Below are 57671 nucleotides of genomic sequence, written 5' to 3'. Positions count from 1 at the left end.
AATCGCAAGGACAAGTGTTTTTAGGACGCGACTTCAACAGCGAGCAGAACTATAGTGATGCCATTGCACATGAAATTGATATGGAAGTGCAGCGCTTCATTAAAGAAAGCTATGAGCGCGCTAAGAAGATTCTTACTGAAAATCGTGACAAATTAGAGCTGATTGCTCAAACACTGCTTGAAATTGAAACACTCGATGCAGAACAGATTAAACACCTTGTGGATCATGGCACATTGCCGGATCGACCAGCTGCTGATCTCGACAAAAAACAAGAAGATGTGAAAGTGAACATCCTCCCAAAAAAGGATGAAGAACAAACATCTGAAATACATGAAGATCGAAAAGAAGATTAATTGGTCTTTAGAAGAACCGCATGTTCATTATGAGCTTGCGGTTCTTTCTTTTTGCATTTCATCTTCTAAAAAGAATAAAATGGAGATGTTGTTTATTTCGGGAAATAAAAACTGATTCAGTTCTTATTTTTATACGATTCGATTTCTTACCTCATATGATATGATTGGAAAGAATGAACCTTAAAAAGTGAAAAGAAACTATACAAAGTGGTGATACATATGTTTTTAGTATTGGATGTAGGGAATACAAATACCGTTTTAGGCGTTTTTGAGAGTGATGAACTAAAACATCACTGGCGTATTGAAACGACAAGAAACAAAACGGAAGATGAGTTTGGCATGCTGATCAAATCATTATTTGAACATGAAGGTATAAAGCTTACAGATATTAAAGGAATTATTATTTCGTCCGTTGTTCCTCCAATTATGTTCTCGCTCGAGAGAATGTGTTCAAAGTACTTTAAGCAAAAGCCTTTAGTAGTTGGACCGGGAATTAAAACAGGTTTGAACATAAAATATGAGAATCCGCGTGAGGTTGGTGCTGACAGAATTGTTAATGCAGTGGCAGGCATCCATTTATACGGAGGACCTTTGATTATTGTGGACTTTGGTACAGCCACAACCTATTGTTATATCAATGAGGAAAAACAATATATGGGGGGAGCTATTGCCCCGGGAATTAACATTTCAACAGAAGCGTTATATTCAAGGGCGGCTAAACTTCCAAGAATTGAAATTGCAAGACCGGACGATATTATTGGAAAAAATACTGTGAGTGCGATGCAGGCCGGTATTTTATTTGGCTATGTGGGACAAGTAGAAGGCATTGTTAATAGAATGAAACAGCAGTCAAAAGCAGAGCCTAAGGTTATTGCTACAGGAGGACTGGCATCATTGATTGCATCTGAATCGAATGTAATTGAAATTGTCGATCCTTTCCTGACGTTAAAAGGCCTGCAGCTTATTTATGAAAGAAACAGCATTTAATTTGGAAGGTGAGATTACAATGGATTATTTAGTGAAGGCGCTTGCGTTTGACGGGCAAGTGCGTGCATATGCTGCAAAAACAACAGATACAGTAGGAGAAGCGCAAAGAAGGCACCAGACATGGCCGACTGCATCAGCGGCTTTAGGCCGGTCTATGACAGCTGGAGTCATGCTTGGATCTATGCTTAAAGGCGAAAATAAAATGACGATCAAAGTTGAGGGAGGCGGGCCTATCGGTGTCATTGTTGTAGACAGCAATGCAAAAGGCGAGGTGAGAGGCTACGTCACAAACCCTCAAACTCATTTTGACCTTAACGAAAAAGGGAAGCTTGATGTCGCAAGAGCAGTAGGCACCTCAGGCATGCTTTCCATTGTGAAGGATCTTGGAATGAAAGAACATTTTACAGGTTCGGTTCCCATCGTGTCTGGTGAATTAGGTGAGGATTTCACCTATTATCTTGTATCCTCAGAGCAGGTTCCTTCGTCTGTGGGCGTTGGAGTACTTGTTAATCCGGATAATACAATCCTTGCAGCAGGAGGATTCATTATTCAATTAATGCCGGGTACGGATGAATCAACCGTTACAGAAATCGAAAAGCGTCTTGGCAGTGTAGAGCCAATCTCGAAGTTAATTCAAAAAGGATTAACTCCAGAAGAAATTCTTTTTGAAGTATTAGGTAAAGAAAACGTGAAGCTGATAGATAAACATTCCGTTGCCTTCCATTGCCCTTGCTCCCGAGAAAGAATCGCAAATGCCATTATCAGCCTAGGTGCCGAAGAAATTCAAAGTATGATTGAAGAAGATGGGAAAGCAGAAGCAGAATGTCATTTCTGCAATGAGAGATATCATTTCAATAAAGAAGAATTAACAGAGCTTAAGGAAAGTGCCTCAAACTGAACAATGAAACAGGAGATGGAGAAATGAACGGGAAAACAGTATGGCCAATCATTTTTGGTCTTGTCATCATTAATTGTTTTACCTTGGCCTATTTCTTATCTAAAGATGACAGTATAGCAGCTGTTGTTTCCGGAAACCAGAAATCGGAGTCCATTGCTGTTGTCGGAAAGAAAGAAATTACAAGGGAAGATTGGATGGCGGAGCTTGAAGAGCGTTTCGGAAAAGAAACACTTGAAGAGATGATTAATTTTACGGTAGTTGAGGAGCTTGCGGAAAAGCACAGCATCAAGATTCCGGAAGAAGAACTTGAACGCGAGCTTGCGATGTACAAATCCATGTACAATTCCCTTGATAACGAAAAGCTGACAGATACTAAAGAACTGCGCGAGCAAATCAGATACAGCATACTGTTAGAAGAATTGTTAACCAAGGATGTAGAAATATCTGATAAAGAACTAAAAGCTTATTATGACTCCAATAAAGAGCTGTATTCAATTGAAGATTCGTATCACTTATTCCATATTGTGACGGAGACTGAGGAAGATGCTTTAAAAGTGATAGAAGAACTAAAAGGCGGCTCAAGCTTTGAAGCGCTGGCTGCTGAAAAGTCAATTGATGAATTTACGGCAAACGAGGGCGGAGAGCTTGGGTTTGTGTCAGCCAAAAATGATTACCTTCCATCACAATATGTTGACGAGGCTGAGAAACTGAAAATAGATGAATGGAGTCAGCCGATTAAGAGTGATCTCGGCTATTCAGTTCTCTTATTAAAAGAAAAGCTAAATGGTGTCCAATACTCTTATGAAGATGTAAAAAATCAAATGAGAAGGCAAATTGCACTAGAACAAATGGAATCTGCGGTATCTGTTAAACCATTGTGGGAAGAGGCAGGGGTTACATGGTTTTATGGCAATGATACTTCTAAGGAATAAGCAGTTTGCCTATCCGAGAAGTAAGAAAAGATTGACAATTCAGACTGAGTTTTGGTACATTCTTTTTAAAGCCAATAAAAATACTCGGAAATAGAGGTGGTCAGATTGACGCGTGTTGCAAATTCAATACACGAACTGATTGGGGAAACACCGATAGTGAAGTTAAATCGAATCGTAGAAGAGGGTAGCGCTGATGTTTATTTGAAGCTTGAGTTTATGAACCCGGGAAGCAGCGTAAAAGACCGGATTGCACTTGCAATGATTGAGGCAGCTGAAGAAAAGGGTCTTCTTAAAGCCGGAGATACGATTATTGAACCAACAAGCGGCAATACAGGAATCGGCTTAGCCATGGTAGCTGCTGCTAAAGGCATTAAGACTATTTTGGTTATGCCTGAGACTATGAGTATGGAGCGCCGTAATCTTTTAAAAGCATATGGAGCGGAGCTTGTGCTTACACCAGGTCCTGAAGGAATGGGCGGAGCCATTCGCAAAGCTGAGGAACTTTCTAAAGAACATGGTTACTTCATGCCTCAGCAATTTAAAAATGAAGCGAATCCTGAAGTTCACCGTAGAACAACAGGTCCTGAAATTGTGAGCCAAATGGGCGATCAGCTTGATGCATTTATTGCAGGTATCGGAACAGGCGGTACAATCACTGGTGCAGGCCAAGTACTTAAGGAAGCTTATCCAGACATCAAGATTTATGCAGTTGAGCCTTCAGACTCACCGGTATTGTCTGGCGGTAAACCGGGCCCTCATAAAATTCAGGGTATCGGCGCCGGATTTGTGCCTGATATCTTAAAAACAGACATTTACGATGGAGTCATTACCGTCAAAAATGAAGAAGCATTTGAGGTTGCCCGCCAAGCAGCTAAAGAAGAAGGTTTGCTCGGAGGAATTTCTTCTGGTGCAGCCATTAAAGCTGCATTGCAGGTTGCGAAAGAATTAGGAAAAGGCAAAAAAGTTCTGGCCATCATTCCAAGCAACGGCGAAAGATACTTAAGCACTCCGCTTTATCAATTCGATTAAAAATAAAAACAGCCTTCGGGCTGTTTTTTTCTATATTGTCTCTTTAGTTTCCTCTCCTTTCAATATTTTCATCATGTAATCTTCCTGTGTTTTAGGTAAAATGAATGTATGAGTTTTTAAGGAGAGGGTACAGATGCATCTTGAGAGAAAGCCGATTGCAAAAAAAGCGGAATACAATCTTGATTTCTTTAAACAATATCAGCATCTTTCTAAACATGAGGAGTATCATGCATTCTTAGAAAGCGGCAGAGGCGGACGGTACAGCATTGCAGGACTGAAGCCTGCAGCGATTGTAAGAGGGAAAGATTCTGTTTTAACCATACAGTCGAATGATACGGAAGAAGAACGGAATGGGAATCTGCTCGATACATTCAGAGATTGGTTTTCTGCTTATAAATCTGTTAAAGACGAAGAGCTTCCGGATTTTCAGGGAGGAGCCATTGGTTTTTTCAGCTACGATTGTGTAAGATATTTTGAAAAACTGGAACAGCATTCAGAAGATGATCTAGAAACGCCTGATTTGTTTTTCCTGCTGTTTGATGATCTTGCTGTTTATGATCACCAAATGCGTGAGGTTTGGTTTATTACCCATTACAGTCAGGATAATGAAGTAGAAGAGGCTAAGAGGCGTATTGCTGAAATGGAGCGAAGCTGGACTGAGGTGCGTTCTGAGCCATTTACTCATAAACCGGCCGTGCCTGAAAGGGATGCGCTGCAGGGTGCTTTTACTAAAGAATCTTTTATGGAAGCAGTAGAGAAAATCAAAGAATATATAGAGAGCGGCGATGTTTTTCAAGTAAACTTATCCGTAAGGCAAACCGAGCCGTTAGGTGTTCATCCGCTTAAGATTTATGAAACGCTAAGAGAATTAAATCCTTCTCCTTACATGGCTTATCTGGAATTGAAGGATTTCCAGATTGTCAGCGGCTCTCCAGAGCTTTTAGTGAAGATTGATGGAGAAAAAGCAAGCACGCGCCCAATCGCAGGAACTAGGTCGAGAGGGGGAAATGAAGAGGAAGATACAAAGCTTGCAAATGAACTGATTCAAAATGAGAAGGAACGGGCAGAACATGTCATGCTCGTCGATCTCGAGAGAAATGACTTAGGAAGAGTGTGCAAGTACGGAACAGTGGAAGTAAACGAGTTTATGGTTATTGAAAAATATTCGCATGTTATGCACATTGTTTCAAATGTACAAGGAACATTAGCTGAAGGCAAAGACTATATCGATGTTTTTAAAGGTGTTTTTCCTGGCGGCACGATAACAGGAGCGCCAAAAATAAGAACGATGGAAATTATTGAAGAACTAGAACCGTCTCGAAGAGGCATTTATACTGGCTCCATCGGCTGGATTGGATATAATGGAGATATGGAGCTGAACATTGTCATCCGCACACTGCTTGCAAAGGATGGACATGCCTACATCCAGTCAGGAGCGGGGATCGTAATCGACTCAAATCCGAAACATGAATACAAAGAGTCATTAAAAAAGGCGCAGGCCTTATTGAGAGCAAAAGAGCTGAGTGAAGAAGAGAATATGACAGCAGAGGTGAGAGAAAGATGATTTTAATGATTGATAATTATGATTCATTTACATTCAATTTAGTGCAGTATTTAGGTGAGCTTGGTGAAGAGCTGGTTGTCCGCAGGAATGATGAAATTACTTTAGCTGAAATGGAAGAGCTTGCTCCGGATTTCTTAATGATTTCACCAGGGCCGTGCAGTCCTAACGAAGCGGGAATCAGTCTAGCAGCCATAGAACACTTCGCAGGGAAAATTCCTATTTTTGGAGTATGCCTTGGTCATCAATCCATTGCGCAGGTATTTGGCGGTGACGTAGTCCGTGCAGAACGATTAATGCATGGCAAAACATCCGAGATGCATCATGATGAAAAAACAGTCTTTCAGGATATAGAAAATCCATTTACCGCAACGCGCTATCATTCATTAATTGTGAAAAAAGAAACATTGCCGGACTGCTTTGAGATTACAGCATGGACAGATGAAGATGAAATTATGGCGATTCGTCATAAAACCCTTCCAATCGAAGGGGTGCAATTTCATCCTGAATCGATTATGACTTCTTTCGGAAAAAATCTGCTGGGCAATTTTATAAAAACCTACCAGCCATCCAGAAAACTGATTTAACGATATGTATATTTACCTTAATTCAGACTATGTAAAAGCAGAGGAAGCAAAAATCTCCCCTTTTGATCATGGATATTTGTATGGATTAGGGGCATTTGAAACATTCAGGCTGTATAAGGGGCATCCTTTTTTGCTGGACGATCACTTGCAGCGTCTGCAGGGTGCCATGGAAGAGCTTCACATCCGCTTAGAACTATCCGCTCTTAAGATTGAGGATGTGATTCAGAAGCTGCTTGTCCTTAATCAGCTGGAGAACGAGAACGTCTCCGTTCGTTTAAATGTTTCAGCAGGTGCCGGCGGGTTTGCTTTTGGGGCAATAGAATACATGGAGCCGACTGTGATGCTCTTTATGAGGAAGCTGCCTGAAATGCCTGAGAACCTTGAAAAGAGCGGGCGTATCTTATCGCTGCCGCGCAATACCCCTGAGGGAGAGCAGCGTCTGAAATCGCATCATTATCTTAATAATATTCTGGCCAAGCATGAAATTGGCAATGACCTATCAATTGAAGGCATTTTTTTAACAAAAGAAGGTTTTGTGGCAGAAGGAATTGTATCTAACCTTTTTTGGGTAAAAAATCATATCGTATATACTCCTTCAATTGATACTGGTATTTTAAATGGGATTACCCGCCAGTTTATTATGCGCTGTTTAGAAAAAATCGGCCTGCAAGCGGAGGAAGGTTTCTATCCAACAGAAAAGCTGCTAAAAGCTGATGAGGTATTTGCGGTAAATTCTGTTCAGGAGATCATTCCTTTAAAAGAAATTGGTTCCCAATCTTTTTTAGGGAAAAAAGGTGAAATTACGCAAACACTACAGAAGATGTATAAGCAAAATACAATGCTGCTGAAAAGCAGATTTGAGCTGTAAAGGATTGATGAGAAGATGGACACGATTATACTTGCCAATAAGAAACAACTATCATGCGGCCCTTATCATTTAAACCTAAGTGAAAAGACCTTTATCATGGGAATCTTAAACCTCACTCCGGACTCTTTTTCTGATGGAGGGAAATTTAATCAAATAGATTCTGCCCTTGCACATGCAGAAGAGATGATTGCAAACGGGGCGGATATTATTGATGTTGGCGGGGAATCCACAAGACCTGGGGCAGAGTATGTTGATTCTGCTGAAGAGATCAAAAGAGTGGTTCCGATTATTGAAAAACTTTCTAATGACGTCAAAGTTCCAATATCTATTGATACGTATAAAGCGGATGTGGCTGAACAGGCCATACTTGCAGGAGCGACCATAATCAACGATGTATGGGGAGCTAAAGCAGATTCAAATATGGCTGCTGTAGCGGCTAAGTATAATGTTCCTATTGTTCTAATGCACAATAGGCCAGAGCGGAAATACGACAGCCTGATTCCCGATATGATCGCCGATCTTAATGAAAGTGTTGAAATTGTTAAGCGGGCGGGTGTACAGGATGATAAGATTATTTTAGATCCGGGTATAGGTTTTGCAAAGACGATGGAAGATAACCTCGTTGTCATGAGAAACCTTGAAACATTTACGAAGCTTGGCTATCCGGTCCTTTTAGGAACATCAAGAAAATCCTTCATTGGCCGCATTCTTGACCTCCCTCCTTCTGATAGAATGGAAGGGACGGGCGCGACCGTGTGCCTCGGCATTGAAAAAGGGTGCAGCATTGTGCGTGTGCATGATGTCCAGGGTATTGCAAGGATGGCAAGGATGATGGATGCGATGCTTGGAAAAGGGGCGGCTGTTCATGGATAAAATTGTTGTGAGCGGAATGGAATTCTACGGGTATCACGGTGTATTCTCAGAAGAAACGAAACTAGGCCAGCGGTTTCGCGCGGATCTTACGGTCGAGCTTGATTTGCGGGAAGCCGGACGGACAGATGATCTTCAGCATACAGTAAATTATGCTTCTCTCTATCACATCTGCAAAAACATTGCTGAAGGGAAGCCGTATAAGCTTGTGGAGTCTGTTGCGGAAAAGATAGCGGAGCAAGTGCTGAAGGAATTTCAGCAGGTGATTAATTGCACAGTAAAGCTGTACAAGCCAGATCCTCCAATCCCGGGGCATTATCAGCATGTTTCGGTTGAAATCAAAAGAGGCCGGACATGAACAAGGCCTTTCTTGCACTTGGATCTAATATAGGAGACAGAGAGCGTTATGTAAAAGATGCCATCCTAAGCTTACACGAGCATCCAGCTATAGAGGTAGAAAATATTTCCTCTATTTATGAAACAGATCCAGTCGGGTACGTGGATCAGGATGCATTTTTGAACATGGTGCTCTCCGTCCGCACAGAATTATCAGCGTTTCAGCTGCTGGCTGTCATGCAGGAGATTGAAAAAGAGCTTGGCAGAAAAAGAGAATTAAAATGGGGTCCGCGAACTTTAGACCTTGACATTTTATTGTTTAATCACGAAAATATTGAAACAGAGCACCTAATTATTCCTCACCCAAGGATGTTAGAACGCTCGTTCGTATTAATACCGCTTTATGAGATACAACCAGATATAAGTATTCCAAACAGCGAGCAGCCGCTTTCGATGATTATAGATCAATTAACAGATAAAAAAGGAGTACGAATATGGAAGCAGAAAAATGGGGAAGACGTATTCGCGCTTTTCGAAAGCTAAAAGGATATACTCAAGAAGGCTTTGCAAAAGACCTGGGTATTTCTGTTTCTGTTTTAGGTGAAGTTGAACGGGGAAACAGACTGCCGAATGATCAGTTGATACAAGAAGTAGCCGCCGCGCTGAACGTCACCATAGAAGAATTATCACCAAGAGATTGAATCGTAGAAAGGAGGTCAAATAATGTTTAAAATAGGCGATATTCAAATGAAAAACCGCGTTGTTCTTGCGCCGATGGCTGGAGTCTGCAACTCTGCATTCCGTCTGACAGTAAAAGAATTTGGAGCGGGTCTTGTTTGTGCTGAAATGGTCAGCGATAAAGCGATCCTTTATAACAATGCCAAAACAATGGGCATGCTGTATATTGATGAACGCGAAAAACCATTAAGCCTTCAAATTTTCGGAGGCGAAAAAGATACGCTGGTAGAAGCAGCTAAATTCGTTGAGAAGAATACGACTGCAGATATTATTGATATCAATATGGGGTGCCCTGTACCTAAGATTACGAAATGTGATGCAGGTGCAAGATGGCTACTTGATCCGGACAAAATTTATGACATGGTTTCAGCTGTTGTTGATGCAGTAGATAAACCTGTTACTGTTAAAATGCGCATGGGCTGGGATGACAAACATATCTATGCTGTCAGAAATGCTCAAGCAGTTGAAAGAGCGGGCGGAAAAGCTGTAGCGCTTCATGGCCGCACAAGAGTTCAAATGTATGAAGGAACGGCAAATTGGGATATCATTAAAGAAGTTAAACAATCTGTCAATATTCCCGTTATCGGAAATGGTGATGTCCAAACACCTCAAGATGCAAAAAGAATGCTTGATGAAACAGGTGTTGATGGCGTCATGATTGGCCGTGCAGCACTTGGAAACCCATGGATGATCTATCGTACAGTTCAGTATCTGGATACAGGAGAATTGATCGGTGAGCCGTCTGTACGCGAAAAAATGGATGTGTGCAAGCTTCACTTAGACCGCTTGATTGCATTAAAAGGTGAAACGGTAGCTGTCAGAGAAATGAGAAAGCATGCTGCATGGTACCTTAAAGGAATCCGCGGCAACGCCATCGTAAGAAACGCCATTAATACAATGGATACAAGAGATGAGCTTGTAAACTTGCTTGATGAGTTTATTTTAGAGGTAGAAGCAAAACAACAAAACAGCATTCAGGCAGGATAATCTGTCTTTCAACGCAGCGATTGCATACTGCCAGTTTGAACTGGCAGTTTTTCTGCTTTCGTTCGTAAATAATAGAATAGGAGCTGATTTTTTTGAGTCACGAAGAATTAACCCACGAAGAACTGAATGACCAGCTGAAAGTAAGACGGGAAAAACTACATACACTTCGCGAAAAAGGTTTGGATCCATTCGGCAAACGCTTCGAGCGTACAGGTTATACAGCACAATTGGTGCGAGAGTACGGTGAAATTTCAAAAGAAGATCTTGAAGAAAGAGAAATTTCTGTTACGCTTGCCGGAAGAATCATGACCAAGCGCGGCAAAGGCAAAGCGGGATTTGCGCACATTAAAGACATTGAAGGGCAAATTCAGATCTATGTGCGTAAAGATGCTGTAGGCGATGAGCAGTATGAGCTTTTTACTACAGCTGACTTAGGGGATATTGTCGGTGTTACAGGAGTTATGTTCAAAACAAAAGTGGGCGAGCTTTCTATTAAAGTCACAAGCTTTGAATTGCTGACAAAATCGTTGCGTCCTCTTCCAGACAAATTTCATGGCTTAAAAGACATCGAGCAGCGCTACCGTCAAAGATACCTTGATTTAATCATGAACGACGAAAGCAAAAGCACATTTATTGCACGAAGCAAGATCATTCAGTCTATGCGCCGTTATTTGGACCAAAACGGATACTTAGAGGTCGAAACACCAACTATGCATACAATTGCAGGCGGAGCATCAGCACGTCCGTTTGTAACGCATCACAACGCACTTGATATGCAATTGTACATGCGCATCGCGATTGAGCTTCATTTGAAGAGACTAATTGTGGGCGGAATGGAAAAAGTATATGAAATCGGCCGTGTATACAGAAACGAAGGAATTTCTACGCGCCATAACCCGGAATTCACGATGATTGAGCTTTATGAGGCTTATGCAGACTATAGAGACATCATGTCATTAACCGAAAATCTCATTGCTCATATTGCAAAAGAGGTAACTGGATCTACAAAAGTGACTTATGGCGAATATGAGATTGATCTTCAGCCTGAGTGGACAAGACTGCACATGGTTGATGCAATCAAAGAACGTACAGGTGTAGACTTCTGGCAGGAAATGACCGTGGAAGAAGCGCGTGCACATGCAGCGGAGCATAATGTTGAAATTAACAAAAACATGACTGTAGGCCATATCATCAATGAATTTTTTGAGCAAAAAGTAGAAGAGCATTTAATTGAACCGACATTTATCTTTGGTCATCCTGTTGAAATCTCTCCTCTTGCGAAAAAGAATGATGAAGATCCTCGTTTCACTGATCGTTTTGAATTATTCATTGTAGCGCGCGAGCATGCGAACGCATTTACAGAACTCAATGATCCAATCGATCAAAAAGAGCGCTTTGAAGCACAGCTTCAAGAAAGAGAACAAGGAAATGACGAAGCGCATATGATGGACGAAGACTTCATTGAAGCTTTGGAATACGGAATGCCTCCAACAGGCGGTCTTGGAATCGGAATTGACCGTGTTGTTATGCTTCTGACAAACTCATCTTCTATTAGGGATGTATTGTTATTCCCGCATATGAGACATCGTTAATATCGGTTAAAAACCTCCGTTCAAGTACGGAGGTTTTTTTATTTTATTTTTTTGTAAAAAAGTCTTGCTTAAAAGTGTTAGCGGTGATATATTATTAAACGTTGCCGCAAAAAAAGCGGACAAACACAAAAATAAAAAGTTGAAAAGAGTGCTTGACTTAATAAAGTGAATTTGTTATTATTATAAAGCTGCTCTTGAAGCAAATGATCTTTGAAAACTAAACAAAACCAAAAGCGTACCAAACGTTTTAAATTTTTAAGTCAGCAACAAATTGAGTCACAAATTTTCTTCGGAGAGTTTGATCCTGGCTCAGGACGAACGCTGGCGGCGTGCCTAATACATGCAAGTCGAGCGGACCTCTTAGGAGGTCAGCGGCGGACGGGTGAGTAACACGTGGGCAACCTGCCTGTAAGACTGGGATAACTCCGGGAAACCGGAGCTAATACCGGATAGTATCTTGAACCGCATGGTTCAAGTTGGAAAGACGGTTTCGGCTGTCACTTACAGATGGGCCCGCGGCGCATTAGCTAGTTGGTGAGGTAATGGCTCACCAAGGCAACGATGCGTAGCCGACCTGAGAGGGTGATCGGCCACACTGGGACTGAGACACGGCCCAGACTCCTACGGGAGGCAGCAGTAGGGAATCTTCCGCAATGGACGAAAGTCTGACGGAGCAACGCCGCGTGAGTGATGAAGGTTTTCGGATCGTAAAACTCTGTTGTTAGGGAAGAACAAGTGCGAGAGTAACTGCTCGCACCTTGACGGTACCTAACCAGAAAGCCACGGCTAACTACGTGCCAGCAGCCGCGGTAATACGTAGGTGGCAAGCGTTGTCCGGAATTATTGGGCGTAAAGCGCGCGCAGGCGGTTTCTTAAGTCTGATGTGAAAGCCCCCGGCTCAACCGGGGAGGGTCATTGGAAACTGGGAAACTTGAGTGCAGAAGAGGAGAGTGGAATTCCACGTGTAGCGGTGAAATGCGTAGAGATGTGGAGGAACACCAGTGGCGAAGGCGACTCTCTGGTCTGTAACTGACGCTGAGGCGCGAAAGCGTGGGGAGCGAACAGGATTAGATACCCTGGTAGTCCACGCCGTAAACGATGAGTGCTAAGTGTTAGAGGGTTTCCGCCCTTTAGTGCTGCAGCTAACGCATTAAGCACTCCGCCTGGGGAGTACGGTCGCAAGACTGAAACTCAAAGGAATTGACGGGGGCCCGCACAAGCGGTGGAGCATGTGGTTTAATTCGAAGCAACGCGAAGAACCTTACCAGGTCTTGACATCCTTTGCTACTTCTAGAGATAGAAGGTTCCCCTTCGGGGGACAAAGTGACAGGTGGTGCATGGTTGTCGTCAGCTCGTGTCGTGAGATGTTGGGTTAAGTCCCGCAACGAGCGCAACCCTTGATCTTAGTTGCCAGCATTCAGTTGGGCACTCTAAGGTGACTGCCGGTGACAAACCGGAGGAAGGTGGGGATGACGTCAAATCATCATGCCCCTTATGACCTGGGCTACACACGTGCTACAATGGATGGTACAAAGGGCTGCGAGACCGCGAGGTTTAGCCAATCCCATAAAACCATTCTCAGTTCGGATTGCAGGCTGCAACTCGCCTGCATGAAGCTGGAATCGCTAGTAATCGCGGATCAGCATGCCGCGGTGAATACGTTCCCGGGCCTTGTACACACCGCCCGTCACACCACGAGAGTTTGCAACACCCGAAGTCGGTGGGGTAACCGCAAGGAGCCAGCCGCCTAAGGTGGGGTAGATGATTGGGGTGAAGTCGTAACAAGGTAGCCGTATCGGAAGGTGCGGCTGGATCACCTCCTTTCTAAGGATATATGAGGACGCTTTTGGTTTTTGTTTAGTTTTGAGAGATCATTCTCTCTATGATAGAAGACAAATCAACTGATTTGTCAGTTGTTCTTTGAAAACTAGATAACGTAATTGATAACAAGTAATTCACTGAGATTTACGCTTACCATAATTAGTGATTTTCTAGACATTTATGTCTAAACAAACAACGAAATGCGAAACGCATCTGATGATGCGATTGACCATTTAGGTTAAGTTATGAAGGGCGCACGGTGGATGCCTTGGCACTAGGAGCCGATGAAGGACGGGACTAACACCGATATGCTTTGGGGAGCTGTAAGTAAGCTTTGATCCAGAGATTTCCGAATGGGGAAACCCACTGTTCGTAATGGAACAGTATCTTTATCTGAATACATAGGATAATGAAGGCAGACCCGGGGAACTGAAACATCTAAGTACCCGGAGGAAGAGAAAGCAAACGCGATTTCCCAAGTAGCGGCGAGCGAAACGGAATTAGCCCAAACCAAGAGGCTTGCCTCTTGGGGTTGTAGGACACTCTATACGGAGTTACAAAGGAACGGGGTAGATGAAGCGACCTGGAAAGGTCCGTCAGAGAAGGTAATAACCCTGTAGTCGAAACTTCGTTCCCTCCAGAGTGGATCCTGAGTACGGCGGGACACGAGAAATCCCGTCGGAAGCAGGGAGGACCATCTCCCAAGGCTAAATACTCCCTAGTGACCGATAGTGAACCAGTACCGTGAGGGAAAGGTGAAAAGCACCCCGGAAGGGGAGTGAAAAGATCCTGAAACCGTGTGCTTACAAGTAGTCAGAGCCCGTTAATGGGTGATGGCGTGCCTTTTGTAGAATGAACCGGCGAGTTACGATCCCGTGCAAGGTTAAGTTGATGAGACGGAGCCGCAGCGAAAGCGAGTCTGAATAGGGCGTTTTAGTACGTGGTCGTAGACCCGAAACCAGGTGATCTACCCATGTCCAGGGTGAAGTTCAGGTAACACTGAATGGAGGCCCGAACCCACGCACGTTGAAAAGTGCGGGGATGAGGTGTGGGTAGCGGAGAAATTCCAATCGAACCTGGAGATAGCTGGTTCTCTCCGAAATAGCTTTAGGGCTAGCCTCAAGTATGAGAGTCTTGGAGGTAGAGCACTGATTGGACTAGGGGCCCTCATCGGGTTACCGAATTCAGTCAAACTCCGAATGCCAAAGACTTGCTCCTTGGGAGTCAGACTGCGAGTGATAAGATCCGTAGTCAAGAGGGAAACAGCCCAGACCACCAGCTAAGGTCCCAAAGTATACGTTAAGTGGAAAAGGATGTGGAGTTGCTTAGACAACCAGGATGTTGGCTTAGAAGCAGCCACCATTTAAAGAGTGCGTAATAGCTCACTGGTCGAGTGACTCTGCGCCGAAAATGTACCGGGGCTAAACGTATCACCGAAGCTGTGGACTGTTCTTACGAACAGTGGTAGGAGAGCGTTCTAAGGGCGTTGAAGCTAGACCGTAAGGACTGGTGGAGCGCTTAGAAGTGAGAATGCCGGTATGAGTAGCGAAAGAGGGGTGAGAATCCCCTCCACCGAATGCCTAAGGTTTCCTGAGGAAGGCTCGTCCGCTCAGGGTTAGTCGGGACCTAAGCCGAGGCCGAAAGGCGTAGGCGATGGACAACAGGTTGATATTCCTGTACCACCTCCTCACCATTTGAGCAATGGGGGGACGCAGGAGGATAGGGCAAGCGCGCTGTTGGATATGCGCGTCCAAGCAGTTAGGCTGAGAAGTAGGCAAATCCGCTTCTCATATAAGGCTGAGCTGTGATGGCGAGGGAAATTTAGTACCGAAGTTCCTGATTCCACACTGCCAAGAAAAGCCTCTAGCGAGGTGAGAGGTGCCCGTACCGCAAACCGACACAGGTAGGCGAGGAGAGAATCCTAAGGTGAGCGAGAGAACTCTCGTTAAGGAACTCGGCAAAATGACCCCGTAACTTCGGGAGAAGGGGTGCTTTTTAGGGTTCATAGCCCTGAAAAGCCGCAGTGAATAGGCCCAGGCGACTGTTTAGCAAAAACACAGGTCTCTGCGAAGCCGCAAGGCGAAGTATAGGGGCTGACGCCTGCCCGGTGCTGGAAGGTTAAGAGGAGAGGTTAGCGCAAGCGAAGCTTTGAATTGAAGCCCCAGTAAACGGCGGCCGTAACTATAACGGTCCTAAGGTAGCGAAATTCCTTGTCGGGTAAGTTCCGACCCGCACGAAAGGCGTAACGATCTGGGCACTGTCTCAACGAGAGACTCGGTGAAATTATAGTACCTGTGAAGATGCAGGTTACCCGCGACAGGACGGAAAGACCCCGTGGAGCTTTACTGTAGCCTGATATTGAATTTTGGTACAGCTTGTACAGGATAGGTAGGAGCCTTGGAAGCCGGAGCGCCAGCTTCGGTGGAGGCATTGGTGGGATACTACCCTTGCTGTATTGAAATTCTAACCCACAGCCCTGATCGGGCTGGGAGACAGTGTCAGGTGGGCAGTTTGACTGGGGCGGTCGCCTCCTAAAATGTAACGGAGGCGCCCAAAGGTTCCCTCAGAATGGTTGGAAATCATTCGCAGAGTGTAAAGGCACAAGGGAGCTTGACTGCGAGACCTACAAGTCGAGCAGGGACGAAAGTCGGGCTTAGTGATCCGGTGGTTCCGCATGGAAGGGCCATCGCTCAACGGATAAAAGCTACCCCGGGGATAACAGGCTTATCTCCCCCAAGAGTCCACATCGACGGGGAGGTTTGGCACCTCGATGTCGGCTCATCGCATCCTGGGGCTGTAGTCGGTCCCAAGGGTTGGGCTGTTCGCCCATTAAAGCGGTACGCGAGCTGGGTTCAGAACGTCGTGAGACAGTTCGGTCCCTATCCGTCGTGGGCGCAGGAAATTTGAGAGGAGCTGTCCTTAGTACGAGAGGACCGGGATGGACGCACCGCTGGTGTACCAGTTGTCTTGCCAAAGGCATCGCTGGGTAGCTATGTGCGGAAGGGATAAGTGCTGAAAGCATCTAAGCATGAAGCCCCCCTCAAGATGAGATTTCCCATCACGCAAGTGAGTAAGAACCCTGAAAGATGATCAGGTTGATAGGTCTGAGGTGGAAGCGCGGTGACGTGTGGAGCTGACAGATACTAATCGTTCGAGGACTTAACCACAGTCTAATATGTGTAAATGTAAGTGAATCTTGTTATCAAACGTTATTTAGTTTTGAAAGAATAACATTCTTTCTAATCAATTGCATATTGTCTGGTGATGATGGCAAAGAGGTCACACCCGTTCCCATGCCGAACACGGAAGTTAAGCTCTTTAGCGCCGATGGTAGTTGGGGGTTTCCCCCTGTGAGAGTAGGACGTTGCCAGGCAGTATACTTTTATACTTGAGCACGAAAGTGCTGTAATGGAGGATTAGCTCAGCTGGGAGAGCATCTGCCTTACAAGCAGAGGGTCGGCGGTTCGAGCCCGTCATCCTCCACCATTTATTCTTTACAGCTGCTTAATATCAGCGAAACTTACTATTAAATGCCGGTGTAGCTCAATTGGTAGAGCAACTGACTTGTAATCAGTAGGTTGGGGGTTCAAGTCCTCTTGCCGGCACCACTTTTTTGCTGAAACAGGTTTTTTATAAACTATGTGCCATTAGCTCAGTCGGTAGAGCATCTGACTTTTAATCAGAGGGTCGAAGGTTCGAGTCCTTCATGGCACACCATTTTTCCTTAATATGCGGGTGTGGCGGAATTGGCAGACGCGCTAGACTTAGGATCTAGTGTCTTTGACGTGGGGGTTCGAGTCCCTTCACCCGCATCATATTTTGCGGAAGTAGTTCAGTGGTAGAACACCACCTTGCCAAGGTGGGGGTCGCGGGTTCGAATCCCGTCTTCCGCTCTTACTTGCGCCGGGGTGGCGGAACTGGCAGACGCACAGGACTTAAAATCCTGCGGTAGGTGACTACCGTACCGGTTCGATTCCGGTCCTCGGCACCACTTATATCATATATGCGCCCGTAGCTCAATTGGATAGAGCGTTTGACTACGGATCAAAAGGTTATGGGTTCGACTCCTATCGGGCGCGCCATATACGGGAAGTAGCTCAGCTTGGTAGAGCACTTGGTTTGGGACCAAGGGGTCGCAGGTTCGAATCCTGTCTTCCCGACCATTTTCAACTTTTAATTAGGGGCCTTAGCTCAGCTGGGAGAGCGCCTGCCTTGCACGCAGGAGGTCAGCGGTTCGATCCCGCTAGGCTCCACCAATTACTTTTAAAAAATTGTTGACTTAATGATTCAACAATGATATGATTTAAAAGTTGCACTTGAAGCAAATGATCTTTGAAAACTAAACAAAACCAAAAGCGTACCAAACGTTTTAAATTTTTAAGTCAGCAACAAATTGAGTCACAAATTTTCTTCGGAGAGTTTGATCCTGGCTCAGGACGAACGCTGGCGGCGTGCCTAATACATGCAAGTCGAGCGGACCTCTTAGGAGGTCAGCGGCGGACGGGTGAGTAACACGTGGGCAACCTGCCTGTAAGACTGGGATAACTCCGGGAAACCGGAGCTAATACCGGATAGTATCTTGAACCGCATGGTTCAAGTTGGAAAGACGGTTTCGGCTGTCACTTACAGATGGGCCCGCGGCGCATTAGCTAGTTGGTGAGGTAATGGCTCACCAAGGCAACGATGCGTAGCCGACCTGAGAGGGTGATCGGCCACACTGGGACTGAGACACGGCCCAGACTCCTACGGGAGGCAGCAGTAGGGAATCTTCCGCAATGGACGAAAGTCTGACGGAGCAACGCCGCGTGAGTGATGAAGGTTTTCGGATCGTAAAACTCTGTTGTTAGGGAAGAACAAGTGCGAGAGTAACTGCTCGCACCTTGACGGTACCTAACCAGAAAGCCACGGCTAACTACGTGCCAGCAGCCGCGGTAATACGTAGGTGGCAAGCGTTGTCCGGAATTATTGGGCGTAAAGCGCGCGCAGGCGGTTTCTTAAGTCTGATGTGAAAGCCCCCGGCTCAACCGGGGAGGGTCATTGGAAACTGGGAAACTTGAGTGCAGAAGAGGAGAGTGGAATTCCACGTGTAGCGGTGAAATGCGTAGAGATGTGGAGGAACACCAGTGGCGAAGGCGACTCTCTGGTCTGTAACTGACGCTGAGGCGCGAAAGCGTGGGGAGCGAACAGGATTAGATACCCTGGTAGTCCACGCCGTAAACGATGAGTGCTAAGTGTTAGAGGGTTTCCGCCCTTTAGTGCTGCAGCTAACGCATTAAGCACTCCGCCTGGGGAGTACGGTCGCAAGACTGAAACTCAAAGGAATTGACGGGGGCCCGCACAAGCGGTGGAGCATGTGGTTTAATTCGAAGCAACGCGAAGAACCTTACCAGGTCTTGACATCCTTTGCCACTTCTAGAGATAGAAGGTTCCCCTTCGGGGGACAAAGTGACAGGTGGTGCATGGTTGTCGTCAGCTCGTGTCGTGAGATGTTGGGTTAAGTCCCGCAACGAGCGCAACCCTTGATCTTAGTTGCCAGCATTCAGTTGGGCACTCTAAGGTGACTGCCGGTGACAAACCGGAGGAAGGTGGGGATGACGTCAAATCATCATGCCCCTTATGACCTGGGCTACACACGTGCTACAATGGATGGTACAAAGGGCTGCGAGACCGCGAGGTTTAGCCAATCCCATAAAACCATTCTCAGTTCGGATTGCAGGCTGCAACTCGCCTGCATGAAGCTGGAATCGCTAGTAATCGCGGATCAGCATGCCGCGGTGAATACGTTCCCGGGCCTTGTACACACCGCCCGTCACACCACGAGAGTTTGCAACACCCGAAGTCGGTGGGGTAACCGCAAGGAGCCAGCCGCCTAAGGTGGGGTAGATGATTGGGGTGAAGTCGTAACAAGGTAGCCGTATCGGAAGGTGCGGCTGGATCACCTCCTTTCTAAGGATATATGAGGACGCTTTTGGTTTTTGTTTAGTTTTGAGAGATCATTCTCTCTATGATAGAAGACAAATCATCTGATTTGTCGGTTGTTCTTTGAAAACTAGATAACGTAATTGATAACAAGTAATTCACTGAGATTTACGCTTACCATAATTAGTGATTTTCTAGACATTTATGTCTAAACAAACAACGAAATGCGAAACGCATCTGATGATGCGATTGACCATTTAGGTTAAGTTATGAAGGGCGCACGGTGGATGCCTTGGCACTAGGAGCCGATGAAGGACGGGACTAACACCGATATGCTTTGGGGAGCTGTAAGTAAGCTTTGATCCAGAGATTTCCGAATGGGGAAACCCACTGTTCGTAATGGAACAGTATCTTTATCTGAATACATAGGATAATGAAGGCAGACCCGGGGAACTGAAACATCTAAGTACCCGGAGGAAGAGAAAGCAAACGCGATTTCCCAAGTAGCGGCGAGCGAAACGGAATTAGCCCAAACCAAGAGGCTTGCCTCTTGGGGTTGTAGGACACTCTATACGGAGTTACAAAGGAACGGGGTAGATGAAGCGACCTGGAAAGGTCCGTCAGAGAAGGTAATAACCCTGTAGTCGAAACTTCGTTCCCTCCAGAGTGGATCCTGAGTACGGCGGGACACGAGAAATCCCGTCGGAAGCAGGGAGGACCATCTCCCAAGGCTAAATACTCCCTAGTGACCGATAGTGAACCAGTACCGTGAGGGAAAGGTGAAAAGCACCCCGGAAGGGGAGTGAAAAGATCCTGAAACCGTGTGCTTACAAGTAGTCAGAGCCCGTTAATGGGTGATGGCGTGCCTTTTGTAGAATGAACCGGCGAGTTACGATCCCGTGCAAGGTTAAGTTGATGAGACGGAGCCGCAGCGAAAGCGAGTCTGAATAGGGCGTTTTAGTACGTGGTCGTAGACCCGAAACCAGGTGATCTACCCATGTCCAGGGTGAAGTTCAGGTAACACTGAATGGAGGCCCGAACCCACGCACGTTGAAAAGTGCGGGGATGAGGTGTGGGTAGCGGAGAAATTCCAATCGAACCTGGAGATAGCTGGTTCTCTCCGAAATAGCTTTAGGGCTAGCCTCAAGTATGAGAGTCTTGGAGGTAGAGCACTGATTGGACTAGGGGCCCTCATCGGGTTACCGAATTCAGTCAAACTCCGAATGCCAAAGACTTGCTCCTTGGGAGTCAGACTGCGAGTGATAAGATCCGTAGTCAAGAGGGAAACAGCCCAGACCACCAGCTAAGGTCCCAAAGTATACGTTAAGTGGAAAAGGATGTGGAGTTGCTTAGACAACCAGGATGTTGGCTTAGAAGCAGCCACCATTTAAAGAGTGCGTAATAGCTCACTGGTCGAGTGACTCTGCGCCGAAAATGTACCGGGGCTAAACGTATCACCGAAGCTGTGGACTGTTCTTACGAACAGTGGTAGGAGAGCGTTCTAAGGGCGTTGAAGCTAGACCGTAAGGACTGGTGGAGCGCTTAGAAGTGAGAATGCCGGTATGAGTAGCGAAAGAGGGGTGAGAATCCCCTCCACCGAATGCCTAAGGTTTCCTGAGGAAGGCTCGTCCGCTCAGGGTTAGTCGGGACCTAAGCCGAGGCCGAAAGGCGTAGGCGATGGACAACAGGTTGATATTCCTGTACCACCTCCTCACCATTTGAGCAATGGGGGGACGCAGGAGGATAGGGCAAGCGCGCTGTTGGATATGCGCGTCCAAGCAGTTAGGCTGAGAAGTAGGCAAATCCGCTTCTCATATAAGGCTGAGCTGTGATGGCGAGGGAAATTTAGTACCGAAGTTCCTGATTCCACACTGCCAAGAAAAGCCTCTAGCGAGGTGAGAGGTGCCCGTACCGCAAACCGACACAGGTAGGCGAGGAGAGAATCCTAAGGTGAGCGAGAGAACTCTCGTTAAGGAACTCGGCAAAATGACCCCGTAACTTCGGGAGAAGGGGTGCTTTTTAGGGTTCATAGCCCTGAAAAGCCGCAGTGAATAGGCCCAGGCGACTGTTTAGCAAAAACACAGGTCTCTGCGAAGCCGCAAGGCGAAGTATAGGGGCTGACGCCTGCCCGGTGCTGGAAGGTTAAGAGGAGAGGTTAGCGCAAGCGAAGCTTTGAATTGAAGCCCCAGTAAACGGCGGCCGTAACTATAACGGTCCTAAGGTAGCGAAATTCCTTGTCGGGTAAGTTCCGACCCGCACGAAAGGCGTAACGATCTGGGCACTGTCTCAACGAGAGACTCGGTGAAATTATAGTACCTGTGAAGATGCAGGTTACCCGCGACAGGACGGAAAGACCCCGTGGAGCTTTACTGTAGCCTGATATTGAATTTTGGTACAGCTTGTACAGGATAGGTAGGAGCCTTGGAAGCCGGAGCGCCAGCTTCGGTGGAGGCATTGGTGGGATACTACCCTTGCTGTATTGAAATTCTAACCCACAGCCCTGATCGGGCTGGGAGACAGTGTCAGGTGGGCAGTTTGACTGGGGCGGTCGCCTCCTAAAATGTAACGGAGGCGCCCAAAGGTTCCCTCAGAATGGTTGGAAATCATTCGCAGAGTGTAAAGGCACAAGGGAGCTTGACTGCGAGACCTACAAGTCGAGCAGGGACGAAAGTCGGGCTTAGTGATCCGGTGGTTCCGCATGGAAGGGCCATCGCTCAACGGATAAAAGCTACCCCGGGGATAACAGGCTTATCTCCCCCAAGAGTCCACATCGACGGGGAGGTTTGGCACCTCGATGTCGGCTCATCGCATCCTGGGGCTGTAGTCGGTCCCAAGGGTTGGGCTGTTCGCCCATTAAAGCGGTACGCGAGCTGGGTTCAGAACGTCGTGAGACAGTTCGGTCCCTATCCGTCGTGGGCGCAGGAAATTTGAGAGGAGCTGTCCTTAGTACGAGAGGACCGGGATGGACGCACCGCTGGTGTACCAGTTGTCTTGCCAAAGGCATCGCTGGGTAGCTATGTGCGGAAGGGATAAGTGCTGAAAGCATCTAAGCATGAAGCCCCCCTCAAGATGAGATTTCCCATCACGCAAGTGAGTAAGAACCCTGAAAGATGATCAGGTTGATAGGTCTGAGGTGGAAGCGCGGTGACGTGTGGAGCTGACAGATACTAATCGTTCGAGGACTTAACCACAGTCTAATATGTGTAAATGTAAGTGAATCTTGTTATCAAACGTTATTTAGTTTTGAAAGAATAACATTCTTTCTAATCAATTGCATATTGTCTGGTGATGATGGCAAAGAGGTCACACCCGTTCCCATGCCGAACACGGAAGTTAAGCTCTTTAGCGCCGATGGTAGTTGGGGGTTTCCCCCTGTGAGAGTAGGACGTTGCCAGGCACGCATAAAAAAGAACAGCAGAGATGCTGTTCTTTTTTGTGTATGTAAAAGATAAAATGGCAAAGGACAAAGGACAATTACAGGGATGGCGGTTGGAAGCTGGTTTTGCTTTTTAGTAGGACTGCACCGATTAGAAGGAATGGCTGCACGACCATAAAACCGTGCAGAGCGCGCATTTTGTTCGAGCGCTTATAACTTGGCCTTGAACGAGCACAAATGACCGGTGAGTGTACATAAATGCTCTTCTAGGAAGGAGATAAACCAGTGTATGATGGGGATGAGGCTCAAAATAAGAAGAGTAGTTTCAAAATGAGAACCAGTACATATCAAAATACTCCCGAAATTGCTCTTTATCTAGCTGCCTTTGGTAAATTCATCATTTATAGCATTTGCAAACTACAGTGCTTCAGCCGGTCTGAACGGTCTCAAATAATGTATGAGCGGTGAGGAAGGTAATAAACCGACATTCTAATTAGAAAAAGATATTCCCTTTCATGAATCCATTTTATTAGACGTATATATAATATAACCCCTCCATGCTTTTACTCCTTATTTATAAATTCCTTTAAGCAGCCAATAAATAAAATGGTAATTCCTGTTTAAAAATGTTTCACTGCCGTTAATAATGGAAATAGGTAAATTAGTGGTTATAAGTTGAAAAAAATTGAACTTCGTTTTATATTAGTGTTAAAGTCAAATATAGTCAAAGTCAAGTTAGGGGGAGGCGGAGTGCGGAATATTTCGGATGTCATTGAACAGTATTTGAAGCAGGTGCTTACTACGAGCGGCAAAGAAATCGTTGAAATCAAAAGAAGCGAGATTGCGGATAAGTTTCAATGTGTGCCCTCACAAATAAATTATGTGATTAATACGCGTTTTACTATTGAAAGAGGGTATATAGTAGAGAGCAAGAGAGGCGGCGGAGGCTACATTCGTATCATTAAGGTGAAATCGAATGATGCTGCCCACTTAATTGATCAGATATTGGGAATTATCGATAGACGGATTTCGCAAACCGCTGCTGAAGATCTTATTTTAAGGCTGGTTAATGAAGAAGTGATTTCAAGACGTGAAGCGAAGATTATGTTGAGTGTAATTGACCGTTCCGTCTTATATATTGATTTGCCGCATAGAGACGAGTTAAGGGCAAGGATGATAAAAGCTATGCTGACTTCCTTGAAATACCGATGAAAGCAGGTGAACAGACTTGATTTGCCAGGATTGCAATGAAAGGCCGGCAACTTTTCATTTTACAAAAGTAGTGAACGGCGAAAAGACAGAGATTCATATTTGTGAACAATGTGCACAGGATAACAGTTCGATGTTTATAGACAACAGTACTGGTTTTTCAATCAATAACTTATTAGCAGGTTTATTAAATATGGAACCTTCTATTTCAAAAACTAAACAGGATGTTTTTAAGAAAAATGAAGTTTTGCAGTGCAGCAGATGTCAGATGACATATCAGCAGTTTACAAAAGTCGGCCGTTTTGGCTGTTCGGAGTGCTATCGGACTTTTAATGATCAGATAAATCCTATTTTAAGAAGGGTCCATAGCGGAAACACTGTTCATGCGGGTAAAATTCCTGAACGAATTGGCGGTAGCATTCACGTCCGCAAACGAATAGAGTTATTAAAACAGAATCTTAAGGATTTGATACAGCAAGAAGAATTTGAAAAAGCTGCTGAGACTCGAGATGAAATCCGTTCGCTTGAACTGAAATTAAAAAGTTCCAGAGGAGGAGAATCCTGATATGTCACTCCAGCAATTTATCAATCAGGCAATGAGCGCCTGGATGAGCAAGGAAGGACCTGATTCTGACATTGTTCTCAGCAGCAGGGTCAGGCTTGCAAGAAATATTGAGAAATATAAGTTTCCAACAATTGCGTCAAACGAAGAATCGCAGGAAATTTTATCCCTTTTTGAAGAAACTTTTTCGGATAAAAGTGTGAATGAAATTGGCAAGCTTGAAATGCTCAGGATGGAAGATCTGCTGCCCATTCAAAAAAGGGTTTTAGTTGAAAAACATTTAATTAGTCCGAATTTAGCGGAAGATTCTTCTTTTGGAGGATGTTTATTATCAGAAAATGAAGAAGTCAGCATTATGCTGAATGAAGAGGATCATATTCGAATTCAATGTTTATATCCAGGCCTTCAGCTGAAAGAAGCATTAAAATCAGCAAGCGGGCTGGACGATTGGATGGAACACGCTGTAGATTACGCATTTGACGAGCAGAGAGGATACTTAACAAGCTGTCCGACGAATGTCGGAACAGGCCTTAGAGCATCTGTTATGATGCACTTGCCTGCACTTGTCCTGACACAGCAGATGAACCGGATTATTCCGGCAATTAATCAATTAGGTCTGGTTGTTAGAGGAATTTACGGGGAAGGCAGCGAAGCATTAGGTAACATCTTTCAGATTTCAAATCAGATTACACTGGGGAAGTCTGAAGACGATATAGTAGAGGATTTGCTGAGTGTTGTCCATCAGCTGATTGACAAAGAGCGTTCTGCACGCGAAGCCTTATATAAAACGTCGCAGATACCGCTTGAAGACCGTGTGTTCAGATCTCTCGGCACTCTGACATACAGCCGTATAATCGAGTCTAAAGAAGCCGCCAAATGTTTATCAGATGTCAGGCTGGGAATAGACTTAAATATTATTAAAGACATTTCCAGAAACATATTAAATGAGTTAATGATTTTAACTCAGCCTGGTTTTCTGCAGCAGTATTCGGGCGGGGCTTTAAGACCGGATGAACGGGATATAAGAAGAGCTTCCTTAATAAGAGAAAGATTAAACCTAGAAATGGTCAGAAGGATGGAGGATGATGAAGTATGATGTTTGGAAGATTCACTGAGCGGGCTCAAAAAGTTCTTGCACTAGCACAAGAGGAAGCAGTTCGACTGGGACATAATAATATCGGCACTGAGCATATTCTTCTCGGTCTTGTACGCGAAGGCGAAGGAATTGCTGCAAAAGCACTGACAGCACTTGGCCTTGGTTCAGATAAAATTCAAAAAGAAGTAGAGAGCCTAATCGGGAGAGGACAAGAAATTTCTCAAACGATTCACTATACTCCGCGGGCGAAGAAAGTCATCGAGCTTTCAATGGATGAAGCAAGAAAGCTTGGTCATTCTTACGTTGGCACTGAGCATATCCTTTTAGGTCTTATCCGTGAAGGTGAAGGTGTAGCAGCAAGAGTTCTGAACAATCTTGGAGTAAGTTTAAATAAAGCACGCCAGCAAGTTCTTCAGCTTTTGGGCAGCAATGAATCAGGCTCGGGGCATCAGGGCGGCTCAATGAACAATGCCAATACACCGACCCTTGACAGTCTTGCACGCGACTTGACTGCCATTGCACGTGAAGGCAGCTTAGACCCTGTAATCGGCAGAAGCAAAGAGATTCAGAGGGTCATTGAGGTACTGAGCCGCAGAACGAAAAACAATCCTGTCTTAATCGGGGAGCCTGGAGTAGGTAAAACGGCAATCGCTGAAGGATTGGCTCAGCAAATCGTCAATAATGAAGTTCCTGAAATTCTCCGTGATAAACGAGTGATGACACTAGATATGGGAACTGTTGTAGCAGGAACGAAATACCGCGGTGAGTTTGAGGACCGTCTTAAGAAAGTGATGGACGAAATTCGCCAGGCAGGCAACATTATTTTATTCATTGATGAATTGCATACGTTAATTGGAGCTGGAGGCGCAGAGGGCGCAATCGACGCTTCAAATATTCTTAAGCCATCACTTGCAAGAGGTGAATTGCAGTGTATTGGAGCAACAACTCTTGATGAGTACCGCAAATATATTGAAAAAGATGCTGCTTTGGAACGACGCTTCCAGCCAATCCAGGTTGATGAGCCTACAGCTGAAGAAAGCATCCTGATTTTAAAAGGGCTTCGCGACCGCTATGAGGCTCACCACAGAGTATCCATTACAGATGAAGCGATCGATGCTGCAGTAAAACTTTCAGACCGTTACATTTCCGATCGGTTCTTACCAGATAAGGCGATCGATTTGATTGATGAGGCAGGTTCAAAAGTGCGCCTTCGTTCATTCACAACTCCTCCAAACTTAAAAGAGCTTGAAATGAAGCTTGAAGAAGTACGGAAAGAAAAGGATGCATCTGTTCAGAGCCAGGAGTTTGAAAAGGCAGCTTCATTGCGCGATACAGAACAGCGTCTTCGTGAACAGCTTGAAGAAACGAAGAAAACATGGAAAGAAAAACAAGGTCAGGAAAACTCCGAGGTCACAGTTGAGGATATTGCCATGGTTGTGGCAAGCTGGACTGGAATACCTGTATCACGACTTGCTCAAAAAGAAACAGATAAACTTCTGAACATGGAACAAATCCTTCATAACCGTGTAATTGGCCAAGATGAGGCTGTTGTTGCAGTTGCGAAAGCAGTACGCCGTGCAAGAGCAGGCTTAAAGGATCCAAAGCGCCCAATCGGTTCTTTCGTTTTCTTGGGACCTACTGGAGTAGGGAAAACAGAGCTTGCACGTGCACTTGCTGAATCTATTTTTGGTGACGAAGATTCGATGATCCGCATTGATATGTCTGAGTATATGGAGAAGCATTCTACATCCAGACTTGTCGGTTCGCCTCCAGGGTATGTCGGCTATGAGGAAGGCGGACAACTGACAGAGAAAGTTCGCAGAAAGCCTTACTCAGTTGTACTTCTTGATGAGATTGAAAAAGCACATCCGGATGTCTTTAACATTCTCCTTCAAGTTTTAGAGGATGGACGTTTAACAGATTCTAAAGGAAGAACGGTTGATTTCAGAAATACGATTTTAATCATGACTTCAAATGTTGGAGCGAGCGAGCTTAAACGCAACAAATACGTTGGCTTCAATGTACAGGACGAAGCGCAGGATTATAAAGATATGAAAGGCAAGGTAATGAGTGAACTCAAAAAAGCATTCAGACCTGAGTTCTTAAACCGTATTGATGAAATCATCGTGTTCCATTCTCTTGAGAAGAAGCACATTAAAGAAATCGTAACGCTGATGGCGGATCAGTTGATGAAACGTCTAGCAGAGCAGGATCTAGTTCTTGAGCTGACGGATGCCGCTCAGGATAAAATTGCAGATGAAGGATTTGATCCTGAATACGGTGCCCGTCCTCTAAGAAGAGCCATTCAAAAGCATGTAGAAGATCGTCTGTCAGAAGAACTGCTGAAAGGCACAATCGAGAAAGGCCAAAAAGTCGTACTTGATGTAACGGACGGAGAATTTATCGTAAAAGGCTCTGAGGCAGAAGCAGAGAAAATAAAATAATCATCTAAGGCGAAATATCATGAGGCATACATTCTTTACGTATGCCTCGATTTCGTTTCTGTGATAGCACATCATTTCTTATTAAAATTGGTAATCTAGTAAGGAAGGACCGAATTAATGGCTAAAACAAAATCGAAATTCATGTGTTTGACGTGCGGATATGAATCTGCCAAATGGATGGGGAAATGTCCAGGCTGCGGCGCATGGAACACGATGACAGAGGAAATTGTCAAAACAGGAACTGCAAATAGAAGAGTTGCCTTTGCGCACTCAGCTCCAGGTCAAACCGCCAATAAACCTTCACCCATTACAAACATTGAAACAACTCAAGAACCGCGCATTAAAACAAACCTGCAGGAATTTAACCGTGTCCTTGGAAGCGGAATTGTAAGAGGCTCCCTAGTATTAATAGGAGGAGACCCCGGAATAGGAAAATCAACACTGCTGCTTCAAGTTTCTTCTCAGTTAGCCGACAATGGAAACGATGTCTTATATATTTCAGGCGAAGAATCAGTCAAGCAAACGAAAATGAGGGCTGACAGACTTGGTGTCAAATCTGAAAAGCTCTATGTTCTTGCTGAAACAGATCTTGAATTTATTTCAAAAGCGATTGATGAAACGAATCCTGCATTTGTAATCGTGGATTCGATCCAAACGGTTTTTCAAAGTGACATTACATCTGCACCGGGCAGTGTTTCACAAGTCCGGGAATGTACCGCTGAACTGATGAGGCTCGCGAAAACAAAAGGCATTGCGATCTTTATTGTGGGACATGTCACGAAGGAAGGGTCCATTGCAGGTCCGAGAATCCTAGAACACATGGTTGATACCGTGCTTTATTTTGAAGGAGAACGTCATCATACGTACCGGATTTTAAGGGCGGTTAAAAACCGTTTTGGCTCTACAAATGAAATGGGTATTTTTGAAATGAAAGAAAGCGGTCTTGAGGAGGTTCTGAACCCTTCAGAGATTTTTCTTGAGGAACGTTCAAAAGGGGCAGCGGGCTCAACGGTTGTTGCATCCATGGAAGGAACAAGGCCGGTTCTGGTGGAAATTCAGGCGTTAATCTCGCCTACAAGCTTCGGGAATCCGCGAAGAATGGCAACCGGGATTGACCATAATCGTGTACCGCTGTTAATGGCTGTCCTTGAGAAAAGAGTAGGCTTGCTTCTGCAAAACCAGGATGCCTATTTAAAAGTGGCAGGAGGAGTGAAATTAGATGAACCTGCTATTGATTTGGCAATAGCAGTCAGCATAGCGTCAAGCTTTAAGGACGTACCATCAAAAGCGACGGATATCATTATTGGTGAAGTAGGCTTAACCGGCGAAGTCAGACGCGTTTCAAGAATCGAACAGCGAGTCATGGAAGCAGCCAAGCTTGGGTTTAAGCGTGCAATCGTTCCAGAGGCCAACATTGGGGGATGGACGGTGCCGGGGGACATAGAGGTTGTGGGAGTAAAGAACGTCTCAGAGGCCCTGCAGACTACATTAGGGGGGTAGGACAATGATTGATAAAGAGAAAAAAACACATGAAAAAAGCATGAAAGAAATCTTGCAATTTATTGCTCCGGGGACTCCTCTCAGAGCTGGAATTGAAAACGTATTGCGGGCGAAAACCGGCGGTCTGATTGTGGTCGGTTTCAGTGATAAAGTAAAAGAGCTAGTAGATGGAGGATTTTACATAAACTCTGCATTTTCCCCGGCTCATCTTTATGAACTTGCTAAAATGGACGGAGCCATTATCCTGAGTGATTCGGGCAATAAAATATTATATGCAAATGCTCAGCTTGTTCCAAATGCTTTTATCGGGTCCATCGAAACAGGTATGCGTCACCGTACAGCTGAGAGAGTGGCGAAGCAGACAGGCAATCTGGTAGTAGCCATTTCACAGAGAAGAAATGTTATAACTCTTTATTACGGAGAGCTTCGTTATGCACTGAGAGACATCGGTGTAATCTTAACGAAGGCAAACCAGGCCATTCAGACACTTGAGAAATACCGCACCGTTCTTGATCAGTCAATAATAAATCTTGGAGCATTGGAATTTGAAGAACTTGTAACATTTGATGAATTGCTGCAGGTGATTCACCGGATTGAAATGGTCCTTCGAATAAAAAATGAAATCTTAAATTATATTAATGAACTTGGTACGGAAGGGCACCTGATCCGTTTACAGCTGAACGAATTGCTGTCAGATATAGAAGAGGAAGCAGCGCTTGTCATTAAAGATTATTGTTTTGATAAAACACTTGATCCTAAATATGTGCTCGATCAATTTCAGGTTCTCACAAATACGGAGCTCTTAGATGACATGGTCCTGCTGAGGCTTCTAGGATATTCAGCACATTTTACCAATCTTGAGGATTTAGTTATGCCCCGAGGCTACAGAGTTCTTAAAAAGATTCCTCGACTTCCGCCTGTCATAATTGAAAATTTAGTGAACAAATTTACAAATCTGAAACTTATTACGCGTGCAACCGTAGAACAGTTGGATGAGGTTGATGGCATTGGCGAGGTTCGGGCGAAGAAAATTAAAGAAGGTCTGCGCAGGCTGCAGGAACAACTGCTGATTGATCGTCAAATATAGCGAACTTTTTATGAAATTTTTTATTTGCACGTTTTAATCCGGCAGATTTAGGCTATATTATTCTTGTTTTTCTTTTTTGGGAAAAGGTATAATCTGTTCTAACATTTCAATCTGTTTACAGCTTTAGAATTTCATATCTTTGGCGTTTTAATTGAATTAAAGTGATTATAATAGATAAAAAGGAGGTGGAGGTATGTTAAAGCGTATTGTGCAGATCTTTTTCCTGTTTCTTGGAGGAACTCTAGGCATTTTCTTTATGCCGGAGCTAATGAGATTGTTAAATCTACAAGACATACCTTTTATTAATTCACCATATGCATTAGCCATTTTAGGAGCGATATTATTCTATATAGCAACATTCTGGCTTGTCGATTATGTGATTAACTGGGTAAAGCTTTTAGAAGAATCACTGGTAAAGGCACCTGTAACGGATGTTCTATTTGGTAGTTTAGGATTGATTGTCGGACTTATAATTGCCTTTCTTATCGTAAATGTTATTCCGTTTAAAGACATCCAATATCAAGTGTTCAGTACGATTATTCCGATCTTTCTTACACTTTTGCTTGGATACCTTGGTTTTCAGGTCGGATTCAAGCGGAAAGATGAATTAATCAGTCTTTTCTCTATTTCCGGCAAAATCGGAAAGAAAAAAGGCGCTGGCGAGGAAGACACAGAAACAGAAGACAAAAAGCTTAAAATTTTGGATACAAGCGTGATTATCGACGGCAGAATCGCAGATATCTGCCAGACGGGATTTTTAGAAGGCACGATTGTGATTCCTCAATTTGTCCTTGAAGAACTGCAGCACATTGCCGATTCCTCTGATGCATTAAAACGAAATCGCGGAAGACGCGGACTTGATATCTTGAACCGCATTCAAAAGGAGCTGTCCATTAAAGTAGAGATTTATGAGGGCGACTTTGATGAAATACAAGAGGTTGACAGCAAACTCGTAAAACTAGCCAAGCTTACATCAGGCGTCGTGGTAACAAACGATTTTAACTTAAACAAAGTATGTGAGCTTCAGGGTGTAGCAGTATTAAATATCAATGACTTAGCAAACGCTGTGAAGCCGGTTGTATTGCCTGGGGAAGAAATGAAAGTACAAGTCATTAAAGATGGAAAAGAACATAATCAGGGCGTCGCCTATTTAGATGACGGCACGATGATTGTTGTTGAAGATGGAAGAGATTATATAGGCAAGCACATTGATGTGATTGTTACGAGTGTGCTGCAGACATCTGCCGGAAGAATGATTTTTGCTAAACCCAAGCTGCTGGAAAAAGCATTGTAGGGGAGTAAACGCATGAAGTATGAAGTAGTCATTCCTGCTGCAGGACAAGGAAAGCGTATGAATGCAGGGAAGAACAAGCAATTCATTGAGCTTGATGGAATTCCTGTCATTGTTCATACATTGAAAGTTTTTGAACATGATCCACAATGTACAGGCATTCTCTTAGTTGTAAATCCGAACGAAAGAGATATTTTTGCCGCCATGGCTGACCGTTACGAAATCCGTAAGATTAAAGGTTTGATCAGCGGGGGCAGTGAGAGGCAGCACAGCGTGTATAATGGTCTCAAAGCTGCATCTTCCGAGATTGTTCTAGTCCATGACGGAGCACGTCCATTCATCAAAAAACACATGATGACAAAACTAGTTAAAGCAGCAAGTGAAGATGGAGCTGCAACGGTTGCAGTCCCTGTAAAGGACACCATTAAACGCGTTCTAAACAGCGAAGTGATTGAAACAGTTGAACGTTCTAGCTTGTGGGCCGTACAGACCCCACAAGCTTTTCGTCTTTCAGATATCCTCACTGCCCACGAGGAAGCTATGCAGTCTGGGTTCTTGGGAACCGATGACGCAAGTTTGATTGAAAGAAGCGGAAGGAAAGTTCAAGTGATAGAGGGCGACTATACAAATATAAAACTAACGACACCAGATGATCTGCTGCTTGCAAAAGCCATCTTAGAAAGTGAAAGAGGGGAAACGTAATGTTGAGAATTGGACAGGGATTTGATGTGCACCAGCTCGTAGAAGGCCGCCCGCTCATCCTCGGAGGAATCGAAATTCCGTATGAAAAAGGACTGCTTGGCCATTCGGATGCAGATGTTTTGCTTCATACGGTAGCTGATGCATGCCTTGGTGCTATTGCTGCCGGTGATATAGGCAAGCATTTTCCGGATACCGATCCAGAATTTAAAGATGCAGACTCCGCAAAATTACTGCAGCATGTTTGGCAGCTCGTAAAAGAAAAAGGATATGCGCTTCTAAATATTGATTGTACAATTATTGCTCAGAAGCCTAAGATGGCTCCATATATTGATCAAATGAGAGAAAGAATTGCTGTGCTGCTTGAGGCTGATATCAATCAAGTGAATGTAAAAGCAACAACGACCGAACAGCTTGGTTTTACGGGCAGAGGAGAAGGAATAGCTTCACAGGCAACGGTTCTCATTCAGAAAAAATAATCACGGACCACCTTTTGAACAGAGTGACTTTAGTGATAAAATGAAACGGACGTTAAAGATTATCGGAGGTACAACAATGACAAATGAAGTAAGAGTGCGATACGCTCCAAGTCCGACTGGACATTTACATATTGGGAATGCCCGAACAGCCCTTTTTAATTATTTATATGCGAGAAATACAGGCGGCAAATTTATTATCCGAATTGAAGACACGGATAAGAAGAGAAATATTGAAGGCGGCGAAGAAAGCCAGCTTAAATATTTGAAATGGCTCGGCATTGACTGGGATGAAAGTATTGATACAGACGGTGAATACGGTCCATACAGACAGTCAGAGCGCAATGATCTTTATAAAAAAATATTACGATGAACTTCTTTCTTGCGGAAAGGCGTATAAATGCTATTGTACAGAAGAAGAGCTTGAGCAGGAGCGGGAAGAGCAAAGTGCCCGCGGCGAAACTCCTCAATATTCTGGAAAATGCGCACATTTAACACCTGAAGAGCAGCAAAAGCTTGAGGATGAAGGAAGAAAACCAAGCATTCGCTTCCGTGTTCCAAAGGGAGAGGTCATTACATTTAACGATATCGTGAAAGATGAAATTTCATTTGAAACTGATGGAATCGGCGACTATGTCATTGTAAAAAAAGACGGAACGCCAACTTATAACTTTGCTGTAGCAGTAGATGATTATTTAATGAAAATGACTCATGTTCTTCGCGGGGAAGACCACATTTCAAATACCCCGAAGCAAATTATGATTTTTAATGCATTAGGCTGGGAAGCACCTATTTTCGGCCACATGACACTGATCGTCAATGAAAACCGCAAAAAATTAAGCAAACGAGATGAATCAATTATTCAATTTATTGAACAATATAAAGAATTGGGCTATTTGCCGCAGGCGCTCTTTAACTTTATCGGCATGCTTGGATGGTCTCCGGGCGGCGAAGAAGAAATTTTCAGCAAAGAGCAGTTCATTGAAATATTCGATCCGAATCGACTTTCGAAATCACCGGCTGTTTTTGATACACAGAAGTTAATGTGGCTGAACAATCAGTATGTCAAACAGCTTGAATTAGATCAGCTGGTTGATCTGTCCCTTCCTCATTTGATCAAAGCTGGAAAAGTATCAGAATCTGCTTCAGCAGAAGAAATGGACTGGGCACGGAAATTAATCGGCCTTCATCAGGACAAAATGAGTTATGGTGCAGAAATAGTTGAGCTGACTGAGCTTTTCTTTAAAGAAGAAATTACTTATAACCGCGAAGCGCGAAATGTTCTTGAAGAGGAACAGGTTCCAGAGGTTCTTACAGCATTTGCAGAGGAAATTGAGAAGCTTGAGTCCTTTACGGCTGATCAAATTAAAGCTGCTACGAAAGCTGTTCAGAAGTCTACCGGACATAAAGGCAAGAACCTGTTTATGCCAATCCGTGTTGCAACAACTGGACAAACTCATGGTCCCGATCTGCCTCAGGCAATCGAGCTGCTCGGAAAAGAAACAATTTTAACCCGATTAAAAAGTGCGAACAGTTAACTTTTTTCTAAAAATGTAATATAGTAAGATTAATACATTAAAACGCGTTGATAAGGAGAAGTAGAGAGTCCGTTTCCATGATAGAGAGAACCTCCCCGGCTGAAAGAGGTTTATGCGAAATCATTCTCGAAATGCACCTTTGAGTCTTTTATTGAACCATCAGCCAGTCTGACGCATTAAATAAAAGCGGATTGCTCACCGTTACAGGAGCCTAAAGTTGAAGCAGGCAATTTTTTTGCTTGTTTAAACAGAGTGGAACCGCGCATTTAAAGCGTCTCTGTCTATTAGGCAGAGGCGCTTTTTTAGTTTCATTTAAAAATCAAGGGGAATGTTTGGGGGGAATAGAATGTTTAAAATACTGAAGGAAGATATCGAGGTTGTTTTCGAACAGGATCCGGCTGCAAGGTCTTATTTAGAAGTCATTCTTACTTATTCCGGGCTTCATGCAATTTGGGCGCACCGGCTGGCACATGCTTTTTTTAGACGGAATCTGTTCTTCATTGCAAGAGTCATTTCTCAAGTGAGCCGCTTTTTTACAGGAATCGAAATCCATCCAGGCGCGAAAATCGGGAGGCGTTTTTTCATAGACCACGGCATGGGTGTTGTAATTGGAGAAACGTGTGAAATTGGTAATAACGTAACAGTCTTCCAAGGGGTAACTTTAGGCGGAACCGGGAAAGAAAAAGGAAAGAGGCATCCGACCATTCAGGATAACGCTTTGATTGCTACAGGTGCGAAAGTACTGGGATCCATTACAGTCGGCGCTTATTCTAAGATTGGTGCGGGTTCGGTTGTGCTCCGTGATGTGCCTGATCATTCCACTGTTGTAGGAATACCAGGCAAGGTCGTGATACAAAATGGGAAGAGAATCAAAAATGATCTTGATCACTGCAATCTTCCTGATCCAGTCGCAGACAGGTTCAAAGAACTGGAAGCAGAAATGCTGCATTTGAGACAAGAGCTTGCACAATTGAAAGAAGGGAAGAGTCAAGATGACCATCAAGTTATACAATACGCTAACCAGACAAAAGGAAACGTTTAAGCCGCTTGAAGAGGGCAAGGTCAAAATGTATGTGTGCGGACCGACCGTTTATAACTATATCCATATAGGAAATGCCCGTCCTGCCATTGTCTATGATACTGTCCGGAAATACTTGGAGTACAGAGGATACGATGTCACTTATGTATCAAACTTTACTGATGTAGATGATAAGCTGATAAAGGCTGCAAATGAGCTTGGAGAAGATGTTCAGACAATTGCGGACCGTTTTATTGAAGCCTATTTTGAAGATGTAACGGCTCTTGGCTGCGACCGTGCAACAGCTCATCCGCGTGTGACAGAAAGCATGGATATTATTATCGACTTTATTCAGGCTTTAATTGAAAAAGGGTTTGCTTATGAAGCAGACGGGGATGTGTATTATAGAACAAGATTTTTTAAAGATTACGGAAAGCTCTCTCATCAATCCATTGATGAACTCCGCGTTGGTGCCAGAATCGATGCAGGCGAGAAGAAGCAGGATTCACTTGATTTCGCGCTTTGGAAAGCGGCGAAAGAGGGAGAGATTTCTTGGGAAAGTCCATGGGGAGAAGGAAGACCCGGCTGGCATATTGAGTGCTCCGCTATGGTCCATGATCACTTCGGAGATACAATCGATATCCATGCAGGAGGACAGGACTTAACATTCCCCCACCATGAGAATGAAATTGCCCAATCTGAAGCATTGACAGAAAAGCCGTTTGCTAACTATTGGCTGCATAATGGGTATATTAATATAAACAACGAAAAAATGTCGAAGTCTCTAGGCAACTTTGTATTGGTTCATGACATCCTGAAAGAACACGATGCCCAGGTTCTTAGATTGTTCATGCTGTCCGTTCACTACCGTCATCCGATTAATTATTCCGTTGATTTGCTTGAGAGCACTAAAAATGCATTAGACCGCCTTCGCACATCTTACGAAAATCTGCTGCACCGTGCACAAAGCAGCACTGATTTAACCGATGACAATGAAAAGTGGCTGAACATTATCTCTGAACAGCGCACGATTTTTGTTGAAGCTATGGATGATGATTTCAACACAGCCAACGCCATTTCAGTTATGTTTGAATTGTCAAAGCAAGCCAACTACTATTTGCAGGAAAAGAATACTTCAAAAGAAGTAATTGCTGCTTTCACTGCTGCATTCGATGAACTTGGAGCTGTACTTGGCCTTCAGTTTGGAAATAATGAACTTTTGGATGCGGAAATTGAAGAATTGATTGAAAAGCGCATTCAAGCCAGAAAAGACCGCAACTTCCAGCTGTCAGACGAAATCCGGGATCAGCTGAAGGGTATGAATATCATTTTAGAAGATACGCCTCAAGGCACGCGATGGAAAAGAGGGTAAGCATGCTTCACTTAGAAGAGATTCCGAACCCAAAACAAGTGAACAGCCTGGCTCTTGCCTATATAGGTGATGCTATTTATGAAGTCTACGTCAGACATCACCTGCTTTCTAAAGGCAACGTCCGTCCAAATCAGCTGCATAAATTAGCAACAAAATATGTTTCAGCCAAGGCGCAGGCAACCATTCTTCATGAATTGTCAAAATCGGATTATTTCTCTGAAGAAGAAATGGCGATCATACGCCGCGGCCGAAATGCAAAATCAGGCACAGTTCCAAAGAACACAGATGTTCAAACATACCGCTATAGTACAGCATTTGAAGCATTAATCGGCTACCTGCATCTTGAAAAAAATGCAGACCGTCTAGCAGAAATCATTCAGTCGTCATTTGAATTGATTCAGAACGAAGGGAGGAAATAGGAATGTCAGAAGAATATATTATTGGCCGCAACACCGTCATTGAAGCATTAAAATCGACGAGAAATGTGTATAAAATCTGGATGGCGGAAAACTCCGTCAAGGGACAGGCCCAGCAAATAATGGTACTTGCAAAAGAAAAGGGCATATCCATTCAGTCTGTTCCTAAAAAGAAAATTGATCAAATGGTTGAAGGAAATCATCAAGGTGTCGTTGCTCAGGTAGCAGCCTATGAATACTCAGAGGTAGATGATATCCTAAAGGCGGCTGAAGATAAAAATGAAGCCCCATTTATTCTTCTTTTAGATGAAATTGAAGACCCTCATAACCTTGGTTCCATTATGAGAACAGCAGATGCAACAGGTGCGCACGGCATCATCATTCCTAAAAGAAGAGCAGTTGGACTGACCGCTACAGTAGCGAAGTCTTCTACTGGCGCAATTGAATATATCCCTGTAGCAAGAGTGACAAATATGGCAAGAACCATTGAGGAATTAAAAGAGCGGGGCGTCTGGATTGTTGGCACAGATGCTAAAGGATCAGATGATTACCGTTCTATGGACGGAAAAATGCCTCTTGGATTAGTTATAGGCAGTGAAGGTAAAGGAATGGGAAGACTGGTTAAAGAAAAATGCGATTTTCTGGTCAACTTGCCGATGGCTGGCCGGGTCACTTCGCTCAATGCCTCAGTGGCAGCAAGTCTGCTGATGTATGAGGTCTTTAGAAAGCGTCACCCTTTAGGAGAATAAGAAAATGGATATCCTTCTTGTTGACGGATATAACATCATCGGTGCTTGGGCGAATCTTCAATCATTAAAAAAAGAGAATCTCTCAGAAGCAAGAGAGCTGCTTATTCAGAAAATGGCAGAGTATCAAGCTTACACCGGTTACCGGGTAATCGTCATATTCGATGCTCATCAAGTGAAGGGTATTGAAAAGAAACAAAAAAACCACCGTGTTGAAGTGATTTATACCCGTGAAAATGAAACGGCGGATGAACGCATTGAAAAACTTGCGATTTCCCTGAGCAATATTAAAACACAGGTTCACGTGGCAACTTCTGATTTCACAGAGCAATGGGCCATTTTTGGCCAGGGAGCTCTCAGAAAATCGGCAAGAGAACTTTTAAATGAAGTGGAAGCCATTGAAAAAAGAATTCAAAAAAGAGTAGAGAAAATCAAAGTGAATAGTCCTCAATCAAAGATTCCTATAACAGATGATGTCCTGAAAATGTTTGAAAAATGGCGCAGGGGTGATTTATAGCCTGTTGACGCTTTCAAAAATCATACTGTATAATATTTCTATCTATTGTGCGGTCGGGGGGATCGGCATGAACACACATTTCAGCACGGGTAAACTCAGCAAGGAAGACTTTCATGCTCTTTTGGATGAACAGGTTGTGGAGCTTGTTCATAATGGAGACAGCGATGCTCTTGATTATTTAATAACCAAATACCGTAATTTTGTTAGAGCGAAGGCAAGGTCCTATTTCCTGATAGGCGCTGACAGAGAAGATATTATTCAAGAAGGTATGATCGGTTTGTACAAAGCTATCCGTGATTTCAGAGAGGACAAGCTTACTTCTTTCAAAGCTTTTGCAGAACTGTGCATTACTCGCCAAATCATTACCGCTATAAAAACCGCAACCCGTCAAAAACATATTCCTCTTAACTCTTATGTTTCACTGGACAAGCCGATTTACGATGAAGAATCAGACCGGACATTGATGGATGTCATTTCAGGGACGAAAGTCATGGACCCGGAAGAACTGATTATAAATCAAGAAGAATTTGACGATATTGAATTGAAAATGGGAGAGCTTCTGAGCGACCTGGAACGGAAAGTACTAGTTCTGTATCTGGACGGCAGATCCTATCAGGAAATTTCTGAAGAGCTCAACCGCCACGTCAAATCAATAGATAATGCCCTTCAGCGGGTGAAAAGAAAGCTTGAAAGATATCTGGAGCTTCGTGAAATCAATATGTAAAAATCATGTAAAACATGTCAGGCGTGATTGACGAAGGACCTTGCGTGTGTTACATTTTTATAGAAAAATGCAGGACTAGCGGAAGGTGCCATAAATGCGTAAGAAAGTTACATTGGCTTGCACAGACTGTGGAAGCAGAAACTACACAACGATGAAAAACACGTCAAGCTCCGAAGAGCGTTTAGAATTCAAGAAATTTTGCAAAGCTTGTAACGCACATACGGACCACCGTGAAACAAAGTAGCACTCATCTCATGATTCTTTATTTCTATGACAGGCTTTCTGAATTCTCTTGGAGGTAATGTAAATGCAGCGTATTGTTAATTTTTTCAAAGATGTATCCCGTGAAATGAAAAAGGTCAGCTGGCCAAAAGGCAAAGAACTGACACGCTATACGATTACAGTTATTGCAACTGTCGCTTTTGCTGTTGTCTTTTTCGCCATTATTGATTTGGGAATTTCATCGTTAATTCGTCTAGTGTCTTAAGAAATAAAACAGGGATCTTCAATTTCGTTTTATTTTTTGAATAATAGATATAAAATCGTGCTATAATAGAGAATATTATATTTCCCCAAAAACCCGTTCGACGGGTTTTTTCATTGTCTTCAAAAGAGTCAGCCAAAGAAATAAGAACAGCAGAATCAAAATATAAGATTCAAAAAGCAGGGAGGGAATGGACAAATCGTCCTATAAAAGATGGAGAAAAATTGGTATGTAGTCCACACTTATTCCGGTTATGAGAATAAGGTAAAGGCGAATCTTGAAAAGCGTGTAGAATCAATGGGCATGCAAGATAAAATCTTCCGTGTAATCGTTCCGGAAGAGGAAGAAACAGATTATAAAAACGGCAAAAAGAAAGTAACAAAGAAAAAGGTATTCCCCGGTTATGTCCTAGTAGAAATCGTCATGACAGATGATTCATGGTACGTAGTCCGGAATACACCTGGTGTAACAGGATTTGTCGGTTCAGCTGGATCAGGGTCAAAGCCAACAGCGCTCCTTCCGGAAGAAGTTGTAACGATCCTTAAGCATATGGGAATGGAAGAAAAGAGAGTTGAACTTGATTTCGACTTGAAAGAGACTGTAAAAGTAATAGACGGACCTTTTGCTAACTTTACCGGCTCAATTGAAGAGATTGATAAAGATAAGAGCAAAGTGAAGGTGCTTGTGAATATGTTCGGCCGCGAAACACCGGTTGAGCTGGAATTTTCTCAAGTTGATAAATTATAAGAAAAAACTTGAATTCACAAAAGAAAAGTGATAATATTTCATAAGTCAGTATGTCTCGCTATGCGGGACATAAAACTTGATTAATTTCTATCATTCATATAAAGAATGAACGACATGAGTGGGAGGGTATTACCCTATTACCACATCACGGACTTAAGGAGGTGTGTCTCGTGGCTAAAAAAGTAATTAAAATGGTTAAATTGCAAATTCCTGCTGGGAAAGCAAATCCAGCGCCGCCGGTTGGTCCTGCATTAGGTCAAGCTGGTGTTAATATCATGGGATTCTGTAAGGAGTTTAACGCTCGTACAGCTGATCAGGCTGGACTTATCATTCCTGTTGAAATTACGGTATTTGAAGACCGTTCATTTACATTTATTACAAAAACTCCGCCTGCTGCAGTATTGCTTAAGAAAGCAGCTGGTATCGAGTCTGGTTCAGGTGAACCTAACCGTAATAAAGTAGCAACAGTTAAGCGTGATAAAGTACGTGAAATCGCTGAAACAAAAATGCCTGACTTAAATGCAGCTAATGTTGAATCAGCTATGCGTATGGTTGAAGGTACTGCGCGCAGCATGGGTATCGTCATCGAAGACTAATTGTTGTTTTTGTTTTAGGGGTTGCGAGTTTGCTTTTAACAAGTTCGCAACCTTTATTCGTGGGAGGTTATTCCGCTAAAACCACTAAGGAGGAAATTTAAAATGGCTAAAAGAGGTAAAAAGTACGTAGAAGCTGCTAAATTAGTAGACCGTACTCAAGCTTACGGAGTTCAAGAAGCAATTGAACTTGTAAAGAAAACAAAACACAGCTAAATTTGATGCAACAGTTGAAGTTGCATTCCGTTTAGGCGTTGATCCACGTAAAAACGATCAGCAAATCCGCGGAGCAGTTGTTCTTCCAAACGGAACAGGTAAAACTCAACGCGTTTTAGTATTTGCTAAAGGTGAAAAAGCGAAGGAAGCAGAAGCTGCTGGAGCTGATTTCGTAGGCGATGCTGACTACATCAACAAAATTCAGCAAGGATGGTTTGACTTCGATGTAATCGTAGCTACTCCTGACATGATGGGTGAAGTTGGTAAGCTTGGCCGCGTACTTGGACCAAAAGGCTTAATGCCAAACCCTAAAACTGGCACTGTTTCATTTGACGTTGAAAAAGCAGTTAAAGAAATCAAAGCTGGTAAAGTTGAATACCGTGTTGACAAAGCTGGTAACATCCACGTGCCAATCGGTAAAGTATCTTTCGAAGACAGCAAGCTAGTTGAAAACTTCACTACAATCTTCGAAACTTTATTAAAAGCTAAACCTGCTGCTGCAAAAGGCACATACATGAAGAACGTAGCTGTTGCTTCTACTATGGGACCTGGCGTTAAAGTTGATTCATCAAGTTTCGGCGTTAAATAATAGTTGACATAAGGCTCAACTTTATATATAATCAAAAATGTTGTTTAACAAATTAACTTCATTTATACCGTAGACAGTAGGTGCTTGCAAAAGCTTAATTTCCTGCCGAGGTGTATATATGTGAACTAGAATTATTAGATCGCTTGTATATATACTGCCTCCATGTCTAACGTGGAGGCATTTCTTGTTTTAAGAGAAAACACCGATCGGTATAAGTGTGGGACTTTGATTCTTACAGGAGGTGTATCAATGAGCAGCGCTATCGAAACAAAAAAATCCATCGTAGATGACATTACTGCTAAATTTCGCGACAGCAAAACAACAATCGTTGTTGACTACCGCGGTTTAACAGTAGCAGAAGTTACTGAACTTCGTAAAACTCTTCGTGAAGCTGGCATCGAGTTCAAAGTTTACAAAAACACAATGACTCGCCGTGCAGTTGAAAATGTTGAACTTACTGGTCTTAATGACGCCCTAACAGGTCCTAATGCGATCGCATTCAGTAATGACGACGTAGTTGCTCCAGCTAAGATTCTTAACGACTTCGCTAAAAAGCATGAAGCGTTAGAAATCAAAGCAGGTGTAATCGAAGGAAACATCGCAACTGTAGAACAAATTCAAGCTCTTGCTGATCTTCCGTCACGTGAAGGCTTACTTTCTATGTTGCTTAGCGTTCTTCAAGCTCCAATCCGCAATCTTGCACTTGCTACTAAAGCAGTTGCAGAACAAAAAGAAGAGCAAGGCGCTTAATCTGTTTGACCCGTACCAAAACAAAAAACTAAAAGGTTTATAAGGAGGAAATATACAATGACTAAAGAACAAATCATTGAAGCAGTTAAAGAAATGACTGTTTTAGAATTAAACGACTTAGTTAAAGCAATCGAAGAAGAATTTGGCGTAACTGCAGCTGCTCCTGTAGCAATGGCTGGTGGCGCTGCTGGTGGCGAAGCTGCTGCTGAGCAAACTGAATTTGATGTAGTACTTGCTGCTGCAGGCGCTCAAAAAATTAAAGTAATCAAAGTGGTTCGTGAAATCACTGGTCTTGGCTTGAAAGAAGCTAAAGAACTAGTTGACAACACACCTAAAGCTGTTAAAGAAGGAATCACTAAAGAAGAAGCTGAAGAAGTTAAAGGCAAACTTGAAGAAGTTGGCGCTTCTGTAGAAGTTAAGTAATTCCAAAAAGACAAAGCTCGCTTAATTCATATAGCGAGCTTTTTTTTCACGTTTGACATAAAATTGATTTTTTGCAGATACTAGGTATGAAAAATACCATGATTTGCTATACTCCTTTAACATGGAGGGAAAAAGATGACAAATCATTATTATTCACAACAGCCAGAGGCTGAGAGTAACCGTAAATCATGGACGTTTACTTTAAGGGGGAATTCCTTTCATTTTCAAAGTGATCGCGGCGTTTTTTCAAAAAATGAAGTCGACTTTGGTTCAAGACTGCTGATTGAAACATTTACAATACCTGATCAAAAAGGCGACTTGTTAGACGTTGGCTGCGGATACGGACCAATCGGAATATCGCTTGCTAAAGAATTCAAGGATCTCACAGTTGATATGATCGATGTTAATGAGAGAGCGGTAGAACTTGCGAAAGTAAATGCAGAAGCAAACGGTGTGAAAAATGTCCGTATTATCGCAAGCAATCTTTTTGAAAATGTTGATCCTTCGAAAAAGTATGCGGCTGTCTTAACCAATCCACCTATCCGTGCAGGAAAAAAGGTTGTTCACGAGATTTTCGAAAAAAGCTTTGAATCTCTTTTGCCGGGTGGAGAATTATGGGTTGTCATTCAGAAAAAGCAAGGAGCCCCTTCGGCTATTGCCAAATTGGATGAGATGTTTAAAGAGGTTGTTACAGTCAAAAAGGATAAAGGCTACTTTATTATCAGAGCAGAAAAAGATTGACTCGTATTTTTCGCTATGTTAATATTATAAAATGCCAATATATATATTCCATAAGTCTCTATTTTTTGAGGTAAATGTATAAATATAGGACAGATGGAAAAACTTATAAAATCAATAGTACGTTTTACAAAAGTGGTTTTCTAATTTATAGAGACCTTTTTATTTTTGTTTTCTCCTTGTATGTGTATTGGTGGTTAATAGATTGATTTACGAGTACATATTACAAGTTATATTACGCTTGATTTGAGGGGTGAAGCAGTTGACAGGTCAACTAGTTCAGTATGGACGACACCGCCAACGCAGAAGTTATGCACGTATTAGTGAAGTGTTAGAATTACCAAATCTTATTGAGATTCAAACCTCTTCCTATCAGTGGTTTCTTGATGAGGGTCTTAGAGAAATGTTCCAGGACATATCTCCTATCGAAGACTTCACTGGTAACCTCTCGCTAGAATTTATTGATTATAGTTTAGGTGATCCTAAATATTCAGTAGAGGAATCTAAAGAGCGCGATGTTACCTATTCTGCACCGCTTCGTGTGAAGGTGCGTTTAATTAACAAGGAAACTGGTGAAGTAAAAGATCAGGATGTTTTCATGGGTGATTTCCCATTGATGACTGAAACAGGTACATTTGTGATTAACGGTGCTGAACGTGTTATCGTATCACAGCTCGTACGTTCACCAAGTGTTTATTACAGCGGAAAAGTCGATAAAAATGGTAAAAAAGGCTTTACTGCAACTGTCATTCCAAACCGTGGCGCTTGGTTAGAGTACGAAACAGATGCTAAAGATGTTGCATATGTGCGTATTGATCGCACTCGGAAATTGCCGGTAACGGTTCTTTTGCGCGCACTAGGGTTTGGCTCTGATCAAGAAATCACCGATCTTTTCGGTGAAAATGAATACCTTCGCAACACACTTGATAAGGACAATACAGAAAGCACAGAAAAAGCTCTTCTTGAAATCTATGAGCGTCTGCGCCCCTGGTGAGCCTCCAACAGTGGATAATGCGAAAAGCTTGCTGGATTCAAGATTCTTTGATCCAAAACGCTACGATCTTGCAAGTGTAGGACGCTACAAGATCAATAAAAAGCTTCATATTAAAAATCGCCTTTTCAACCAGCGTCTTGCTGAAACATTAGTAGACCCTGAAACTGGCGAAATTATTGCAGAAAAAGATACTTTAATTGATAGACGCACACTTGACCGAATCATTCCTAATTTAGAGAGTGGAGTAGGCTTCAGAAAAATCTCGCCATCAGGCGGTGTAGTTGAAGAAGATGTGACGCTTCAATCAATTAAAATCTATGCTCCTATCGATTCAGAAGGTGAAAAAGTCATTAACGTAATCAGCAACGCTTATGTTGAAGAGAACGTTAAAAATATTACGCCTGCTGACATCCTGTCTTCAATTAGTTATTTCTTTAACTTGCTTCATGGAGTAGGAGACACAGATGATATTGACCATTTAGGTAACCGTCGTCTGCGTTCTGTAGGGGAGCTTCTTCAAAATCAATTCAGAATTGGTCTTTCACGTATGGAGCGTGTTGTACGCGAGAGAATGTCCATTCAAGATACAAATACAATTACACCTCAGCAGCTGATTAACATTCGTCCTGTAATTGCGTCAATTAAAGAGTTCTTCGGTAGCTCTCAGTTATCGCAGTTCATGGATCAGACGAATCCGCTTGCTGAATTAACTCATAAACGCCGTCTATCTGCACTTGGACCTGGTGGTTTAACACGTGAACGTGCTGGATTTGAAGTGCGTGACGTCCATTACTCTCACTATGGCCGCATGTGTCCGATCGAAACGCCGGAGGGACCAAACATCGGTTTGATCAACTCTCTGTCTTCATATGCTAAAGTCAATCGCTTTGGTTTCATTGAAACGCCGTATCGCCGCGTAGATCCTGAAACAGGGAAAGTAACTTCCCGAATCGATTACTTAACAGCAGACGAAGAGGATAATTATGTAGTTGCCCAAGCAAACGCTCGTTTAGCAGATGATGGTTCATTCCTTGATGAGGATATCGTTTCCCGTTTCCGCGGTGAGAACACAGTTATGTCCCGTGACAGAATGGATTACATGGATGTATCTCCTAAACAAGTAGTTTCTGCAGCGACAGCATGTATCCCGTTCTTAGAAAATGATGACTCCAACCGTGCCCTTATGGGAGCGAACATGCAGCGACAAGCAGTACCTCTTATGAACCCTGAGTCTCCGATTGTCGGAACAGGCATGGAGTATGTATCAGGCAAAGACTCTGGTGCTGCAGTAATCTGTAAGTTCCCTGGAGTTGTTGAAAAAGTAGAGGCTAAAAACATCTGGGTACGACGCTACGAAGATGTGGATGGCGTGAAAACAAAAGGCAACTTAGATAAGTACAGCCTTCTTAAATTCATTCGTTCTAACCAAGGTACCTGCTACAACCAGCGCCCAATTGTAAGTGTCGGCGATGAAGTTGTTAAAGGTGAAATCCTTGCAGATGGACCTTCTATGGAAAAAGGCGAATTGGCACTTGGACGCAACGTTATGGTTGCATTCATGACATGGGATGGCTACAACTACGAGGATGCCATTATCATGAGTCAGCGTCTTGTAAAAGATGATGTTTATACTTCTATTCATATCGAAGAATATGAATCAGAATCACGTGATACAAAGCTTGGACCTGAAGAAATCACACGCGATATCCCGAATGTCGGAGAAGATGCGCTTCGCAACTTAGACGACCGCGGTATTATCCGTGTCGGTGCAGAAGTAAAAGACGGAGATCTGCTTGTTGGTAAGGTTACGCCAAAAGGGGTAACGGAACTGACTGCTGAAGAACGTCTGCTTCATGCGATCTTTGGTGAAAAAGCAAGGGAAGTCCGTGATACTTCACTTCGTGTTCCTCACGGAGGCGGCGGTATCGTTCTTGATGTTAAAGTGTTCAACCGTGAAGACGGAGATGAACTGCCACCTGGAGTTAACCAGTTAGTCCGTGCATACATCGTTCAGAAGCGTAAAATTTCTGAAGGGGATAAAATGGCCGGACGTCACGGAAACAAAGGTGTTATCTCAAGAATTCTTCCTGAAGAAGATATGCCGTATCTTCCAGACGGCACACCGGTGGATATCATGTTAAATCCGCTCGGCGTTCCATCTCGTATGAACATCGGTCAGGTGCTTGAACTGCATCTTGGAATGGCAGCGCGCAAGCTTGGTTTACACGTTGCATCTCCAGTATTTGATGGTGCCCGCGAGGAAGATGTTTGGTCAACTCTTGAAGAAGCTGGCATGGCACGCGATGCTAAAACAGTTCTTTATGACGGCCGTTCAGGTGAACCGTTTGATAACCGTGTATCAGTAGGTATCATGTACATGATTAAACTTGCCCACATGGTTGATGATAAATTGCATGCTCGTTCAACAGGTCCTTACTCACTTGTTACGCAGCAGCCTCTTGGCGGTAAAGCCCAGTTTGGCGGACAGCGTTTCGGAGAAATGGAAGTATGGGCACTTGAAGCTTATGGCGCAGCTTATACTCTTCAAGAAATTCTCACAGTTAAGTCGGATGATGTAGTTGGTCGTGTGAAAACATACGAAGCAATCGTCAAAGGCGAAAATGTTCCGGAGCCTGGGGTTCCAGAATCATTCAAAGTATTAATAAAAGAGCTTCAAAGCTTAGGTATGGATGTCAAGATTCTCTCAAGCGACGAAAAAGAAATCGAAATGAGAGACTTAGAAGATGATGAAGAAGGACAGCAATCAGAAGGTTTATCCTTGAATGATCAGCCGGATGATCTTTCATCAGCAGCCATGGAAAAAGAAAAAGACGCAGTTACTAAAGAATAGTAAGCAATAAGGGTAAAACCTGAAGACGAAAAGGGAGGTAGGCCCCTTGCTAGATGTAAATAACTTTGAGTATATGAACATCGGTCTCGCTTCACCTGATAAAATTCGCTCGTGGTCATTCGGTGAAGTTAAGAAACCAGAAACGATTAACTATCGTACATTAAAACCAGAAAAAGACGGTTTGTTCTGTGAGCGCATTTTCGGTCCTACAAAGGACTGGGAATGTCATTGCGGAAAATATAAAAGAGTTCGCTACAAAGGTGTAGTCTGTGATCGATGCGGAGTTGAAGTAACTCGTGCAAAGGTTCGCCGTGAGCGTATGGGGCATATTGAACTTGCTGCCCCAGTTTCTCACATTTGGTATTTCAAAGGCATTCCTAGCCGCATGGGCTTAGTCCTTGATATGTCTCCGCGTGCACTAGAAGAAGTGATTTACTTCGCTTCTTACGTGGTTACAGAAACAGGCGACACGCCGCTTGAGAAAAAACAGCTGCTTTCTGAAAAAGAATATAGAGCATACCGTGATAAATACAGCTCAACTTTCCAGGCTGCAATGGGTGCAGAAGCAATTAAAAAGCTTCTCTCTGACATCGACTTGGACAAAGAAGTTGATCAGCTTAAAGAAGAGCTTAAAACATCACAAGGTCAGCGCAGAACCCGTGCAATCAAACGTTTAGAAGTATTAGAAGCGTTCCGCAACTCAGGAAATGAGCCATCATGGATGATCCTTGATGTGCTTCCGGTCATCCCGCCTGAACTTCGTCCAATGGTTCAATTAGACGGAGGCCGCTTTGCGACTTCTGACTTAAATGATTTGTACCGCCGTGTAATCAACCGCAACAACCGTTTAAAACGTCTATTGGATCTTGGTGCGCCTAGCATCATCGTTCAGAACGAAAAACGCATGCTTCAGGAAGCTGTTGATGCATTGATTGACAATGGCCGCCGCGGCCGTCCTGTTACAGGACCGGGTAATCGTCCTCTTAAATCACTTTCACACATGCTGAAAGGAAAACAAGGACGTTTCCGTCAAAACCTTCTTGGTAAACGTGTTGATTACTCAGGCCGTTCCGTTATCGTTGTAGGACCGAACCTGAAAATGTATCAATGCGGATTGCCGAAAGAAATGGCTCTTGAATTATTCAAGCCTTTCGTTATGAAAGAACTAGTTGAAAAAGGCTTAGCACATAACATTAAGAGTGCTAAACGCAAAATAGAGCGTGTATCTCCTGATGTTTGGGATGTATTAGAAGCAGTTATCAGAGAGCATCCAGTTCTGCTTAACCGCGCACCTACACTTCACAGACTGGGAATTCAGGCATTCGAGCCTACGCTTGTAGAAGGCCGTGCAATTCGTCTTCACCCATTAGTATGTACAGCATATAACGCTGACTTTGACGGTGACCAAATGGCGGTTCACGTACCTCTATCTGCTGAAGCTCAAGCAGAAGCACGTATTTTGATGCTTGCAGCTCAAAACATTCTAAATCCTAAAGATGGAAAACCTGTTGTTACCCCTTCTCAAGATATGGTATTAGGCAACTACTACCTGACATTAGAACGCGAAGAAGCTGTCGGCGAAGGAATGATCTTTAAGGATACGAACGAAGCTTTGATCGCATATCAAAACGGTTATGTGCATCTGCATACTCGTATTGCTGTTCAAGCAAGTTCTCTGCCTAATGAATCATTCACTGATGAACAGCGCAAAAAGCTTCTGGTAACAACAGTAGGAAAATTGATCTTTAATGAAATCCTGCCGGCTTCATTCCCTTATATGAATGAACCGACGAAGAGCAACATTGAAGATGAAACACCGGAAAAATTCTTTATTGATGCAAATGTGAATGTGAAAGAATTCATTCAAAGCCAAGAGATCATTCCTCCGTTCAAGAAGGGGATCTTAGGTAAAATCATTGCTGAAATCTTTAAGAAATTCCATATCACTGAAACATCTAAAATGCTTGACCGCATGAAAGATCTTGGATTCAGATATTCGACAAAAGCCGGTATTACAGTTGGCGTATCAGATATCATCGTATTACGTGAAAAACAAGAAATCTTAAAAGAGGGTCAAGCAAAAGTTGATAACGTTCTGAAGCAATTCAAACGTGGTCTTATCACTGAGGAAGAGCGCTATGAACGTGTTATCTCGATTTGGAGTGCGTCTAAAGATGTTATCCAGGGCAAACTGATGGCTTCTCTTGATAAACGCAACCCGATCTTCATGATGAGTGATTCAGGAGCCCGTGGTAACGCATCTAACTTTACGCAGCTTGCCGGAATGCGCGGACTGATGGCCAACCCGGCTGGACGTATTATTGAACTTCCAATCAAATCAAGTTTCCGAGAGGGCTTAACAGTGTTAGAGTACTTTATCTCAACACATGGTGCACGTAAAGGTCTTGCCGATACAGCCCTTAAAACTGCTGACTCAGGTTACTTGACAAGACGTCTCGTTGACGTTGCACAGGATGTAATCATTCGTGATGAAGACTGTGGAACTGACCGCGGCATCTTAACGAAATCAATTAAAGAAGGCACTGAAGTAATCGAGCATTTAGAAGAGCGTTTAATTGGACGTCATGCACGTAAAACAATTAAACATCCGGAGACTGGCGAAGTTATCGTTTCTGAAAATGATCTCATTACAGAAGACCTTGCTATAGCGATTGTTGAAACTGGTATTGAAGAAGTGTGGATCCGTTCTGCATTTACATGTAACACCCGTCATGGTGTATGTAAAAAATGCTACGGACGTAACTTAGCTACAGGTACTGAGGTTGAAGTTGGAGAAGCAGTTGGTATTATCGCTGCTCAATCAATCGGAGAACCAGGAACTCAGCTTACAATGCGTACGTTCCATACAGGCGGTGTTGCCGGAGACGATATCACACAAGGTTTACCTCGTATTCAAGAGCTGTTTGAAGCGAGAAATCCTAAAGGTCAAGCAACGATTTCTGAAATCGATGGTGTGGTAGTTGAGATCAATGAAGTGCGTGACAGACAACAGGAAATCGTCATCAAAGGCGATGTTGAAACACGTTCTTATACAGCTGCTTATAACGCTAGACTTAAAGTGGTTGAAGGCGATAAAATCCTACACGGTCAAGAGCTTACAGAAGGTTCAATTGATCCGAAAGAATTGCTGAAAGTAACAGACATCACATCAGTTCAAGAATATCTGCTTCGTGAAGTTCAAAAAGTATACCGTATGCAAGGGGTAGAAATTGGAGACAAACACGTTGAAGTAATGGTTCGCCAAATGCTTCGCAAAGTAAGAGTAATGGATGCTGGAGATACAGATGTGCTTCCAGGAACATTGCTTGATGTACATCAATTTACGGATGCCAACAAAAAAGTATTGCTTGATGGCAAGCGCCCTGCAACAGGACGTCCGATCCTTCTTGGTATTACAAAAGCTTCACTTGAAACAGACTCATTCTTATCTGCTGCATCATTCCAAGAAACGACTCGTGTCTTGACGGATGCTGCGATCAAAGGTAAACGTGATGAACTGCTAGGCTTAAAAGAAAATGTTATCATCGGAAAGCTAGTCCCTGCCGGTACGGGAATGCAGCGCTACAGACGCGTAAACCCAATTCCGCGCATACAGCCTGAGGATGAAACTGTTACTGTAGATTAACTAACAAAAAAGAGATGGACGTTTCTAGAAAAATGTTTCATTGAACTAGTTGACATCCATCTCTTCCAATGTTAGTATATTCTAGGTGCTTGATTAAAACCTGTTGCTTTGGAGGATATATTCATATGTCTTATGAAAAAGTATCTCAGGCTCATAAAATTATTGTTGGTACAAAGCAAACTGTTAAAGCGCTCAAACAAAATCAGGTAAAGGAACTGGTCGTTGCTGAAGATGCAGATTCAAGACTCATGAAAATGATATTAGAACTTGCAGTCCAGCAAAACGTACCTTTTACAATGGTTGATTCTATGAAGAAGCTTGGTAAAGCTTGTGGAATAGAAGTAGGAGCAGTAACTGTAGCTATTATCAATTAAAGCCGTTTTTGCCAAGGGTTTTAAATCCTCTGCAAAAACTTTGTTTTTGCCCAAATATGAACCACCTGGATGTGTGGGATTAAACTTTTAGAAGGGAGGACACATAACATGCCTACTATTAACCAATTAATACGCAAGGGACGCGTAAGCAAAGTTGAGAAATCAACTTCACCTGCGTTAAACAAAGGCTACAACAGCTTCAAAAAAGAGCAAACTAACACTTCATCTCCACAAAAACGCGGAGTATGTACTCGTGTTGGTACAATGACACCGAAGAAACCGAACTCGGCTCTTCGTAAATATGCTCGTGTTCGTTTAACAAACGGAATTGAGGTAACTGCCTATATTCCTGGTATCGGACACAACCTGCAAGAGCATAGTGTTGTATTAATCCGCGGCGGACGTGTGAAAGATTTACCGGGTGTACGTTACCACATCGTACGCGGTGCATTAGACACTGCTGGTGTTGACAAACGTATGCAAGGCCGCTCTAAATACGGTACAAAACGACCAAAAGCACCAAAAAAATAATGCCTTAAGTATATAAGCTTAAGATTATAGCATGAAGGGAGGAAATAACATGCCACGTAAAGGTCCTGTTACAAAAAGAGACGTATTACCAGATCCACTTTACAACTCAAAGCTTGTTACTCGTCTAATCAATAGAATTATGGTTGACGGTAAGAGAGGTAAAGCACAAACTATTCTTTACACTGCTTTTGACTTAGTTAAAGAGCGTTCAGGTAAAGAAGCAATCGAAGTGTTTGAACAAGCACTTAAAAACATCATGCCAGTTCTTGAGGTAAAAGCTCGTCGTGTTGGTGGTGCAAACTATCAAGTACCTGTTGAAGTTCGCCCTGACCGCCGTACTACTCTTGGTCTTCGCTGGTTAGTAAACTACGCGCGTCTTCGCGGTGAAAAAACGATGGAAGAGCGTTTAGCTAACGAGATTCTTGATGCAGCTAACAACACTGGCTCATCAGTTAAGAAACGTGAAGATACTCACAAAATGGCTGAAGCTAACAAAGCATTTGCTCACTACCGCTGGTAGGATTTAAACCAACCATAAAATATACTAATCCTTATAATAGGAAGGAGAAAAGATCCAAATGGCAAGAGAGTTCTCCTTAGATAAAACTCGTAATATCGGTATCATGGCTCACATCGATGCCGGTAAAACGACGACTACTGAACGTGTATTATTCTACACTGGACGTATCCACAAAATTGGTGAGACACACGAAGGTGCGTCTCAAATGGACTGGATGGAGCAAGAGCAAGAACGTGGTATCACTATCACTTCTGCTGCTACAACTGCTCAGTGGAAAGGTCATCGCGTAAATATCATTGATACACCAGGACACGTAGACTTCACAGTTGAAGTTGAACGTTCATTACGTGTACTTGATGGTGCGGTAGCGGTACTGGATGCACAATCTGGTGTTGAACCTCAAACTGAAACAGTATGGCGTCAAGCAACAACTTACGGAGTACCGCGTGTAGTATTCGTTAACAAAATGGATAAAATCGGTGCGGATTTCTTATACTCTGTAAAAACAATGCATGACCGTCTTGAAGCAAACGCTCATCCTATCCAGCTGCCAATTGGTGCTGAAGATGAGTTTGTAGGTATTATCGATTTAGTAGAGAATGTAGCATACATTTACGAAGATGACCTAGGAACTCGTTCAGAAGCAATGGAAATTCCTGATGAGTATAAAGATCTTGCAGAAGAGTGGCGCGGAAAGCTTGTAGAAGCTGTAGCGGAACTTGATGAAGATCTTATGATGAAATACCTTGAGGGAGAAGAGCTTACAATTGATGAATTGAAAGCCGCTATCCGTAAAGGTACTGTAAATGTAGAGTTCTACCCAGTTATCTGTGGCTCTGCATTTAAAAACAAAGGTGTTCAGTTAATGCTAGATGCTGTTCTAGACTACCTGCCATCACCTTTGGATGTACCAGCAATTAAAGGTACATTACCTGACAGTGAGGATGAAGTAATTCGTGAATCTAGTGATGAAGGTCCATTCTCAGCACTTGCATTTAAAGTTATGACTGATCCTTACGTTGGTAAATTAACATTCTTCCGTGTGTATTCAGGTGTTCTTAACTCTGGATCATACGTGCAGAACTCTACGAAAGGAAAGCGTGAACGCGTAGGTCGTATCCTGCAAATGCATGCTAACTCTCGTGAGGAAATTTCAACAGTATATGCTGGAGATATCGCTGCTGCAGTAGGTCTTAAAGATACTACTACTGGTGACACTCTATGTGATGAAAAGAACCTTGTTATCTTGGAATCAATGAATTTCCCAGAGCCTGTTATCTCACTTTCTGTTGAACCAAAATCTAAAGCTGACCAAGACAAAATGTCTACAGCTTTAACAAAGCTTTCTGAAGAAGATCCAACTTTCAAAGCTCACACTGACACTGAAACGGGTCAAACGATCATCTCTGGTATGGGTGAACTTCACCTTGACATCATTGTTGACCGTATGAGACGTGAATTTAAAGTTGAAGCTAACGTTGGTGCTCCTCAGGTTGCGTATCGCGAAACTTTCCGTGGCTCTGCTAAAGTTGAAGGTAAATTCGCTCGTCAATCTGGTGGACGCGGTCAGTTCGGACACGTTTGGATCGAATTCGAACCAAACGAAGAAGGAAAAGGCTTTGAGTTCCAAAATAAAGTAGTTGGTGGTACAGTACCACGTGAATACGTGCCTGCTGTTGCAGCTGGTCTGGAAGACTCTATGAAAAATGGTGTCCTAGCTGGTTATCCGCTAATCGATGTAAAAGCAACATTAGTTGATGGATCATACCATGATGTTGACTCTAGTGAAATGGCGTTTAAAATTGCTGCATCTATGGCTCTTAAGAACGCTGTATCTAAGTGTAGCCCTGTTATCCTTGAGCCTGTTATGAAGGTTGAAGTAGTAATCCCTGATGAATACATGGGAGATATCATGGGTGACATCACATCTCGTCGCGGACGAGTTGAAGGTATGGAAGCTCGCGGAAATGCTCAAGTTGTTCGTTCAATGGTACCACTTTCTGAAATGTTTGGTTATGCAACTGCGTTGCGCTCAAACACACAAGGACGCGGAACATTCTCGATGCATTTTGATCATTACGAAGAAGTTCCAAAATCAATTTCTGAAGAAATTATCAAAAAAAATAAAGGTGAGTAATTGATTTTCACCAATTATTGAAGTATAACTACTTATGTATGAATAGAAAGTGACTTGTCTCACTTTCTGTAATCTATATAACTAATTATGACTCTAAGGAGGAATTTAGAATGGGTAAAGAAAAATTCGACCGTTCAAAAACGCATGCCAATATCGGTACAATTGGACACGTTGACCACGGTAAAACAACTTTAACAGCAGCAATTACAACTGTACTTGCTAAACGTAGCGGTAAAGGTGCTGCAATGGCATATGACATGATCGATGCTGCTCCTGAAGAGCGCGAGCGCGGAATCACAATCTCAACTGCACACGTTGAGTATGAAACTGAAACTCGTCACTATGCACACGTTGACTGCCCAGGACATGCTGACTATGTTAAAAACATGATCACTGGTGCTGCACAAATGGACGGCGGAATCCTAGTTGTTTCTGCTTCTGACGGCCCAATGCCACAAACTCGTGAGCATATCCTTCTTTCTCGTCAAGTAGGTGTTCCTTACCTTGTTGTATTCATGAACAAATGTGACATGGTTGACGACGAAGAGTTACTTGAATTAGTTGAAATGGAAGTTCGTGACCTTCTTTCTGAATACGACTTCCCTGGCGATGACATTCCAGTAATCAAAGGTTCTGCTTTAAAAGCTCTTGAAGGTGACGCAGCTTGGGAAGAAAAAATCGTTGAACTTATGAACGCAGTTGACGAGTACATCCCAACTCCAGCTCGTGACACTGAAAAGCCTTTCATGATGCCAGTTGAGGATGTATTCTCAATCACTGGTCGTGGAACAGTTGCTACAGGACGTGTAGAGCGCGGCGTAGTTAAAGTTGGAGATGTTATCGACATCATCGGCTTCACTGAAGAGCCAAAATCTACAACTGTAACAGGTGTTGAAATGTTCCGTAAGCTTCTTGACTATGCAGAAGCTGGCGACAACATCGGCGCACTTCTTCGTGGGGTTTCTCGTGAAGACATCCAACGTGGACAAGTTCTTGCTAAGCCAAAAACAATCACTCCACACACTAAATTTAAATCAGAAGTTTACGTTCTTTCAAAAGAAGAGGGTGGACGTCACACTCCATTCTTCTCTAACTACCGCCCACAGTTCTACTTCCGTACTACGGACGTAACTGGTATCATTCAACTTCCAGAAGGCGTTGAAATGGTTATGCCTGGCGACAACATCGAAATGACTGTTGAACTTATCGCTCCAATCGCGATTGAAGAAGGTACTAAATTCTCAATCCGTGAAGGCGGACGTACAGTAGGCGCTGGTGTCGTAGCTACGATCACTGAGTAATTCTACTTTTAAAAAAGCTGAGCATTATGCTTAGCTTTTTTTTATTGCGAAAAATCTCTTCTATATAATATTAAAATCTGTATCGAAGAATTATTTTTAAAAAATTTTTCCAGCTGCTGATCTTCTTGATTATATGAATTGAAGTATGTATAATAGAAAAAGTGTGCTAGAAAAGGAAATTTTAAATTTCTTCTTGCATTGGGCACGAAATATATATATAATAGACAATGTTGGTCTTTGACTGCGATGAAGTAGGAGGTTGCCGATACACACGGCCGCTTTGCCATGGCGAGTGTGCGGAAAATTTCTACGGAGAAAGTCTATTTTAAAAGTAGGCGAAAAGGAGGGAAAATAATGGCAAAACAAAAAATTCGTATCCGTTTAAAAGCATATGATCACAGAATTCTTGATCAATCTGCTGAGAAGATCGTTGAAACAGCAAAACGTTCAGGTGCTAACGTTTCTGGTCCGATCCCGTTGCCAACTGAAAAATCGATTTATACGATTCTTCGTGCGGTACACAAATACAAAGATTCTCGTGAGCAATTTGAAATGCGCACGCACAAACGCTTAATCGATATCATTAACCCAACACCACAAACTGTTGATGCATTAATGCGATTAGACTTACCGTCAGGCGTTGACATTGAAATCAAACTTTAATTTCAAAAATAGATCTTAAAAGACAATTATAGGAGGTGTGACTAATGACCAAAGGAATCTTAGGAAAAAAAATCGGTATGACTCAAGTATTCACGGAAAAGGGTGACCTTATCCCGGTAACAGTAATTGAGGCTACTGGAAACGTTGTTCTTCAATTGAAAACTGTTGAAAGTGACGGCTATGCTGCTGTTCAAGTCGGTTTCTCAGACAAACGCGACAAACTTTCTAACAAACCTGCAAAAGGACACGTTGCAAAAGCTAATACTGCACCTAAGCGCTTCGTAAGGGAATTCCGCGGAGAAGCTGGTGAGTATGAAGTTGGTCAGGAAGTCAAAGTTGATATTTTCACTGCTGGAGATGTAGTAGATGTAACAGGTATCTCGAAAGGTAAAGGTTTCCAAGGCTCTATCAAACGCCATAACCAATCTCGCGGACCAATGTCACATGGTTCACGTTACCACCGTCGCCCAGGTTCAATGGGTCCTGTTGCTCCAAACCGTGTATTCAAAAACAAACTTTTACCAGGACGTATGGGTGGAGAGCGCACTACTGTTCAAAACCTCGA

At 43.3% G+C, this 57671-nt stretch carries 44 protein-coding genes, 9 tRNA genes, 6 rRNA genes, 3 pseudogenes and 2 other annotated features (2 of these 64 only partly in view); all 62 genes and pseudogenes read left to right on the top strand.

All coding sequences use genetic code 11. The features are described 5' to 3' along the window. Nucleotides 1-353, top strand: the 3' portion of a protein-coding gene (gene ftsH / locus QFZ72_RS01610) for an ATP-dependent zinc metalloprotease FtsH (protein ID WP_307428614.1). Its footprint begins 1585 nt before the window's first position; only the last 353 of its 1938 coding nucleotides appear in the window; its start codon lies beyond the left edge, outside the window; its stop codon occupies nucleotides 351-353. Between the two features lie 219 nt (nucleotides 354-572). Then, nucleotides 573-1340, top strand: a complete 768-nt coding sequence (locus tag QFZ72_RS01605) for a type III pantothenate kinase (protein ID WP_307428612.1) — start codon at nucleotides 573-575, stop codon at nucleotides 1338-1340. Nucleotides 1341-1359: 19 nt separating this feature from the next. Continuing rightward, nucleotides 1360-2238 (top strand): Hsp33 family molecular chaperone HslO, encoded by an 879-nt coding sequence (hslO, locus tag QFZ72_RS01600; protein ID WP_307428610.1) that lies wholly within the window; start codon nucleotides 1360-1362, stop codon nucleotides 2236-2238. 23 nt (nucleotides 2239-2261) lie between these two features. Further along, entirely contained in the window at nucleotides 2262-3170 is a 909-nt protein-coding gene (locus tag QFZ72_RS01595; RefSeq protein ID WP_307428608.1) for a peptidyl-prolyl cis-trans isomerase, read from the top strand. A 105-nt stretch (nucleotides 3171-3275) separates the two neighbouring features. Next, nucleotides 3276-4199, top strand: coding sequence for a cysteine synthase A (gene cysK, locus QFZ72_RS01590; RefSeq protein WP_307428605.1), 924 nt, complete (start codon nucleotides 3276-3278; stop codon nucleotides 4197-4199). Between the two features lie 133 nt (nucleotides 4200-4332). Then, nucleotides 4333-5763 (top strand): anthranilate synthase component I, encoded by a 1431-nt coding sequence (gene trpE, locus QFZ72_RS01585; RefSeq protein ID WP_307428602.1) that lies wholly within the window; start codon nucleotides 4333-4335, stop codon nucleotides 5761-5763. Then, nucleotides 5760-6347, top strand: coding sequence for an aminodeoxychorismate/anthranilate synthase component II (pabA, locus tag QFZ72_RS01580; protein WP_307428599.1), 588 nt, complete (start codon nucleotides 5760-5762; stop codon nucleotides 6345-6347). Before trpE ends, pabA begins: the two co-directional genes overlap by 4 nt. Nucleotides 6348-6351: 4 nt before the next feature. Next, on the top strand, nucleotides 6352-7215 hold the full coding sequence (pabC, locus tag QFZ72_RS01575) for an aminodeoxychorismate lyase (RefSeq protein WP_307428597.1): 864 nt from the start codon (nucleotides 6352-6354) through the stop codon (nucleotides 7213-7215). Nucleotides 7216-7230: 15 nt separating this feature from the next. Continuing rightward, nucleotides 7231-8088, top strand: a complete 858-nt coding sequence (gene folP / locus QFZ72_RS01570; RefSeq protein ID WP_307428595.1) for a dihydropteroate synthase — start codon at nucleotides 7231-7233, stop codon at nucleotides 8086-8088. Further along, on the top strand, nucleotides 8081-8443 hold the full coding sequence (gene folB / locus QFZ72_RS01565) for a dihydroneopterin aldolase (protein WP_307428592.1): 363 nt from the start codon (nucleotides 8081-8083) through the stop codon (nucleotides 8441-8443). Before folP ends, folB begins: the two co-directional genes overlap by 8 nt. Then, entirely contained in the window at nucleotides 8440-8964 is a 525-nt protein-coding gene (gene folK, locus QFZ72_RS01560) for a 2-amino-4-hydroxy-6-hydroxymethyldihydropteridine diphosphokinase (RefSeq protein WP_252203050.1), read from the top strand. The genes folB and folK overlap by 4 nt, the downstream gene beginning before the upstream one ends. Further along, nucleotides 8916-9122, top strand: a complete 207-nt coding sequence (locus QFZ72_RS01555) for a helix-turn-helix domain-containing protein (protein WP_070877677.1) — start codon at nucleotides 8916-8918, stop codon at nucleotides 9120-9122. The genes folK and QFZ72_RS01555 overlap by 49 nt, the downstream gene beginning before the upstream one ends. 22 nt (nucleotides 9123-9144) lie before the next feature. Next, nucleotides 9145-10146 (top strand): tRNA dihydrouridine synthase DusB, encoded by a 1002-nt coding sequence (gene dusB / locus QFZ72_RS01550; RefSeq protein WP_307428586.1) that lies wholly within the window; start codon nucleotides 9145-9147, stop codon nucleotides 10144-10146. Between the two features lie 92 nt (nucleotides 10147-10238). Then, the gene (gene lysS, locus QFZ72_RS01545; protein ID WP_252203053.1) at nucleotides 10239-11738 is read left to right on the top strand and encodes a lysine--tRNA ligase; all 1500 of its coding nucleotides are present in this window, start codon (nucleotides 10239-10241) and stop codon (nucleotides 11736-11738) included. A gap of 286 nt (nucleotides 11739-12024) precedes the next feature. Further along, nucleotides 12025-13562 (top strand): 16S ribosomal RNA (locus QFZ72_RS01540). 233 nt (nucleotides 13563-13795) lie between these two features. Next, nucleotides 13796-16726: ribosomal RNA gene (locus tag QFZ72_RS01535) — 23S ribosomal RNA — on the top strand. A 90-nt stretch (nucleotides 16727-16816) separates the two neighbouring features. After that, nucleotides 16817-16932 (top strand): 5S ribosomal RNA (rrf, locus tag QFZ72_RS01530). Between the two features lie 37 nt (nucleotides 16933-16969). Continuing rightward, nucleotides 16970-17045: transfer RNA gene (locus tag QFZ72_RS01525), tRNA-Val, on the top strand. 46 nt (nucleotides 17046-17091) lie between these two features. After that, nucleotides 17092-17167: transfer RNA gene (locus QFZ72_RS01520), tRNA-Thr, on the top strand. Between the two features lie 33 nt (nucleotides 17168-17200). After that, a tRNA-Lys gene (locus QFZ72_RS01515) sits at nucleotides 17201-17276 on the top strand. Between the two features lie 14 nt (nucleotides 17277-17290). Next, nucleotides 17291-17371: transfer RNA gene (locus QFZ72_RS01510), tRNA-Leu, on the top strand. A 9-nt stretch (nucleotides 17372-17380) separates the two neighbouring features. After that, nucleotides 17381-17452: transfer RNA gene (locus QFZ72_RS01505), tRNA-Gly, on the top strand. 9 nt (nucleotides 17453-17461) lie between these two features. Continuing rightward, a tRNA-Leu gene (locus QFZ72_RS01500) sits at nucleotides 17462-17550 on the top strand. Nucleotides 17551-17564: 14 nt separating this feature from the next. Further along, nucleotides 17565-17641 (top strand) — tRNA-Arg (locus tag QFZ72_RS01495). Between the two features lie 4 nt (nucleotides 17642-17645). After that, nucleotides 17646-17722: transfer RNA gene (locus QFZ72_RS01490), tRNA-Pro, on the top strand. 17 nt (nucleotides 17723-17739) lie between these two features. Further along, nucleotides 17740-17815 (top strand) — tRNA-Ala (locus QFZ72_RS01485). A gap of 152 nt (nucleotides 17816-17967) precedes the next feature. Continuing rightward, nucleotides 17968-19505 (top strand): 16S ribosomal RNA (locus tag QFZ72_RS01480). A gap of 233 nt (nucleotides 19506-19738) precedes the next feature. Beyond that, nucleotides 19739-22669, top strand: a 23S ribosomal RNA gene (locus tag QFZ72_RS01475). A gap of 90 nt (nucleotides 22670-22759) precedes the next feature. Further along, nucleotides 22760-22875: ribosomal RNA gene (rrf, locus tag QFZ72_RS01470) — 5S ribosomal RNA — on the top strand. The 16S, 23S and 5S rRNA genes sit together here with 9 tRNA genes alongside, the layout of an rRNA operon. Nucleotides 22876-23604: 729 nt before the next feature. Further along, nucleotides 23605-24066: a CtsR family transcriptional regulator gene (locus QFZ72_RS01465; RefSeq protein WP_223438914.1), complete on the top strand. Its 462-nt coding sequence runs from the start codon at nucleotides 23605-23607 to the stop codon at nucleotides 24064-24066. A gap of 16 nt (nucleotides 24067-24082) precedes the next feature. Further along, the gene (mcsA, locus tag QFZ72_RS01460) at nucleotides 24083-24628 is read left to right on the top strand and encodes a protein-arginine kinase activator protein McsA (protein WP_307428582.1); all 546 of its coding nucleotides are present in this window, start codon (nucleotides 24083-24085) and stop codon (nucleotides 24626-24628) included. Between the two features lies 1 nt (nucleotide 24629). After that, nucleotides 24630-25721 (top strand): protein-arginine kinase McsB, encoded by a 1092-nt coding sequence (gene mcsB / locus QFZ72_RS01455; RefSeq protein ID WP_307428580.1) that lies wholly within the window; start codon nucleotides 24630-24632, stop codon nucleotides 25719-25721. After that, nucleotides 25718-28165 (top strand): ATP-dependent protease ATP-binding subunit ClpC, encoded by a 2448-nt coding sequence (gene clpC / locus QFZ72_RS01450; RefSeq protein WP_307428577.1) that lies wholly within the window; start codon nucleotides 25718-25720, stop codon nucleotides 28163-28165. The genes mcsB and clpC overlap by 4 nt, the downstream gene beginning before the upstream one ends. Before the next feature lie 117 nt (nucleotides 28166-28282). Then, nucleotides 28283-29665, top strand: coding sequence for a DNA repair protein RadA (gene radA / locus QFZ72_RS01445; protein WP_223438918.1), 1383 nt, complete (start codon nucleotides 28283-28285; stop codon nucleotides 29663-29665). A 4-nt stretch (nucleotides 29666-29669) separates the two neighbouring features. Further along, on the top strand, nucleotides 29670-30752 hold the full coding sequence (disA, locus tag QFZ72_RS01440) for a DNA integrity scanning diadenylate cyclase DisA (RefSeq protein WP_223438919.1): 1083 nt from the start codon (nucleotides 29670-29672) through the stop codon (nucleotides 30750-30752). Nucleotides 30753-30945: 193 nt separating this feature from the next. Then, nucleotides 30946-32046 carry a PIN/TRAM domain-containing protein gene (locus QFZ72_RS01435; RefSeq protein WP_307428574.1) on the top strand — a complete coding sequence of 367 codons (1101 nt, stop codon included), beginning with the start codon at nucleotides 30946-30948 and terminating at the stop codon, nucleotides 32044-32046. 12 nt (nucleotides 32047-32058) lie between these two features. Further along, nucleotides 32059-32745: a 2-C-methyl-D-erythritol 4-phosphate cytidylyltransferase gene (gene ispD, locus QFZ72_RS01430; protein WP_307428571.1), complete on the top strand. Its 687-nt coding sequence runs from the start codon at nucleotides 32059-32061 to the stop codon at nucleotides 32743-32745. After that, nucleotides 32745-33221 (top strand): 2-C-methyl-D-erythritol 2,4-cyclodiphosphate synthase, encoded by a 477-nt coding sequence (gene ispF, locus QFZ72_RS01425; RefSeq protein WP_307428568.1) that lies wholly within the window; start codon nucleotides 32745-32747, stop codon nucleotides 33219-33221. The genes ispD and ispF overlap by 1 nt, the downstream gene beginning before the upstream one ends. 76 nt (nucleotides 33222-33297) lie before the next feature. Then, nucleotides 33298-34756: pseudogene (gene gltX, locus QFZ72_RS01420) on the top strand (glutamate--tRNA ligase). A 38-nt stretch (nucleotides 34757-34794) separates the two neighbouring features. Continuing rightward, nucleotides 34795-35038 (top strand) — a binding site (T-box leader). A gap of 64 nt (nucleotides 35039-35102) precedes the next feature. Beyond that, nucleotides 35103-35798 carry a serine O-acetyltransferase gene (gene cysE, locus QFZ72_RS01415; protein WP_307428565.1) on the top strand — a complete coding sequence of 232 codons (696 nt, stop codon included), beginning with the start codon at nucleotides 35103-35105 and terminating at the stop codon, nucleotides 35796-35798. Continuing rightward, nucleotides 35749-37146: a cysteine--tRNA ligase gene (gene cysS, locus QFZ72_RS01410; protein WP_307428562.1), complete on the top strand. Its 1398-nt coding sequence runs from the start codon at nucleotides 35749-35751 to the stop codon at nucleotides 37144-37146. Before cysE ends, cysS begins: the two co-directional genes overlap by 50 nt. 2 nt (nucleotides 37147-37148) lie before the next feature. After that, complete coding sequence (locus QFZ72_RS01405; RefSeq protein WP_307428560.1) at nucleotides 37149-37565, top strand: Mini-ribonuclease 3; 417 nt, start codon at nucleotides 37149-37151, stop codon at nucleotides 37563-37565. Nucleotides 37566-37567: 2 nt separating this feature from the next. Then, nucleotides 37568-38311: a 23S rRNA (guanosine(2251)-2'-O)-methyltransferase RlmB gene (gene rlmB, locus QFZ72_RS01400; protein ID WP_223438927.1), complete on the top strand. Its 744-nt coding sequence runs from the start codon at nucleotides 37568-37570 to the stop codon at nucleotides 38309-38311. Between the two features lie 4 nt (nucleotides 38312-38315). Next, complete coding sequence (locus QFZ72_RS01395) at nucleotides 38316-38825, top strand: NYN domain-containing protein (RefSeq protein ID WP_307428556.1); 510 nt, start codon at nucleotides 38316-38318, stop codon at nucleotides 38823-38825. A 67-nt stretch (nucleotides 38826-38892) separates the two neighbouring features. Continuing rightward, nucleotides 38893-39549, top strand: coding sequence for an RNA polymerase sporulation sigma factor SigH (gene sigH, locus QFZ72_RS01390; protein WP_133313791.1), 657 nt, complete (start codon nucleotides 38893-38895; stop codon nucleotides 39547-39549). A 94-nt stretch (nucleotides 39550-39643) separates the two neighbouring features. Next, entirely contained in the window at nucleotides 39644-39793 is a 150-nt protein-coding gene (rpmG, locus tag QFZ72_RS01385; RefSeq protein ID WP_223438930.1) for a 50S ribosomal protein L33, read from the top strand. A 63-nt stretch (nucleotides 39794-39856) separates the two neighbouring features. After that, nucleotides 39857-40036, top strand: coding sequence for a preprotein translocase subunit SecE (gene secE, locus QFZ72_RS01380; protein WP_307428549.1), 180 nt, complete (start codon nucleotides 39857-39859; stop codon nucleotides 40034-40036). A gap of 210 nt (nucleotides 40037-40246) precedes the next feature. Next, nucleotides 40247-40780, top strand: a complete 534-nt coding sequence (gene nusG, locus QFZ72_RS01375) for a transcription termination/antitermination protein NusG (RefSeq protein ID WP_101569391.1) — start codon at nucleotides 40247-40249, stop codon at nucleotides 40778-40780. A 170-nt stretch (nucleotides 40781-40950) separates the two neighbouring features. Next, a complete protein-coding gene (gene rplK / locus QFZ72_RS01370) occupies nucleotides 40951-41376 on the top strand; it encodes a 50S ribosomal protein L11 (RefSeq protein ID WP_029282857.1) in 426 nt (141 codons plus the stop codon). A gap of 102 nt (nucleotides 41377-41478) precedes the next feature. Further along, nucleotides 41479-42178: pseudogene (rplA, locus tag QFZ72_RS01365) on the top strand (50S ribosomal protein L1). 49 nt (nucleotides 42179-42227) lie between these two features. Further along, nucleotides 42228-42373, top strand: a sequence feature (ribosomal protein L10 leader region). A 54-nt stretch (nucleotides 42374-42427) separates the two neighbouring features. Continuing rightward, nucleotides 42428-42928 carry a 50S ribosomal protein L10 gene (gene rplJ / locus QFZ72_RS01360; protein WP_307428543.1) on the top strand — a complete coding sequence of 167 codons (501 nt, stop codon included), beginning with the start codon at nucleotides 42428-42430 and terminating at the stop codon, nucleotides 42926-42928. A gap of 57 nt (nucleotides 42929-42985) precedes the next feature. Next, nucleotides 42986-43351, top strand: a complete 366-nt coding sequence (gene rplL, locus QFZ72_RS01355) for a 50S ribosomal protein L7/L12 (RefSeq protein ID WP_307428540.1) — start codon at nucleotides 42986-42988, stop codon at nucleotides 43349-43351. 135 nt (nucleotides 43352-43486) lie between these two features. Beyond that, nucleotides 43487-44092: a class I SAM-dependent methyltransferase gene (locus QFZ72_RS01350; protein WP_307428537.1), complete on the top strand. Its 606-nt coding sequence runs from the start codon at nucleotides 43487-43489 to the stop codon at nucleotides 44090-44092. A gap of 259 nt (nucleotides 44093-44351) precedes the next feature. Next, nucleotides 44352-47934, top strand: a pseudogene (gene rpoB, locus QFZ72_RS01340) (DNA-directed RNA polymerase subunit beta). Nucleotides 47935-47980: 46 nt separating this feature from the next. Continuing rightward, nucleotides 47981-51580 (top strand): DNA-directed RNA polymerase subunit beta', encoded by a 3600-nt coding sequence (gene rpoC / locus QFZ72_RS01335; protein ID WP_307428528.1) that lies wholly within the window; start codon nucleotides 47981-47983, stop codon nucleotides 51578-51580. 125 nt (nucleotides 51581-51705) lie between these two features. Then, complete coding sequence (locus tag QFZ72_RS01330; protein WP_307428526.1) at nucleotides 51706-51954, top strand: 50S ribosomal protein L7ae-like protein; 249 nt, start codon at nucleotides 51706-51708, stop codon at nucleotides 51952-51954. Between the two features lie 108 nt (nucleotides 51955-52062). Next, a complete protein-coding gene (gene rpsL / locus QFZ72_RS01325; protein WP_307428523.1) occupies nucleotides 52063-52485 on the top strand; it encodes a 30S ribosomal protein S12 in 423 nt (140 codons plus the stop codon). Between the two features lie 49 nt (nucleotides 52486-52534). After that, nucleotides 52535-53005, top strand: a complete 471-nt coding sequence (gene rpsG / locus QFZ72_RS01320) for a 30S ribosomal protein S7 (protein WP_252203084.1) — start codon at nucleotides 52535-52537, stop codon at nucleotides 53003-53005. 58 nt (nucleotides 53006-53063) lie between these two features. Then, entirely contained in the window at nucleotides 53064-55142 is a 2079-nt protein-coding gene (gene fusA, locus QFZ72_RS01315) for an elongation factor G (RefSeq protein ID WP_307428521.1), read from the top strand. Between the two features lie 110 nt (nucleotides 55143-55252). Continuing rightward, nucleotides 55253-56443 carry an elongation factor Tu gene (tuf, locus tag QFZ72_RS01310; protein ID WP_223438939.1) on the top strand — a complete coding sequence of 397 codons (1191 nt, stop codon included), beginning with the start codon at nucleotides 55253-55255 and terminating at the stop codon, nucleotides 56441-56443. A 354-nt stretch (nucleotides 56444-56797) separates the two neighbouring features. Continuing rightward, complete coding sequence (gene rpsJ, locus QFZ72_RS01305; protein ID WP_029282834.1) at nucleotides 56798-57106, top strand: 30S ribosomal protein S10; 309 nt, start codon at nucleotides 56798-56800, stop codon at nucleotides 57104-57106. 44 nt (nucleotides 57107-57150) lie between these two features. Beyond that, a protein-coding gene (gene rplC, locus QFZ72_RS01300; protein ID WP_307428516.1) for a 50S ribosomal protein L3 crosses the window boundary here: on the top strand, nucleotides 57151-57671 show its 5' portion. 106 nt of this gene lie beyond the right edge of the window; only the first 521 of its 627 coding nucleotides appear in the window; the start codon lies at nucleotides 57151-57153; its stop codon lies beyond the right edge, outside the window.

Source organism: Bacillus sp. V2I10, assembly GCF_030817055.1.
Lineage (GTDB): Bacteria > Bacillota > Bacilli > Bacillales > Bacillaceae > Bacillus_P.
This window is presented reverse-complemented; position numbering and strand designations above follow the sequence as displayed.

What these genes read in the sequence shown, in the direction of transcription:
- QFZ72_RS01605 (WP_307428612.1), top strand. Translation starts at nt 573, where the DNA reads ATGTTTTTAGTATTGGATGTAGGGAATACAAATACCGTTTTAGGCGTT.
- hslO (WP_307428610.1), top strand. Translation starts at nt 1,360, where the DNA reads ATGGATTATTTAGTGAAGGCGCTTGCGTTTGACGGGCAAGTGCGTGCA.
- QFZ72_RS01595 (WP_307428608.1), top strand. Translation starts at nt 2,262, where the DNA reads ATGAACGGGAAAACAGTATGGCCAATCATTTTTGGTCTTGTCATCATT.
- trpE (WP_307428602.1), top strand. Translation starts at nt 4,333, where the DNA reads ATGCATCTTGAGAGAAAGCCGATTGCAAAAAAAGCGGAATACAATCTT.
- pabA (WP_307428599.1), top strand. Translation starts at nt 5,760, where the DNA reads ATGATTTTAATGATTGATAATTATGATTCATTTACATTCAATTTAGTG.
- pabC (WP_307428597.1), top strand. Translation starts at nt 6,352, where the DNA reads ATGTATATTTACCTTAATTCAGACTATGTAAAAGCAGAGGAAGCAAAA.
- folP (WP_307428595.1), top strand. Translation starts at nt 7,231, where the DNA reads ATGGACACGATTATACTTGCCAATAAGAAACAACTATCATGCGGCCCT.
- folB (WP_307428592.1), top strand. Translation starts at nt 8,081, where the DNA reads ATGGATAAAATTGTTGTGAGCGGAATGGAATTCTACGGGTATCACGGT.
- folK (WP_252203050.1), top strand. Translation starts at nt 8,440, where the DNA reads ATGAACAAGGCCTTTCTTGCACTTGGATCTAATATAGGAGACAGAGAG.
- QFZ72_RS01555 (WP_070877677.1), top strand. Translation starts at nt 8,916, where the DNA reads ATGGAAGCAGAAAAATGGGGAAGACGTATTCGCGCTTTTCGAAAGCTA.
- dusB (WP_307428586.1), top strand. Translation starts at nt 9,145, where the DNA reads ATGTTTAAAATAGGCGATATTCAAATGAAAAACCGCGTTGTTCTTGCG.
- mcsB (WP_307428580.1), top strand. Translation starts at nt 24,630, where the DNA reads ATGTCACTCCAGCAATTTATCAATCAGGCAATGAGCGCCTGGATGAGC.
- clpC (WP_307428577.1), top strand. Translation starts at nt 25,718, where the DNA reads ATGATGTTTGGAAGATTCACTGAGCGGGCTCAAAAAGTTCTTGCACTA.
- radA (WP_223438918.1), top strand. Translation starts at nt 28,283, where the DNA reads ATGGCTAAAACAAAATCGAAATTCATGTGTTTGACGTGCGGATATGAA.
- disA (WP_223438919.1), top strand. Translation starts at nt 29,670, where the DNA reads ATGATTGATAAAGAGAAAAAAACACATGAAAAAAGCATGAAAGAAATC.
- QFZ72_RS01435 (WP_307428574.1), top strand. Translation starts at nt 30,946, where the DNA reads ATGTTAAAGCGTATTGTGCAGATCTTTTTCCTGTTTCTTGGAGGAACT.
- ispD (WP_307428571.1), top strand. Translation starts at nt 32,059, where the DNA reads ATGAAGTATGAAGTAGTCATTCCTGCTGCAGGACAAGGAAAGCGTATG.
- ispF (WP_307428568.1), top strand. Translation starts at nt 32,745, where the DNA reads ATGTTGAGAATTGGACAGGGATTTGATGTGCACCAGCTCGTAGAAGGC.
- cysE (WP_307428565.1), top strand. Translation starts at nt 35,103, where the DNA reads ATGTTTAAAATACTGAAGGAAGATATCGAGGTTGTTTTCGAACAGGAT.
- cysS (WP_307428562.1), top strand. Translation starts at nt 35,749, where the DNA reads ATGACCATCAAGTTATACAATACGCTAACCAGACAAAAGGAAACGTTT.
- QFZ72_RS01405 (WP_307428560.1), top strand. Translation starts at nt 37,149, where the DNA reads ATGCTTCACTTAGAAGAGATTCCGAACCCAAAACAAGTGAACAGCCTG.
- rlmB (WP_223438927.1), top strand. Translation starts at nt 37,568, where the DNA reads ATGTCAGAAGAATATATTATTGGCCGCAACACCGTCATTGAAGCATTA.
- QFZ72_RS01395 (WP_307428556.1), top strand. Translation starts at nt 38,316, where the DNA reads ATGGATATCCTTCTTGTTGACGGATATAACATCATCGGTGCTTGGGCG.
- sigH (WP_133313791.1), top strand. Translation starts at nt 38,893, where the DNA reads ATGAACACACATTTCAGCACGGGTAAACTCAGCAAGGAAGACTTTCAT.
- rpmG (WP_223438930.1), top strand. Translation starts at nt 39,644, where the DNA reads ATGCGTAAGAAAGTTACATTGGCTTGCACAGACTGTGGAAGCAGAAAC.
- secE (WP_307428549.1), top strand. Translation starts at nt 39,857, where the DNA reads ATGCAGCGTATTGTTAATTTTTTCAAAGATGTATCCCGTGAAATGAAA.
- nusG (WP_101569391.1), top strand. Translation starts at nt 40,247, where the DNA reads ATGGAGAAAAATTGGTATGTAGTCCACACTTATTCCGGTTATGAGAAT.
- rplJ (WP_307428543.1), top strand. Translation starts at nt 42,428, where the DNA reads ATGAGCAGCGCTATCGAAACAAAAAAATCCATCGTAGATGACATTACT.
- rplL (WP_307428540.1), top strand. Translation starts at nt 42,986, where the DNA reads ATGACTAAAGAACAAATCATTGAAGCAGTTAAAGAAATGACTGTTTTA.
- QFZ72_RS01350 (WP_307428537.1), top strand. Translation starts at nt 43,487, where the DNA reads ATGACAAATCATTATTATTCACAACAGCCAGAGGCTGAGAGTAACCGT.
- QFZ72_RS01330 (WP_307428526.1), top strand. Translation starts at nt 51,706, where the DNA reads ATGTCTTATGAAAAAGTATCTCAGGCTCATAAAATTATTGTTGGTACA.
- rpsL (WP_307428523.1), top strand. Translation starts at nt 52,063, where the DNA reads ATGCCTACTATTAACCAATTAATACGCAAGGGACGCGTAAGCAAAGTT.
- rpsG (WP_252203084.1), top strand. Translation starts at nt 52,535, where the DNA reads ATGCCACGTAAAGGTCCTGTTACAAAAAGAGACGTATTACCAGATCCA.
- fusA (WP_307428521.1), top strand. Translation starts at nt 53,064, where the DNA reads ATGGCAAGAGAGTTCTCCTTAGATAAAACTCGTAATATCGGTATCATG.
- tuf (WP_223438939.1), top strand. Translation starts at nt 55,253, where the DNA reads ATGGGTAAAGAAAAATTCGACCGTTCAAAAACGCATGCCAATATCGGT.
- rpsJ (WP_029282834.1), top strand. Translation starts at nt 56,798, where the DNA reads ATGGCAAAACAAAAAATTCGTATCCGTTTAAAAGCATATGATCACAGA.